This is a genomic window from Marinomonas polaris DSM 16579 (genome assembly GCF_900129155.1).
Taxonomy (GTDB): domain Bacteria; phylum Pseudomonadota; class Gammaproteobacteria; order Pseudomonadales; family Marinomonadaceae; genus Marinomonas; species Marinomonas polaris.
The window spans coordinates 1-57,671 of sequence record NZ_FQVF01000015.1 but is presented as its reverse complement, the minus strand read 5'-3'; the positions used below and the strand labels follow the sequence as shown (position 1 = coordinate 57,671).

Sequence of the window (57,671 nt, the reverse complement as noted above, 5' to 3'; positions counted from 1 at the left end):
ATTTTACCAGCTTGGGCTGAAGGTACAGTGGCTCGTGCTCAATTTTCAACAGATGTTGTAGATCGAGAGCCGATTGATGATATTGGGCCCACTGTAAAAGTAGAATATGGCGAAATACAAAGAGTGTATTTCTTTACTGATTTACGTGATATGTCTGGCAGCCAAGTTATTCATCGTTGGAAACTGGATGGCGAAGATCAAGCTGATATAGGATTTGATATAGGTGGTGACCGTTGGCGAGTATGGTCAAGTAAACGATTAATGCCTGGTTTTGATGGTAAATGGAGTGTTGATGTCGTTCAGGATGGCCAAGTGATTGAAAGTCGTTCATTCGATTATGTAGATGAAGGTTAGTAAATCAGGCATTATTTACTGCTAAATTGTTGATATCGACTAAGGATTAATATGCCTCATTTACGTGTTCGTGGACTAGCTTTTGACGAATTAGAATCTATCGCAGATATCCTGATAGAAAACTTAGCTGAAATTACCGATACGCCTAATTCACATTTTACACTTGAGTATCAAGCAACGACGTATCTTGCGGTCGGCGGTGCTTCTCCTGCTTATCCATTCTTTGATGTTTTGTGGTTTGACAGAGGCGATGAAGTAAAGCGCAAAGTAGCGTTAATCATCGAAGAATTGGTTAGACCATTGGTAGATAGTGGCCAAGACATTACCGTTTTGTTTCATGATCTACAGGGCAAAGATTATTACGAGAATGGCGAGCACTTTTAAGAGATAACCCCCTCCCAATCTCCCCCTTAGCAGGGGGAGGAGCTGAAGCCCCTTATCTTCAAGTGTAGGGTTGGTTAGGGTGGGGTTGTTCGAGACTACCTTTGAAATTCGTAGACACTTCCCAAGTTCATTATCTGAGTTAATTCATCTAATGCGTTGCGGCTTTCGATTAACAGCTGCGGATCGGCAAGGTCTTTTTCATGCAGTTCATCCCGGTAATGCTTATCTACCCAGATATTTAAACGCTCAAACAAGGCGTTATTCATCAGTGTCGATGGATTAATAGCTTGTTGCTCAGCTTGTGTGAGGGCAACGCGAAGTCGAAGGCAAGCTGGGCCGCCGCCGTTGCTCATGCTTTGTTTGAGGTCGAAGACTTTGATCTCATTGATCGGCGATTGACCAACAACTAGGCTATTTAAATACGCCCAAACCGCTGGATTGTTTTCGCATTCACCCGGTACAACTAAAACCATGTCATCATCGTCACGGCTTAATAACTGGCTATTAAACAGGTAAGACTGAATACAGTCTTGTACTGATACGGCATTACTCGGAACTTCAATCAGGTGGAGCTTAGACGCTCTATCTCCCCAAGCTGTTAGTAAGTCTTGCTTCATCTTAGCGGTATCTAAGAAAGCCTCTTGGTGATAAAAGTGCGCGTTACGGTTACCTACGGCAATCACGTCATTGTGGAAAACACCAGCGTCGATGACGTCTGGATTTTGTTGTGCGTAAACTACTTGTTCTGGGGATAATCCATGACGACGCGCCACCGCTTGAGAGGCTTCTAAAGTGTGACGAGCTGGAAATTTAGCCGGATGTGGCGCGCTGTTGTTGAAGGCTTCCATTCCATACACAAAGAACTCGATGCCTTGTTCGCCATAACCATGGCAAAAACGTGTGTGGTTTGCTGCCCCTTCATCGCCAAAGTGATCGACACTAGGCAACGCTGGATGGTGAGCGAAATGTTTTTCGTCTTTAAAGGTCGCTTGTAAAATCGCGCCAGTGGTTTCATGTTCGATGGAGCGATGGAATTTATTTACTAAGTTTGCAGGCGTGAAATGCACTCGCTTGTCACTGGTGTCACCACTTGGCGATACGGTTGCAGCGTTGGCTGTCCACATACAAGACGCAGAACTAACCGCAGCAAGCAGCTTGGGTGCTTGTTTAGCGGCTTGTTCTAATATATTTGTGTCACTACCAGAAAAACCTAAACGGCGTAGCGTTGGGATATGTGGGCGTTCGTGTGGCGCGAGTACACCTTGAACAAATCCCATATCAGCCAAGGCTTTCATTTTTACTAAGCCTTGTTTTGCCGCTGCTTTTGGATTGGATGGACGTGCTGAGTTATTCAATGAAGCGACGTTACCAAAAGATAGGCCGCTGTAGTTGTGGGTTGGGCCCACTAAGCCGTCAAAATTGGCTTCTGTCGCTGTGTTCATAATTGCCTCTTGTTATACCTGAATTTAAGTTGCACCTGAATCTAAGTTGTCTATTCTGCAGTCTGTAAGCACTAAAGCGTTATACCGTGTCCCAGTTTTTCTGGCATGGTTAAACTGTCTGCTTCAATGCTGGCCACTGGGTAAGCGCAATAATCTGCTGCATAGTAAGCGCTGGCTCTATGGTTACCACTGGCGCCTGTGCCACCAAATGGTGCGTTGCTTGATGCACCGGTAGTTTGGCGGTTCCAGTTGATAATGCCAGCACGGCTATACTGTAAGAACCATTCATACTCAGCAGCATCATCGGATAAGAGACCGGCAGACAAACCAAACTTGGTGTTGTTGGCGATGTTCATGGCTTGATCCAAAGAGTCATAACGAATCACAGTCAGCAAAGGGCCGAAATATTCCTGATCTGGAAGCTCGTCTAGCATGTCTGTTGCGTCGATAATACCCGGTGTAACAAAGCCGGTTTGGCTGTCGCCGCGAGTCATTTCTAGGATCGGTGATGCGCCTAATTTGATCAGTTTTTGGTAGGCTTGCAGTAAACCGTCGGCGGCTTGAGCTGATACGACTGGCCCCATGAAAGGTTGTGCTTCGGCATCAAAACGGTCGATTTTTAGTGCTTTGGTTGCCGTTACTAGGGATTGCAAAATTGCATCGCCAAGCTTGCCTTTTGGCAATAATAAACGACGGGCACAAGTACAACGCTGTCCTGCTGATATAAAGGCTGACTGGATGATTTCATGCACGGCAGCACGTTGATCCGCTATTTTTTCAGAAACCAATAATGGGTTGTTGCCGCCCATTTCTAACGCCAAGATTTTACCCGGATGGCCAGCAAAATCGTTGTGTAAAATGTGACCTACTTGTGGACTGCCGGTGAAGAATAATCCGTCGATGCCCTGGTGATTGGCCAAAGCAACGCCAGTGTCGCGCTCGCCTTGAATTAAGTTAAGTACGCCAGCTGGCAGGCCAGCTTTTTCCCATAACTGAATGATCAAATCCGACGTTGCAGGAGCTTGCTCGCTTGGTTTAAAAACTACTGTATTACCTGCAATCAGCGCTGGAACTATGTGGCCATTGGGTAAATGCCCAGGAAAGTTGTAAGGGCCAAATACAGCAACCACACCATGTGGACGATGGCGTAGTCGGGCTGTGGCACCAGGCATAGGCGTGGTCTTTTCACCTGTTCTTTCGTGATACGCCTGTTTGGAAATCGCGACCTTGCCCACCATAGCAGCGGCTTCGGTGCGGGTTTCCCAGATTGGTTTGCCGGTTTCGCGGCTAATGGCGGTAGCGATTTCTTCGCTGTGCTGTTTTACCAATTCTGCGAAGGCTTCAATAATCGTTAAGCGTTCTTCTAAAGGGCGATTAGCCCAAGTAGGAAATGCAGAGCGAGCAGACTTGATGGCTAAATCTACTTGGTCTGAAGTGGCTGTGTTGGCTTGCCATACTAAACTTGCATCTGCTGGGTCGATAGAGCGGAGTAGCTGGCCTTCGCCTGCTAACCATTGACCATTAATATAATGTGCTTGTTTCATGATAGCTCCTGTTAATTCGTGCACTTTTAACTTTAGTACTTTCAATTCTGATAAAGGTTAAGCGCACTTATCTTGAATAGGGTGATAGTTCCACGATTCGAACGGGTTCTTTGTTTATTATGCAGAGGCAGTCTGCTTCCTCTTGAGTCAAAGTCATAGCGCTGCCAGGCGGTATTGATCGTTGAATCAGAATGCAACGAAAGTCTTTTACCTTGGCATTCGAGACAAGATAGTAATTACCTTCGCTCATCCCTTCGCCTTTGCCTTCACGGATGCCTTTAGGTTGACCTATGTTAGCAAGGCAAAGTCGGCTATCTCGGACTGCTCGTATGTCTTGCACACGAGCCTCTAAACTTGGGCCGCCATCAAAAATGTCGACGTAGTTTTCATAACGAAAGCCTTCTTGTTCTAATAAACGACGGGCTGGCACCGTATTTTTGTGAACTTGTCCCAAGACGTCGCGGGCTTCTTGTGGCAGCAAGTTAACGTAGACTGGGTTGTTCGGCATAAGCTCAGCAATAAACTGTTTGTTACCTTGAGAGGTAAGTTCGTCAGCTTCTTTAAAATCAATAGAGAAGAAGTGGCGGCCAAGACTCTCCCATAGAGGAGAAATGCCATTTTCATCACTAACACCACGCATTTCCGCGAATACTTTATCGGTAAAACGTTCAGGAAATTGTGCCATGAACATAAAACGTGCCTTAGAAAGCAGTTGGCCGTTTTTTGAATGACGGTAATCTTCTTCTAAAAACAGTGTGCAGATCTCACTAAATCCGGTGAAGTCATTATTAAGTATCAGAGTAGGAATGGCGTTATGTACACCAAGTTCACGGGATGCGTGAGTAATGGTTCCTAGATGATAGCTGTAGAAGGGTTCATCTAAACCAACCGTAGCTAATATTCCACAGGTACCAACAATGTCACCTGTTGTGGTATCTTCAAGTACCATCAAATAATCTTCATTGTGGGGCTTGGTGACGTTTTCTTTGTTAAAAGAACGCACGGCGCCGTCGATTTTCTTTTGTAGAATGGCTTCATCAGACACCAAGGAGGTAAAACCAATGCCGGTTTTTTCTGCAAGTCGGTAAAGAGACTTTAGGTCATTCTGACAAATGGGGCGTATGACCATCATGATGGTGTTCCTCGTATTTAATTAAGCTGCTTTTGACGGTTATTAAGATCATGCAGATCGTTATTATTGTTTATAGAGCAACCCACTGGATACGCTTTCCAGATGAAATGCCTAGCCTTTCTTGGGTCGATTTTTCTAATGCTAATCCTGCTACTTGCGGCTCAGCAGGTGCGGCAGTCACTCTGAAATTCTCTAAATGGCCTGCAGATATAAGGTGGATAGCGCCTTTTGAGATTTCTGTTAGCGTCAGTGCCTTGTCTGTTTTCTGGTTGGTAATGGTGTGCAGGCTTTCTGTTCTTGCTTCGATACTAGGGCCGGCATCAAATATGTCCACATAGCCACGGAACTCAAAACCTTCATCTAATAAAATGTCTGCACTTTGCCCTGAGTTTTCATGCACTACACCAATTGCTTCTTGTGCGGCTTCTGGCAAGGTTGGAACATAAATCGGGTAGCGAGGCATTAATTCTGCGATAAAATTTTTATTGCTGACACCTGAAAGATAGTCGGCTTTCTTGAAGTCCATGGTAAAAAAGTGTTTTCCCAAGGCGTCCCAAAAAGCAGAGTAGCCGTGTTTGTCACTTTCGCCGCGCAATTCTGCAAATAAACGCTTAGTAAAACGCTCTGGATAACGAGCAATAAAGAGTAGGCGTGCTCTGGATAACAAAGACATAGCAAGGGGGTTCTGGTGCGCCTTGTCGACCACTAAGGCAATAAGTCGGCTGGTTCCGCTATAGTCATGGCATAAGAAGAGTGCAGGAATTCGATTGTGAATTTGCAACTGTGGCGACGCATGAACCACTTCATCAATGCGATAGCTGTAAAACGGTGTATCGACTCCCACCATGGCATCGATGCCACAACAACCAACAATCTGTTCATTGCTGGTATCCACCAACACAAACAAGTAGGATTCGTCGCCTGGCTGTACGACATCAGTTTGAAAAGAACGACGAGAAGACGCGATTTTGTCGTTGAGGCGTTCTCTGTTTGCGGGGAAGTTTGTAATACCAATACCCGCCTGTTGAGCAAGGCGTTCCAGCGCAGGAAGATCGGCAAAATCTACTGGACGTACTAGATACATAGAAAATTCCTGAAAATGGGTTAGGGCGATAATATGTAAGTATTATTGCTGAGTTCTATAGTACGTGTAAGAGAGTAACTTTCGCATTAGCGACAAGTTTTTCTAGATATTGGCTAATTATGGTCGATTTTTAAAAAGTATAGAGGTTTTAAATATGAAAGCGGGCGTTTATCAACATTATAAAGGGGCGCTGTACTGGGTTGAGCGAGTGGCAAAACACAGCGAAACTGAGGAAGAGTTAGTTATTTATCAGGCTTTATATGGAGAATTCGGCTGGTGGGCAAGACCGCTAAGTATGTTTCAAGAGTCTGTTGAAATAAATGGTGAAAGAATCCCGCGCTTTGATTGGGTTAGATCGGAGCGCGACGCGGGATAATTCTATTAGAATGTGGATGCATCAAACTGGTGGATGCATCCAGGGGGATTCACGCATAAAGTAAATGATCTGTTCTCTCAGCCAACGATGAGCAAGGTCATTATTAAAGCGTTCATGCCAAAAAATATGGATAGGGTGTCGACCACTATATTCATCGAGCTCCAATACTTCTTTTGGAATTGGCAATAATTTCACTGGATAAAAATGGGCTTTCTCGCACATTATTTGTAAAAATAAGTCGCCAATTGAGCGAGATGTTACCAGTGCCATGCCTCTTTTCACTGCTTGCATAGCAACCATCAGGCTGTCTGTTTCTAAATCTGGCTGAATACAATGACCTTGCTGCTTTAGCTTTTGTTCAGTTTTAGAAAAGGTGCTATTTCGGTTGTTACGTAAGTGATGTGTCACCACTTTGTGGGATAACAGCTCTGTTACCGTCAATTCTTCTTTGTGATAAAGCGGATGCGCTTCACTTAATATAATACAAGCTTCCATGTAGCCTATTAGCTTGCTGCGAACATTACCGGGCGTATCGTTGATACGCATAATCCCAAGATCTACATTGCCTGAAACTAGCTCATCTAGGTGGGAATCTCCCCATGAGCTGATGGATAGCCTCATACCTGGTGCCTGATATTGTAATGACGCTAGTAATGGCTCAATAAAATTTTCTAAATCTCCTTCATCTACACGTAGCTTGAAACGTCGATCTAGGTTTTTTAAATCTAGTGAGTTCGGGCTCATTAATTCAGAAAGAGAGTTTAAAATTGGCTGAATTAGGTCGTGTAATTCAGAGGCTCGCGCTGTTGGGCTTAAGCCATAGGCTTGGCGAGTGAATAACGAATCCTTAAATAAATCTCTCAAGCGTTGTAAGCTTTTACTAAGTGCAGGCTGTGTCACTCCAAGTCTTTCCGCGGCGCGAGAAACGCTGCCTTCTTCCATGATAGTGACGAAAGCGACGAGTAGCTTAATGTCTAATTTTAAGATGTCGTCTAGATGCATGGTCTTCTCAATACGATAGGTAGTTTAAAAACAGGAGCTTTATCTATTCGATAAAGCTCCATCCTCTAAATACAACGCTTAGTCATTATTCAAAAGTATTATTCAAAGTCTTCGTGATGACGATATTTGACTCGGAATAATATAGTGTAAAACACAGGTACAGCGATCAGTGTCAGTATTGTCGCGAAGCCTAAGCCAAAGGAAATGACCACGGCCATGCCTTCAAAAAACGCATCGTAAAGTAATGGCACCATACCAAGAATGGTTGTGACTGCAGCCATACAAACAGGTCGAACACGGCTCACAGCAGAAATGAAGATAGCTTCGTATTTCTCTGTACCTTGTTCAAGTTCGTAGTTTATTTGGTCTGCTAATACGATACCGTTTTTCACTGTCATGCCTGATAGACTCAAGAATCCAAGCAATGCCATAAAGCCGAATGCAGAGTTCATTACCAGTAGCCCTGTTGAAACACCAATTAATGCTAGCGGTACACAGAACCAAATTGTCAGCGGCACACGAATTGAGTTAAACAGTAATATGGTGATGATAAACATAAATAGGTAGCCCATCGGCAAAGCCTTGAATATGTTAGCCTGAGCATCAGTACTGCTTTCGTATTCACCGCCCCAATCTAGAACATACCCTGGTGGCAAATGAATTGCTTCGATTGCGCTACGAGTACGAGAAAAGATCTCCATTGCTGTTTCATCACCTAAAATTTTAGGATCAGCCATCACCGTAATAGTACGTTTACGATCTCGACGTTCAATGATTGGATCTTCCCAAACGGTTTCAAATCCAGATACCAGTGTCGAAAGGGTTACGTAGGATCCTGTCGCTGGGCTATAGATCTGTAAGTCACGGATTTGGTCTATTGAGACACGCTCATTTTCAGGCGCCGTTCTTACTATAGGGAGCAAGTCAGTGCCTTCACGATACAAACCAATTTGAGATCCAGTAAAGTTGGTTAACAATACATCGTCCAATTCTGTTTTGCTGATACCTAGACGTCGAGCTTGAGCATCATTAAAGATTGGGCGAAGCACCTTAACAGGCTGACGCCAGTTGTCTTTAATATTTTCAAGGCCACCATCAGTGCGGTAAATCTCTTGGATCTGCGCGCTTATTTGACGTAAATGTTTAGGGTCTGGACCACTAATACGAGCTTCAAGCTTAGCGCCACTAGATGGTCCTAACTGTAGGCGTTGCAGTTTTACTTCAAGCTCAGGGTACTCTTCCTGCATTTTGTAATACAAGTCTTTTAGTAAGCTAGGAATTACGTCAGCATTCTTGGTTCGAATAATGAACTGAGCGTAACTTGAGTTAGTTTGTTCTGCTGTGTACGTCAACATGAAACGCAAAGCGCCTTGCCCAGTTGTTGATGTTACGTAGTTAATACGATCGTCTTTCAACAGATCGCTTTCAATTTGTTTTACGGTTTTGTAAGTACTATCAATGTGGGTTCCTTCCGGCATTTGAATGTCCATATAGAACATAGGTGTTGTTGAAGGTGGGAAGAAAGATTGTTTTACAAATTGGAATGCCCAACCGGCAGTAAACAAGCTACCAATTAAAAGAATGACCGTTACCCAGCGGTAGTGCATGGCTTTATCTAGCAACCATTTATAGCCAGTAAAGATAAAACCTTTGTAAGGGTCGGCTAGTTCTTCTGCTGAACCGTCTTCATTGTTGGCTTTTTGGATTGTTTCTTTGAAGAATAAATCACAGAAAAAAGGCGTCAATGTAATGGCTGTGATCCAGCTTAATAGCAGAGAAATCAACAAAACATAGAACAGCGAACCAACGAATTCACCAACAGCATCAGGCGATAAACCAATCGGTGCAAAAGCGGTAACTGCAATGACGGTTGCACCTAAAAGTGGCCATTTAGTCTGTTTCACAACCGCACTGGCGGCTTGTAATTTGGTCATGCCCCTTTGCATGCCTATGAGTACACCTTCGGTTACCACTATGGCATTATCTACCAACATACCGAGGGCGATAATCAGACCACCTAAAGATATTCGCTGTAGATTGATATGGAAGTAATCCATAATAATGAAGGTACCAAGAATGGTAAGCAGCAGAATAATACCAATCAAAATACCAGAACGAATGCCCATGAAGACCAAAAGTACTAGGATAACGATACCTACGGCTTCAACTAGATTAAGCAAGAAGTTTGACACAGAACGATCTACTTCTTTTGATTGGAAATAAATAGGATCCATGCTTAAGCCAATAGGCTGCTGGTATTGAAGCTCTTCAATTCGGTTTTCTAATGCTTCGCCAATTTTCACCACGTTTACGCCAGATGAAAAGGATATGCCGAGTAATAGCGATTTAGCGCCATTGAAATCAACAATGTGAGTCTGTGGTTCAACATATTCACGTTTCACCGTGGCAATGTCTCGTAAACGAATTAAATTGCCATCCGATGGGGTACCGACAATAAGGTTCTCAAGCTCCGATATGTCTTTGAATTCACCAGTCGGGCTAATGCGAATATATTCACTGCCAACTTTTACACGTCCAGCGTTTGATACGCTGTTTTGGTTCGATAATAAGTCTTCTAATTGGCTTGGTGCGATGCCCATATTGGCCAGTTTGGCACGAGAAATTTCAATAGTAACTTGCTCGTCTTGTTCTGCAGCTACGGTAACTTTAGCGACACCATCAACTAGTACTAATTCACGCTTGATGTAATCAACGTAGTTTTTAAGGTCTTTGTATGGGTAGCCCTGACCATTGATCGCCAGCATCACGCCGTATACATCGCCATAATCATCTAAAACAATAGGTGTGGACACGCCGCTTGGGAAATCGCCTTGAATATCGCGAATTTTCTTACGAACTTCATCCCATATTTGCTTGAGCTCTTTAGCACGATATGAGTCTTTGATGGTTAATTGAACCTTTGAATAGCCCGCTTTTGATGTTGATGTAATTTTATCTACGTAAGGCAGGTTCTGTAATTCAGTTTCAATCGGATAGGTGACTTCTTCTTCGACCTGTTCTGGTGAAGCGCCAGGATATTGGGTAATGATCAGAGCATCCTTGATAGTAAATTCAGGATCTTCTAATTGACCAAGGTTAGTAAAAGCGATGGTACCGCCGATCAATAAGATCAGTGTTACCATCCAACTCGTTACTTTGCGTTTAATAAAATAAGCAGCAATATCCATTATAGACCTCGCTCACGTGTCCAAGGGCGAACATGCATGGAGTCTGTGAGACTGTTTACTCCTGCAGCAACCACTTGATCTCCAGCGTTAAGGCCTGAAGTGATTTCAATTTGATTACCTTGTAAGGATCCAAGTGTCACAACACGTGCGCTCACTTTGCCTGTGTCTTTATTGAAGACCCAAACAGTGCTGTTTGATTTACCTGTGTCTGTATCTTCGCGACGTGTAACCGCTTCGACAGGAATAACAACATGCTTTTTCATCCCTAAAAGACGGTTTAAATCTATATCGACGTTCGCTGTCATACCAGGTAATAAAGTGTGTTCTGGTTTACCGTTGCGGATTAGGCGCAGTGAAACATCATAGGCCATGGATGTTTGATCGGGTGTTGTGTTGTGTTCTTTGTATGTGCCTGATAATACTTCGTCTGGTGCTACATCGACTATTACGTTTGGTTGATAGTCTGACTGTGTGGATTTAATGCTGACTACTAGGCTTTCTGGAACTTGAAACTCTACATCCAAATCGTCAATATTTTGTATGTGCATAATAGGTGCTGTAGCACTAATGTATTGAAAGTTTTCCGTCGCTACAGAGGAAATAACTCCTTTAAACGGTGCGTAAACTTTAGTGTATTGAAATTGGTTTTTAGCAGATTGTAGGGCGTTATTAGTTTGATCCAATGTTGCTTTGCTTGAGTCATACTCAGATTTAGTTGTAGCGTTTTGCTTAAATATTGCCTGAATACGCTTAAACTGCGCCTCGGCAAGACTTTGGTTTGCTTCAGCAAGCTCTACTTCAAGTTTGAAATCAGTTGGATCCAGTAAAGCTAGAAGTTCGCCTTTATTGACTCGTTGACCAGCGACAACATTTACTTTCATTAATTGTCCACCAACGCGAAAGGCAATATCTGCTTCTTCACTGGCTTTTAATTCTGCAGGAAAGCGACGAATATTTATTGAATCTGTTGCCTCAATGGTAATTAATTTTACTGGTCGTACAATTTCTTTTTCTACAGCTGATTCATCTTCGTTCGATGAACAGCCAGTTAGCAGCAGGGATGCTGCTAACGTTAAACCAATAATCGTATTAATACGTTTTTGGGAATTCATTGATTACTCCGTAAAAATATAGGAAATACTTAGATGAATGTATTTTATATCTCTGGAGTTAGGATATAAACTTTTAAATATATATGAAAGATATTCCCTATCTTAGATATCTGTCTTATAGGTTATGTTTTATTGGGTTTTTTCTAACTCATCTAAAAATGTTTCCAGAATGAGATTGGCACGAGCACCTTTTCTGGTGATAGCTGAGAATTGTGTTATGTAGTGGCATTCTTCTGGGAGAATAGGGCGCATGCGTCCGTCACGAATCCAGTGGGCAGCCACATGATCTGGTAAAAAACCGATATAACGGCCAGTTAAAATAAGGAAGGCAATTCCTTCTCTGTCTGTGGCTGTGGCACTTGTGGTAAGAGGTTGATGCTGGGCTTTTATTTCGGGTGTTTGGGCATAGGCAGGAAGTACAGCATCAAACTCTTTTAGTTTGGCTTTTGATATTTTATTATCAGCGACACTAAACAATGGATGAGTGTCACTACAATAGAGTTTGGACTCTTCTTCGTAAAGGTGGTGATAATCCAAACCGCTGAGTATTTTTAAATCTGGCACGATACCAACATGTAAACGCCCATCTAGCACGCCTCGCTCTACATCCGTAGGCGGAATCATTCTAATGTTAATGGCAACCTGTGGGCCTTTGTCTTTTAGTCCTGCTAAAGCTCTTGTGATACGAGTATGCGGCAAGGTAACGAGATTATCAGTGATGCCAATATTTAACTCACCTTTTAGATGTTGGTGAAGAGCGTTGATATTGGTTCTGAAATCTTCGATGGAAGACAGTAGCTGTAAGGTAAAGTCATAGACTTGACTGCCTTCGTTTGTCAGCGAAAACCCTGAGCGTCCTCGTTGACATAAACGGAAGCCTAAACGTGTTTCTAAATCAGATATGGCAATACTGATCGCGGCTCGACTGATATTTAACTCAACCTCTGCGGCTGAAAAGCCACCGCATTCCACCACGGTTCGATAAATCCGCAATACGCGTAGATCTGCATCGCTTACCTGACTTTGAAATTGGTTCATTGTTGGCCTATATGTTCGTTAAGTTAGTTAAGTAAATGATTAACTAAGCGTTAATAGATTCGACTTTTTATAATCTATTCCCATAGGCATAGTAGAGTCAATGTTTGTTACTAATGTGACTTTTTTATGTCGTTATGATGCGACTAACCCTTTTAGAATGACTATATGGAGTACTCATGGAAATCATCGGGCATTTGATCGACGGCAAGTATTCAGAGCAAGCCGAACGTACTCAGGATGTGTTTAATCCAGCAACTGGTAAGGTATCAAAAAAAGTCGCTATTGCTTCTCGTGCAACGGTTGAAGAAGCGATTGCCGCTGCTCAAGCTGCTTATCCAGAATGGCGTAATACTCCGCCATTAAAGCGCGCCCGCATTATGTTTAATTACAAAGTCTTATTAGAAAAACACTCGGATAAAATTTGCGAACTGATTGGCGCTGAGCATGGCAAGATTTGCCATGACGCCGCCGGAGAGTTGCAGCGCGGCATTGAAAATGTTGAATACGCCTGTGGTGCGCCAGAGTTATTAAAAGGCGAGTTCAGTAAAAACGTCGGTCCAAATATCGATTCTTGGAGCGAGTTTCAGCCGTTAGGAGTAGTTGCTGGTATTACACCATTTAACTTCCCAGCCATGGTGCCGCTATGGATGTTCCCGATGGCGATTGTGTGCGGCAATACTTTTGTTTTGAAACCATCGGAACGTGATCCGAGCACTGCATTATTTATCGCTGAGTTACTGCATGATGCGGGCTTGCCTGCCGGCGTCTTTAACGTGGTAAATGGTGATAAAGTGGCAGTTGATACCTTGTTGGAAGACAAACGAGTAAAAGCTGTGAGTTTTGTGGGTTCCACACCAATTGCTGAATATATTTATAGCAAAGCCAGTGCAAATGGCAAACGCTGCCAAGCTCTAGGCGGAGCAAAAAATCACGCGATTGTCATGCCAGATGCAGATATGGATAACGTCGTCAGCCAGTTACTTGGTGCGGCCTTCGGTTCGTCTGGGGAGCGTTGCATGGCTTTGTCGGTTGCTGTTGCGGTTGGTAAAGCGGCTGGAGATGCTTTGGTGAGTAAAATGGCCGACGCCATGAAACCGCTTAAGGTGGGGGAATGCTCAGATAAGAGTAATGACTTTGGTCCAGTTATCACCAAAGAGCATAAAGACAAAATCGTCGGTTTTATTGATAGTGCAGAATCGCAAGGCGCTACTGTTGTGGTGGATGGACGTTATCCACAAGTGGCAGGTTATGAAAATGGCTTTTTTGTTGGCGCGACACTCATTGATGGTGTGACCAAAGACATGGATAGCTACCAGCAAGAGATTTTTGGTCCTGTGCTGCAAGTGGTGCGAGTCGATACTATGGAAGAGGCTATGACGCTGATTAACGACCATGAATACGGTAACGGCACCTGTATCTTCACTCGTGATGGCGAAGCGGCGCGTTATTTCTCTGATCATATTGAAGTGGGCATGGTAGGTATTAATGTACCTTTACCTGTGCCTGTGGCGTATCACAGCTTTGGTGGTTGGAAACGTTCTCTGTTTGGTGATTTACACGCTTACGGTCCAGATGCCGTGCGCTTTTACACTAAACGCAAAACCATTACTCAGCGTTGGCCTTCGGCTGGTGTTCGTGAGGGAAAGAGTTTTTCTTTCCCTTCATAAGTTGAATAAGTTAAATCTCAGACGTTTCTTTCGATTCTTTTATGCAATGTGAGAAATGTTTTAATGGTCGCTTACTACTTGGTAGCGGCCATTTTTTTTAGCTTGATAAAGCGAATCATCGACTCGTTTTAAAGCGTCTTCAGCGGTTTCATTTTCTTCTACTTGAATCAGACCAAAGCTACAACTGATAGTCTTATCCCAGTTTTCTAAAAATACATGATTAGGCATCTCTTTACAGATTGTCTCTATACGTTGTTGAATTTTAGCGAGTTCCACATTAGGGAAGATGAACAGAAACTCTTCGCCACCCCAACGGCTTGAAATATCGGTTTCACGCATGGATTTCGACAGATAACTTGAGATCTTGACGAGAATCTCATCACCCTTGCTATGCCCCAGTTGGTCATTTACTCTTTTGAAATGGTCAACGTCAACTAAACTAATACAGAAAGGGGCTTTATCCTCACCCTTTTGATTAGCGTAATAATTTAACGCTTCAAGACCAAAGCGACGGTTAAATAGCTGTGTTAGTTCATCTTTCTCGGCTAACTCAGCCATTAAAAAGTATTGTTTATCATACGCCGAGCGAGAAATAGCTGCAGTGATGATGAAGGGAAGGCTTGCTCCCATTACATTGAATATAAAAAACAGCGGATAGTAAGAGGTTAAGCTATCTGCTTTATCCTGGGAGAATACGTTAAGTAGAGTGAATGCTGTTATATGGATTAAAGCAATCACTGTTGACCAAGCAACACTAAAGCAGGGAATGGCCATCAAGAGTAGAGCCATCGGCCAAAGGTAATACTGAAAGCCTGCCTCAACTCCCAATAAGCTGGTGGCTAAAACAGCATGGCTGAGTACTTCGATGCTCATGATTAAAATAGAAATATCGTGTCGTCCAATACGATTAAACCAAAATGTCAGTAGCCAAGCGGATACACTTAAAATATTGATCCAAGCAAGCAGGGGGTGATCGAGGTAGATAAATAATAAAATGAAAATAAAATGAGCAACACACCCAATAGAGGATGCTGTATTTAAAATTTTAGAGGTTTGCTGGAGGCTATTGAATATGTGGTTTGAAGTGAAAGAATGCTGGTGCTTAAATTTGCTAGTATTTACCACGAGTGCTGCAATCCTTGACTTGTTTAGTTGAGTATACAAAAGTGCTTTTTCATCAATTAATTGCACTTTTATAATTACGAAATAGAATCTACTTTGGTTCATTTCTATTAAATTTTTTCTTTACACTACCGGATGTCATATGAAGAAAAAGCGTAGCGTTGCTTCATTATCAAGATTCTTATGCTTAATCATAGCGTTATTTTTAACCGCTTGTTCAGGAATGGAGGCAAATAAAAAAGCAGATGTCGACGTATCTGACAGTTTAGTAATTGATGTAGAAGGAAATTCGGCTTATTTGTCCGGTGTCTTAGGTAGTGATCTAGTTAAACAGCTCAGCGATATGGTGCGTAAAAATCCGAATGTAACAGACTTAGTCTTAGTTGACGTGCCTGGTTCTGTTGATCAAGAAGCGACAATGGAAGGTGCGCGATTGATTCGTCGCCTTGGCTTGAATACTAGTATCGCTCAGACTGGTTATGTGCTTTCTGGCGGAGTTGATTTATTCTTAGGAGGCGTAACACGAAGTATCGGTGCAGGTGCTGGCGTAGGTGTTCATGCTTGGTCGGATGGTACAAGAATTAAAGCAACAAATTTAAATGTATCTTATCCTGTTCACGCCGCCTATGTTAATTTTTATTTGGAAATGGGTGTGCCAGAACGTTTTTATTGGTTTTCCTTGGATGCCGCTCCAGCGGACCGAGTGTATTTTTTGTCGCCTGAAGAAGTGTACGATTTTCAGCTAGCGACAGAATAAAGCAGACTCACATAAACCTTTAGAGGGAGGCGTTATGGAACAAATAGAACTGTTTGCCATAGAAAGCCCTTGCCGAGGTGTGTGTGAAAACAGTGCCAAAGGATTCTGTAAAGGTTGTTTGCGCAGTAGGGAAGAGCGCTTTCATTGGTTTTCTTTGTCCAATGAAGCGCGACATCATGTATTGGATCTTTGTCAGCAACGTCGTGCGCGTCTGCTAAAAGCTCGCCAAGAAAGATTGGAAGCCGATTCTGCCAAGGCGCTTCCATATGGTATGGAAGATGAACAGATGACAGACCTGTTTGAACTAACAAATGATTACTGACCTATTCGGGTTGTTAATCGGTCAATTAATTCTCAAAAATTGCGTCTAGCGCTTCAGATAAACGTTCAACTCCGATGACTTTCATGCCTTCGATAGGCTTTTTCGGGCAGTTAGCTTTTGGTACCACAGCTCTGGTAAAGCCGTGTTTCGCCGCTTCACTGATACGTTCTTGTCCTGATGGTACAGGACGAATTTCACCCGATAAACCAACTTCCCCAAGCACCACTAAATCATGCGGTAATACTCTATCGCGGAAACTAGAAACGACTGCAGCGATGGCCGCGAGATCTGCGCTGGTTTCCAATACTTTTACACCGCCAACCACGTTCAGATACACATCTTGATCTGATGTTAGTAAGCCGCCGTGCTTATGCAAAACGGCCAAAAGCATGGCTAAACGATTATGGTCAAAGCCCACTGTGACCCGTCTTGGATTACCTAAAGCTGAATCATCGACCAGCGCTTGCAGCTCCACCAAAAGAGGGCGAGTGCCTTCCCAAACGACCATCACAAGACTGCCAGCCGCTGGATGATTGCTACGGTTTAAGAAAATGGAACTTGGGTTCTTGACTTCTTTTAGGCCATTTTCTAGCATGGCGAAAACGCCTAACTCATTCACGGCACCAAAGCGGTTTTTCATGCCGCGAAGGGTGCGAAAGCGTGAGTCTTCTGAGCCTTCGAGCAACACAGAGCAATCCACCATGTGTTCTAGTACTTTTGGTCCAGCCAAAGAGCCGTCTTTAGTCACATGACCAACGAGCAATACCGCAGTTTGTGTTTGCTTGGCAAAACGTGTCAAGACAGCCGCACTTTCTCGAACCTGCGATACGCTGCCTGGAGCGGATTCAACACCATCCAAATGCATCACTTGGATCGAGTCGATAACCATGACTTTCGGTTTAACTTGTTGGGCTATGGTTAAAATCGCTTCCACATTGGTTTCTGACAGCATCTTGAGGTTTTGAGTCGGTAAACCAAGGCGTTGTGCTCGCATGGCAACTTGTTGAAGAGATTCTTCGCCAGTTACATACAACGCGGTTTGTTGTTGCGCAAGCCAGCACATGGTTTGCAGCAATAAGGTACTTTTCCCTGCGCCTGGATGTCCACCAATCAGTACTACACCACCAGGAACCAATCCGCCGCCTAATACTCGGTCGAATTCGTTTGCACCTGAGCTAAAGCGAGGAACATCGCCTAAATCCACATCGGATAAATTCTGTATACCAGTAACAGCGCCAGCGTAACCTTGATAACGTGGATCTTGGCTAGCGGAAACACGAGCAGAAGTTTTGCTAGAAGTAAGGCGTATTTCGGATAGTGAATTCCACGCACTGCAGGCTTGGCACTGTCCTTGCCATTTTGCGTAGTCGGCTCCGCATTCATTGCATACAAAGGCGGTTTTTGCTTTGGCCATGAGAGGTCTCTTTAAGATGTTGCGATAACGTCCATGTTATCACAGGAAAAAGCTGTATCGCTTATTTCGATTTTTTCCAATTGACTGAGTAAAGATCGGTACGACGGTCTTTTAGGTTGTTCACTGAGCCTTCGCTGCGAGTCAATTTTAGCTTATCTAAATCTAGATCCGAGAACATGATCATTTCTGTGTTTGGTGTAGTTTCCGCCATAACCGCATCGTGCGGATAAGAGAAATCAGATGGTGAAAACACGGAACTCTGTGCATATTGAATGTCAAGGTTTTCCACTTGTGGAAGGTTGCCACAGCTACCACAAATAACCACGTAACATTCGTTTTCAATGGCACGTGCTTGGGCACAGCGACGTACACGCAAGTAGCCATTTTTCGTATCTGTCCAGAATGGTACAAACAAAATGTCCATGTCTTGCTCGGCCAGTAATCGACCTAGCTCAGGGAATTCCACATCGTAACAAATCAAGATGCCTACTCGGCCCGCATCAGTATTGAAGACGCGTAAATCATTGCCACCTTCAATAACCCAGTCACGGCGTTCATGGGGAGTGATGTGTATTTTCTTTTGCTCTTCCACGGTACCGTCACGACGACATAGGTAACTGACGTTATAAACAGTCTCGTCTTCAATTACTGGCATGGAGCCGGTAATGACGTTGATGTTATAGCTGACCGCGAACTGGGACATTTCATTGATAAAGCGTTCAGTGAAGCTTGCTAAAAAGCGAATGGCTTCAGTCTGGTTACTTTGATCTGGGCTTAGTCCAATCAATGGTGCATTGAAAAATTCAGGGAATAATACAAAGTCACTTTTATAATCAGATACTGCATCGATAAAGTATTCGACTTGCTTCAACAGCTCGTCAACGCTTTCTACTTCACGCATTTGCCACTGAATCGCACCGATACGAACTTGGGTTTTACGTGAACGAATCACGTTGGTATCAGGTTCGAAGAAAATGTTTTTCCATTCCAACAAGGTTGCGTAGCCTTGAGATTTTTCATCTTCAGGCATGTAGCGTTTTAGCAAACGAGTCACTTGGAAATCGTTAGACAATTGGAAAGTCAGAATCGGGTCGTAAATTTTACGCTCGCGAACCGATTCTAAGTATTCTGCAGCGCTCATTTCATGGGCATGTTCGTGGTAACTAGGAATTCGGCCACCAGCCAAAATAGCGCGCAAGTTATGTTGACGGCAAAGGTCTTTTCTTGCTTCGTATAAACGACGACCAAGACGGTAGCCACGATATTCTGGGGCGATTAAAACATCTAGACCATACATGGCGTCGCCACGCTCATCGTTCAGAATGTTTTCTTTTTGATCGATAAGATCATCATAAGTATGCGGGTTACTAAAACGCTGATAGCTAACTTGAACAGACAAGGCTAAACCGACAATTTTGCCGTGATCTTCTAAACAGATTTGTCCTTCAGGAAAATCCTTGATCAGCTTATGAATAGTATGTTCAGGCCATGAGCCACCAATGTCGTGATAGACCTTATCCATCAGTACTTTTATTTCGTCGTAGTCGTCGTTGGTAAGGTTACGAATGGTTAAATGTAAATCGTCGTGCATGTTGGCCTCTATAAATCGGTCTTATGTATTGCTCATGATAACGCGTATCGGTGTGAGTAAGTAAGAGATCAGTATGTCATAAGGGTGTATAACGCTAACTCAATAAGGGAGATAAAAAGAAAACCCCCGCCGAGGCGAGGGTTTTGATATTAAGAACACTATCTTTTTAGGAAGGGCGATTATTTTTTGCTGAACTCTGGGTACGCTTCCATACCACATTCAGAAAGGTCAACACCTTCGTATTCCTCTTCTTCAGTAACTCGTACACCCATGATGGCTTTGATGATTAACCAAACCACTAGGCTAGAAACGAATACCCAAACGAAGATAGTAAGAGCGCCTGCGATTTGTCCGCCGAACGTCGTGCCATCATTAGTTAGTGGTACAGCTAGCAAGCCCCAAAGACCAACAACACCGTGAACAGAGATCGCGCCCACTGGATCATCAATTTTAAGCTTGTCTAGAGTTAGGATAGACACAACAACAATCAAACCACCAACAAGACCGATAAGCGTCGCACCTAGAGCAGATGGTGTATCAGGACCCGCTGTGATTGCTACCAAACCAGCAAGTACGCCGTTTAGAAGCATTGTTAGATCGGCTTTGCCGAATAAAATTCGAGCAAGGATAAGTGCACCGATTGCGCCACCAGCTGCAGCTGCATTTGTGTTTAAGAACACCATGGCAACAGAGTTAGCACTAGCGATATCACCAAGTTTTAGTACAGAGCCGCCGTTGAATCCAAACCAGCCCAACCATAGGATCAAAGTACCTAGTGTTGCTAGTGGTAGGTTAGCACCAGGAATAGCGCGAACTTCACCGTTAGGACCGTACTTGCCTTTACGAGCGCCGAGTACCAATACACCAGCTAGAGCAGCCGAAGCACCTGCCATGTGAACGATACCGGAACCTGCAAAGTCAGTGAAACCTAGGTCGCCAAGGCTAAACATACCGAATACAGAACCGCCACCCCAAGTCCAGTTACCTTCCATTGGGTAAATGAAACCTGTCATTACGACTGCAAACACTAAGAAAGCCCAAAGCTTCATACGTTCAGCAACTGCGCCAGATACGATAGACATAGCTGTTGCAACGAACACAACTTGGAAGAAGAAATCAGAAGCACCAGAGTAGATTGCGCCGCCTTCAAACCCACCTTCACGACCAGCAAAGTCCGTTAAAGTAGAAGCAACATCTACGTCTTGAATACCAGTAAGGAACCACTCGCCACCGTACATGATGGCGTAACCGCAAACTAGATACATGATGCAAGAAATGGCAAACAAAGCCACGTTCTTGGTAAGAATTTCAGTGGTGTTTTTAGCACGTACTAGACCTGCTTCCAACATGGCAAATCCAGCTGCCATCCACATGACCAGCGCGCCACACACCAAGAAATAAAAGGTGTCCATCGCATATTGTAAGTGAAAAATTTGATCTTGCATGTTTCGCCCCCCTAAAGGCTTGTATAAATCGAGCAGTTATTAAACTGCTTCTACACCAGTCTCGCCGGTACGAATACGAACCGCTTGTTCAAGGTTAACGATAAAGATCTTACCGTCGCCGATTTTGCCAGTGTTTGCTGCGCCAGTGATGGCTTCAACCACTTGGTCGGTCATTTCATCTGCAATGGCAAGTTCGATTTTTACCTTAGGTAAAAAATCCACTACATATTCAGCGCCGCGGTATAGTTCTGTGTGGCCTTTTTGACGTCCGAAACCTTTCACTTCTGTTACGGTGATACCTTGAACGCCGATTTCAGAAAGTGCTTCTCGAACATCATCGAGTTTAAATGGCTTGATGATGGCAGTTATAAGCTTCATACCCACTGTCTCCTTTAAAAGTCAGTTTTATTGTCGTATCGCAGGTAATTAACCTTATTCAATATGCGTGCCATATATGGACACGCCCTTATAACAATGGCTTTGTAAGGATTTTGTCGACTTTTCGGAATTAAAAAGAGCATCAGATGGCTTTATTTAGTGCGGCATATTGGGGTGTCTGCATTGGTTATTGCGTTAACTTGGTGCGAGTGGGTAATTAATGCGAGTGATGTTGTTGGGCGAGATCCCTATCTTATTGCTTCTGATCAGAAAACAGACATTTGGCTAAAAGTGTAATGCGTGCCTTATTTAGAGGATTTGTTTTGATTAAAGCCCGCGATATTTTATTTAGCGCACAAAAAAGAGGCAATTTAATGGTGTTGTGTGTTTATAACGGAGCATTGATATAAAGATGTGCAGCCGAGAGCTTGTTTGCACCTTACTTAGGCTTCTATACTATTAAGTATTGTAAATGCAGAAAATGAGAATGACATGATTGATCAATTTATAAAGCAACTTGGAACTGGACTAGGCCAAGCCGCAGAAACATTGGGTAAGTTGCCAAAAGAAGAAATTCAGGCGCAATTGCATGAGGTGGCTCGTAATACGTTAAGTAAAATGGATTTAGTCACCCGTGAAGAGTTTGAAGTGCAAGCGGCGATGCTAGCCAAGTACCGTGAAAAGCTCGCTGCATTGGAAGTACGTTTGAACGAGTTAGAGAAAAACGACTAACTCGCTTTCTTACAGTGGTTTGATATGGACAGTAGTCTGAAATAAGTAATCGCTTGATATGGAAATGGTTTAGATTGGCTATTTCCAACCTTGAAGCCAATTATCTGGTGATGCCAGTGTTTGCCAAGGCAAGCAATACTGATTTTTGTTGATAACAGCCTCAAGAACACATTCCACAACCGTGTTTTCTTCATCTCGAATCAGTTTTGTGACGATGAAGTGCTTCTCTTTTTGTTGTGGCGATGTGGATGTCCATTTTGACAGCAGAAGTTTGTTGGGATTTATTTGGTTGAAAGCCATTTTTTAACCTTAATTAATAGGTATTACCTATACGAAACAAGTGAAAAGCTGGATTACTTTTTATCCAATAAAGCATCATAAAGAAATAATTTGATCAAGGAGTGATCATGAGTTTAGCCACTATTTATAGTCGTGCCCGTGTGGGTGTGTCTTCCCCTTTAGTTACCGTCGAAACCCATATTTCAAATGGATTGCCTTCCCTAAATATAGTGGGCTTGCCTGAAGCCGCTGTTCGAGAAGCGAAAGATCGAGTACGTAGTGCAATTATCAACAGCCATTTTGAATTTCCTACCCGACGTGTCACCATCAACTTAGCTCCAGCGGATTTACCCAAAGAGGGTGGCCGATACGATTTGGCGATTGCTATCAGTGTGTTAGTCGCGTCCGGGCAACTCGGAGAGTTGAATCTTCGTGACACTGAGTTTATAGGGGAGTTGGCTTTGTCGGGTGATATTCGTGGTGTGCCAGGGTTACTGCCATCTGCTATTGCTTGTCACCATGCTAATCGCCAACTGATTCTTCCCGAAGACAATCAGCAAGAAGCTGCTTTAGTGGAAGGTGACACGGTGTTTGCCAAACATCTTACCCAAGTTACAGCTCATCTACTAAAATTAAGTAAGTTACCTGCTTGTGTCTCTAAACCCACTGAGCCCTTGCCTTTGGATCATAAAGACATGCGTGATGTAAAAGGTCAATATCAGGCTCGTAGAGCGTTAGAAGTTGCCGCAGCGGGTGGACATAATCTATTGTTTATTGGCCCAGCAGGAACAGGTAAAACCATGTTGGCGTCACGTTTACCAAGCATTATGCCCGCTATGACAGAAGCCGAAGCGCTGGCTGTAGCGTCTGTTCAATCGGTGGCTGGGCGAAAAATGGGACTAGACTGGTATTGGTCCGAACGTCCCTTTCGATCTCCGCACCACTCTTGTTCAGCTGCTGCATTGGTTGGAGGCGGTTCAATACCTAAGCCAGGTGAGGCATCTTTGGCGCATTGCGGAGTGCTCTTTCTTGATGAATTGCCAGAATTCGACCGTAAAGTGTTAGAAGTATTGCGCGAGCCCTTAGAAAGTGGTGAGGTGCATATTTCACGAGCACGTGGACAAGTTACCTTTCCTGCTCGCTTCCAATTGGTTGCAGCAATGAACGCTAGTAATGAAGCCTACAATGGTGGACAAGATTATTATCAATCCAGCGCCAGCCAAAAATACCTCAAAAAACTCTCCGCACCCTTTTTAGATCGCATTGATTTACATGTAGAAGTGCCGCCTTTGCCTTCTGATGTTTTAGTGAACGCACAAGAAGAAGGAGAGTGCAGTGCTTATGTTCGTGAGCGTGTGGAACTCGCGGTCGCAAGGCAGAGAGCTCGACAAGGAGTACAAAATGCATTGCTAAGCGGTCGACAGTTGGAGGCTATTTGTGCGTTAAGTGATGACGACAAACAGTTCATGCAACAGGCGCTGGAGAAACTAAAGCTCTCGGCTCGTGCTTACCACCGAGTCTTAAAGGTTGCGCTCACCTTGGCAGATTTAAACGATTCTCCAGTCACCAGAGCGCATTTAATGGAATCATTAAGTTATCGAAAAATGGAAAAAACCTTATCGATGGCGGTGTCTTCTTAAACATATTATTTAAAATAGACATTTAAGAAATGCTGCTTAAAAACGTCATGTGAAGGTTTGTAAAAGTAAATTTTTTCTGCCGTATTGAAGGCTTAATCATGTCTTTAATACGGTGTAGTTCAAGCTTTTCTGCTCTTCTAAATGCAAGATAAAAGCTGTTTTAACTTTTTTCATTTCGTTACAATTCTCCTCCCGTTTTCGGGACTAATAATAATTAAATAGTCGTTGCGTGCTCAAGTTTGTCGATTTATTGGCGGCGAAGGTAAGTGGCCTATGTGGAGTGTTGTCTTATGGTTATCCAGCTGTTCCCTTTTTGGGCATTGTTGTTGTCAGCAATTGCCTTTTTTCAACCGGATTTATTCGTCGGTTTGAAAACCCAAATCGTTCCGTTATTGACCATCATTATGTTAGCGATGGGATTGACCTTAAGCCCAGCAGACTTCAAACAAGTTTTGAAGAATGGTAAAGCAGTTGGCGTGGGTGTGTTATTGCAATTTTTAGTCATGCCGATTGCCGCATTCTGTGTTGCCTTTGCATTTGGTTTTGATACTGAGCTAACCGTTGGCATGTTGTTAGTAGGCAGTGTAGCTGGTGGTACGTCATCAAATGTTATGTGTTATTTAGCAAAAGGCGATACGGCGCTGTCAATTTCTATGACGGCTATTTCGACCTTGCTTGGCGTGATACTGACACCATTTTTAGTGTCTCTAATGATTGGTCAAAGTGTTGATGTGCCAGTGGCTGGTATGTTGCTTAGCTTACTTAAAATTGTATTATTACCCGTTGCTGCGGGTGTATTGATTAATACTTTTTTCTCGAAGTTTGTTCGCAAGGCTGAACCGATTTTTCCTTATATTTCGATGTTTGCCATTGTACTGATTATTGCTATTGTTGTGGCCTTGAGTGCATCTAAGATCGTTCAGGTTGGGCTTGTCGTTGCAGCAGCCGTAATTATCCATAATGCGATTGGTTTGACCTTGGGTTACTGGGTGACTTACTTGCTTGGTTTTGATGCGCGTGTTTGCCGTACTATTGCCTTCGAAGTCGGTCTGCAGAACTCTGGTCTAGCCGCAGCGCTAGCGGTGAAATTCTTCACGCCAATGGCGGCTTTACCTGGAACTATTTTCAGTGTTTGGCACAATATTTCAGGTTCCTTGTTGGCGAGCTATTGGAGCCGTCGACCTGTTGCTGAAAATAACAGCGAAGAAACGTCTAAATAAGACATTTCGTTAGCGTTAAAAAAGGGATGCCATTTGTGCATCCCTTTTTTGTGCCTGTTGATTTTTGCTCTTATGATTTTTCTCTCAGTGCGAGAAGCTTCATTGTCGGTTACACTTACGGCTGATTTTTAATAGCCATACGAGCCAGAGTTTTTCCATGAGTCAGTCCATGCCATCCATATCCCATCGTCTTCGTAATCTGAATGAGCGTCAGCTAGATGCCGTCAAACAGATCGATGGACCTTTGCTAGTATTGGCGGGTGCTGGATCGGGAAAAACCAGCGTAATTACCACAAAAATTGCCTATCTGATTCAAACATGTGGCTTCAAAGCTAACAGCATTATCGCGGTAACCTTTACCAATAAAGCCGCGCGAGAAATGAAAGAACGTGTTGTCGGTATGTTGTCTAAACAAGAAAGTCGAGGCTTAAGCATTTCGACTTTCCACAATTTAGGTCTACGGATTCTTCGTAAAGAGTATCGTCGCGCGGGTTTAAAAGAAGGCTTCACCTTATTTGATTCTCAAGATTCCCTTAGCTTGATCAAAGAGATTCTCGACAAAGAGTTTAACGGTCAAACTGACTCTGCTGCGTATTGTCAAAACACAGTATCTAATTGGAAAAACGATCTAACTACGCCACAAGAAGCCATGACCAATGCGGACACCGAAGAGTTTCTGCTAGCGGCTCAAGTATATGTGCAATATCAGCGTTATTTGCGTGCTTACAACGCCGTGGATTTCGATGATTTAATTTTATTGCCTGTTAGTTTATTAATGGCCGATGCAGAGCTGCGCGATCGTTGGCAGAACAAAGTCCGTTACTTGCTGGTGGATGAGTGTCAAGACACCAATGCCAGCCAGTATGAATTGATTCGTTTGTTAGCTGGATTTCGTCGTTGTTTCACTCTAGTAGGCGATGATGACCAATCTATTTATGCGTGGCGTGGCGCACGTCCTGAAAACCTTGAGCGTTTATCTGTCGATTACCCGAGCTTAAAATTGGTTAAGTTGGAGCAAAACTACCGTTCGACTAAAACCATCCTGAAAGCGGCCAATACGCTGATAGCGAACAATCCGCATATTTACGATAAAGCCTTGTGGAGTGATCACGAAGAGGGTGACCCGATTCGTGTCATGGTGACCCGTAATGAAGACGCTGAATCTGAACGTGTGGCGGCGGAAATTCAATCACGCCATTTACGTCATGAAATTCCCTATCGAGATTTTGCCATCTTGTATCGTGGTAACCACCAAGCACGCTTGTTAGAAATCAAGCTGCAAGCTTACCGTATTCCTTACAAGATGAACGGTGGCACTTCGTTTTTCTCACGGGCCGAAATCAAAGATCTAATGAGCTATCTGCGTCTTTTGGTAAACCCTTCCGACGACAACGCTTTCCTACGCATCGTTAACTTGCCGCGTCGAGAGATTGGACCAGCCACGCTTGAAAAAGTGGGGAATCTTGCCACTGAGCGCGGCGTGAGTTTGTTTGAAGCATCAGGTTATAAAGAGCTGGAAGACACCGTTACTGGCCGCTCATTAAAAAGTTTGCAGGACTTTGAGCGCTGGATGTCCAACTTGCGACAGCGTTTAGAAGGCGCATCGCCAGTGCCCGTGATCGAGCAAATGATTCATGACATGGATTATTACGGCTGGATTCAAGAGCAAACATCTTCCAATAAAGCAGGCGATCGACGCATCGAAAACGTGCGTTTCTTACTCGATTCTATTCAGCGCATGATGGAATCTGCTTGGGAAGAAGACGAAACTGCAGGCTTGGATCAAGCGATTAGCAAGTTGCTATTAATCGATATGCTGGAACGCCAAGAAGAAGAGGAAGATGAAGACAAGGTGCAGTTACTGACGCTTCATGCCTCCAAAGGTTTGGAATATCCGCATGTGTTTTTGATCGGTTGTGAAGAAGAATTATTACCCCACAGAAACAGCATAGAAAACGATGACATCGAAGAAGAGCGTCGTCTGGCTTACGTTGGCATCACTCGGGCGAAAAAAACCTTATGCATTACCTTAGCTGCAAAGCGTCGCCAATACGGTGAAGAAATTGACTGTATGCCGAGTCGATTCTTGGATGAACTACCGGAAGAAGATCTTGTATGGGAAGGCCGCAGCGACGAAGGGGAAAGCACTAAAAAAGAACGCGGCCAAGCTTCATTATCTGCCTTAAAAGCCATGTTAAATGGCTAAGTAGTTAAACAGCTAGTTGCTTGAGCTATTGTCGATCATGTATTGAATCGCACCACGTAGCTCATTTTCACTGCAATCGAAGCATAAACCTTTTGGTGGCATGGCTTTAAAACCATTTGTCGCATCTTTTAATAAAGTGTCTATGCCTTTTTCAACGCGTGGTTGCCAATCCGCTTTATTACCAAACTTCGGAGCGCCAGCAACGCCATTCATGTGACAAGCAATGCAATAGCTGTTGTAAAGAGTTTCGCCAGAACGAGCGGCATGTGCAACAGAAGAAAGCGCAAGAGCAAGGCTGGCGAAACCAAGAATAACGATGCGTTGTGTAAAAATCGCGATAGAAAAAGTCACAATGAATCCTTAGCGATGAAGAGTCAAAAACGATACAGTGATTAAAACACAAAGACGTGTTTTCCATCGCGTAATTTTTTATTCCGCTTTGTATTTTACTTCTACTTTATTTTTGTAACATATTAATAAGACAAGGAAAAAACATGACCACCGAACTCGTTCTCGTCGCCAATATTAAAGCCCATCCTGGCAAAAGTGCAGAGTTAAAAACTGCTCTAGAAGCTTTACTTGTACCAACTCGTGTTGAAGCAGGTTGTTTGCAATACGATCTGCATCAAGACAACAATAACGCCGAGGCGTTTGTCTACTTTGAACGTTGGAGCGGTTACGATACTTGGCAAGATCACATGAAAACAACCCATATCAATACCTTTTTGGAATCGACTAAAGACATTATTGCTGATTTTAGTGTGACTGAGCTGCATAAAATAGGCTAAACTTTTTTCTTATGAGTTAGCAGTTGGTAGTTTAAGCTGCTAACGAGAAATCTGATTGATAGCCAAGCAATAAAAAATAGCTTATATCTGTTCTTTATTGCTTTAAGCACTGGAATCCTGAGGGATTTCCTTTAGAATACGCACTCCAATTTGTTCTGGTTTACTTTGCATCTTGCAAAAGTATTAATGCCACGCAACAAGTCATGCGCCCGTAGCTCAGCTGGATAGAGCGTCGCCCTCCGGAGGCGAAGGTCGGAGGTTCAAATCCTCTCGGGCGTACCATTTTAATAATGGTCACTAACTCTGTAACCCACGTATTTGCTGGGTTTTAGAGAGTTTCTACTTCGAATTTCTTTTGGGCGATGCAACTCATTTTTTCTTATGGGACAAAATTGGGACACCTCCTAAAAAACTGTTTATGAGGGTTCTTTCGAGCGTCTAAATTTCATCTTTCAAAAAAATGAACTGTTTTGTCTAAAAACGGTTCATCGATTCGGTTTCCTAATTTCTTCGTGCTTACCTCAAGACAAGATATGTCTAAGAGGGGTTGTGCATTTAGAGCTTCTTCTCTTAGCTATGAAAGAGGAATTTTAGTTATGGCAACATTGGGTTTAGACAGCAGCGGACTTTGAAATTTGTAGTTCGTTACTGATAGAAAACTTGAGAGGTCAGCGTTTTAGTGACAAGTTTATTTTTTGATATACATTCCTAGCTTCTTTACATATGACTTATTGTCTCAAATTCATTGTGAGAACTTGTGTGTAACTTTGATTTTAACCACCTACGTACAAAGAGGAGGTCTTTCTCGATTAAGCTATCGCTACATTTATATAACTCAGTCAGCTCTTTAGTAGACAAGCCTACTAACTGCTTTAGTTTGAAGATTTCAACCTGCCTTGAATAGTTTGACTCTAATTTCAAGAGTAACTTTTCAATAGAAAGGCTTACTTCCATAAAAGATAATTCATCGTTAGTAGCACTATTAAATACACCAACTGTACTATCTCTTTTTTTTGCTGTTTTCTTCCTCGATATATCCGATAAAACTTGATTGATCAAGGTGGCAATAGCTAGGTAAAAATCTCGTTTACTATTTAATTCTTCACGAGGAAAATGAGTCATCTTAAGATATGCTTCGTGAACTAAAGCCGTAGTTTTTTCCTGATCTTCTATGATTTCTTTCGATGAATTAGGATGGCGTTGCTTTTGAACACGAGCAATGTCTTTTAATCTTTGGTAAACAAAAGTATATAAAACCTTTTCGGCATTTTTGTTTTTTTCACCAAATAAAATATATAGATTAGTATTATATTCCAATGCTTATTTGACTCTCTCGAATGTGGTTATAGAAAATATTTCTTTTTTCTTGTTTTTTATTTCATTTGGATTGTATGAGTATTTATAAAGAGGAGCACTCTCTAAATCATCAGAAATGGGGAAGTACTCCCATTCAGTATATTGTACTATATTGTTTTGATCTTTATATTTTACTGCGGCATTAACTTGAGCAATTGTTGCTGTTGCCCCTTTATTTTTAAGCCACCACATATCAATATATTTCGATGAAACATCTATTTTATAGCTTTCAACTGACTTTATGCAGTTAGATTTTGTTTTATTAGACTCAAAAATTTGATCACCTTTTATTAAGATGCAACCAGTTTTAATTTCTTCTTGTCCTATCTCTCTATAGCGCCATAATCCGTTAAATTTTAAGCTATCTATATCTTCTTTTAAAGGCGTTAACCAGAGGTATTCAGCTAAATTCAAATGAGATATTCCATCTTGCTTTCCTATGCCCTTACTCTTTTCGACCAAGATTTTACTATCTTGATCATAATGCATTGCGACACTTCGATATTTTTCATTACCTTTATTCTCTACGGCATAAGCAGTCAAAGAGTATCCATTAAGGTCTTTAATAGAGCAGCCATTTAATGCACAGCCGAGAATTCCGCCTTCAAAACGAGAAAAATCGTCGATTGGCTCAAAGCTTACATTTTTTTTGGTACTAGGTTTGCGCTCACAGTTCGTAAAATCATCGCCTATACTAGGGTACTCATAAATCCCTTTAGCAGTTACTTTGTAATACGTTTCACCAATTGGCCCTGTGTAATTTTCAGTAGAATATTTAGATACATCATAAAAACATAAATCACCATTTTTATCTGCTTTCTGTACAACGTAATTTGTTAGCGTTTTATCTAATGGTTGAAAAGCCACTTCTTTAAAATTTGTGTTTTTTGAATTTGTTAGTTTTTTATTTAGCTTTAATATCTCTATTTTTTTGTTTTCAGTTAAGTAGAAAGTAACATCGTCACCTGTATTGAAATTATAATATCCATTGTCTGTTAATCCGAATAAACCACTTGACGTTTCATAATATATTTCCATATCCATTTTTTCGGAGAGTTGAGCTTTTTTCGTGTCTGCAATTGTTTTAAATGACATCATAGTTATTGTTACGAGGAAAATTGATTTAATTAAATCGATCTTTAATGTTTTGTTTTTCAGCATTTTATATATTTCATTTTATTTGTGATTGTAAGTTTTAGACGGGCTTATTAGTTCTTTAAGTAATTTCCCTTTCATTTCATCAGATATGTCTTGATTTGATAGAATTTTTCTTCTAGTTAGATCTAACATGGTATCCAAAGTTGCTTGTCTGTATTTTTCATCATCGCTGTAGTGTAATAAATTTGCTATTTCGAATAATAAACTTTCAGCTGCTTTTTTCTCAAGTTCAATTTGTTTGTTTTTTAAAAAGATAGACATCCAGAAGGTAATTAAAGTTATAAATACGATTGAAATTAATAGAGATATAAACCGCCTTCTTTTAATGAACTTTTTTAAAATATAAATATAGTTTCCCTTCATCACTGATATGGGTTTTATTTCTAATATATTTTTAACATCATTCTTTAGCTCTGTAATGTTAGAGTATCGGTTGGATGATTCATGCTGAGTGGATTTATTGATTATTTTTTCTAGCTCTTGGGAATTATAGTCTCTAGTTAATTCTTTTAATAATTTTCCTGATGAATAGATATCTATACTTTGTGTTAGTTCTTTTGACTCTAATTGTTCTGGACTTGAATATTCAGAAGTGAATGCGGATATACCTTCTATGTCTGCCCCTGTTTTTGTTTTTATAAATAAATTGAAATCTATGAGTTTAGCTCTTCCTATCTCATCAATAATAATGTTTGAGGGTTTGATATCTCCATGTATTATATTTCTTGAATGTGCATGTTCTAATGCACTGCAAATATCAATGAATATACTAAGTTTTTCATTTTGACTTATATTCTTGTTTTTTAAATGGTCTCCTAGCGTTGAGCCATCAATCCATTCCATAGAAATATAAATATGTCCTTCGTGCTCTCCTCCGTCAAATACTTTAGCAATATTAGGGTGATTGAGACTTGCAAGAAGTTGTGCTTCACGAAATAAAGCCCATCGACCAATAACTTTAACCAAAGCAGGTTGTATAAATTTTACCGCTACAGATTGTTCAAAGGTTTGATCATTTCTTTCGGCTTTATAAACGACGCCAATCCCACCAGAGCCTAGCTTATTCTGTAGTTTATATTTCCCTACAATAGAGCTTTCTAAATAGATGTCAGAAGAGACTGCGTATGAAGCTGATACAGAGAGAATTTTTGTAAGGTCAAAGTCTGCATTGAAAGAAAGTTGATCATCAATATCTTTAAGTAGCTCTGGATGTTTTCGTTTCAAGTCTTCAATGAATTCACAGCGTTCTTCCTCATCCATGTAAGATGTTTTGTGAATTAATTCAGTAAGAAGTGGCATTAATTTAACCTTACACAAGATTAGGCTGTCAGTGTCGCGTGAGTATAACTGATTAATTTAGATGAAAAAATAAAAAATAATTTACGGGTTTCCTTTCAAAATACGTATCTTTGCCTTAGGAAAAGACGTTTCTAAAATCCTCCACGATGAAATTTTAAAGCCGTAGTGTTTTTTGTTCAAAAAACATCCAGTTAAGTCGTGGGAGAGCGTGTTGAAGTCAAGTTACACAGGGATTATGCGAGTTATTAAAGCTGCTGGATATTCATATCAAGGCTTTAAAGCTGCTTTTAAATATGAAGCAGCAGTCCGTCAAGAAACAGCTCTAATTTTAATAATGGGGCCAATCGCCTTACTTTCAGATAGCACGGGTGTAGAAAAAGCAATGTTGATCTCAACTTTGTTACTTGTGCTTATTGTTGAGTTACTTAACTCAGGAATCGAAGCTGTCGTAGACCGTGTAGGTGATGAATATCATGAACTTAGTGGTCGAGCAAAAGACATTGGTAGTGCTGCTGTTTTTGTTTCGTTAGTGGTCTTAATCGCTAGTTGGAGCTTAATTTTAGGTGATGAGGTGCTGTCTTATGCCTTTAATTAGAGCTTTTTTAGCCAAAGGAAATATGCTTGGGAAATTTGGAGTTATACGTTTTTTTAGACGCCCTATTTCATATAGTTTTCTTAGTACATTGGTCGGGATATATTTCGGAACAATTTTAAATGCACCTATTATTAATGAATTTATAAAAGTAACGAAAGGTACGGATTCATTCAGCTACGCTCTCATTGTTTCAATTCCAATTTTATTATCATCAGTTTTTGTTATTGTATTTCAGTTATTTGCTTTTCCACTAATAAATAAGTTGATATTCATTCCGCTTATTATTACTTCAGCATCCTGTGTATATGCCACCTTACATTATGGCGTTATTTGGGATATCGGAATGATTGAAAATACAATCGAGACAGATCCATCCGAAGCATTAGGTTTTCTTTCTTTTGGATCTATATCGTTTGTGATTATGCTTGGTATTTTTCCATCTATTTTTATTGCGTTGAAAAAGACAGGATTTAGAGCGACTCTATTAAAAGAAATCTCAGAACGAATTATTACTATTTTAATTGCTGTTTTTGTTGGTTTTCTAGTTGTTAAAATTAATTACAAAGAAATAGCAGCTGTAGGGCGCAACCATTCCTACATGGATAAAATGGTTACTCCTACTCATGTGTATGGAACTTATAAATATTTAAAAAAGTATGTATTTTCTGATCCTATTGAATATAGAGAGCTTGGGGATGATGCGAAAATAATACCGAATCATTCGAATAAACCGAATCTAATTTTTGTGGTTCTTGGTGAAACCGCTCGCTCACAGAATATTCAATACAATGGCTATTCTCGCAATACAAATCCTTATACAGAAAAATACGACTTAGTTTCATTTTCTTCAGTTGAATCCTGTGGAACAGCTACAGCGCACTCTGTGCCATGTATGTTCTCGAATTTATCTCGTCAGTCTTATAAAAAAGAAGTCGCAAATAGTCAAAGTAATGTTCTAGATATTATTCAAAAAAGTGGCTATCAGCTTTTATGGAAGGAAAATGATGGCGGTGATAAGGGAGTCGCCAAACGTATTCCATTTGTCGAATTAGCTCGAAATCGATCTGAATTTTGTGATGGCAGCTATTGTTACGATGAGGCACTAATCACGGATGTAGATAAAAACATCCAAGATATGGAGGCCCCAAACAAACTGCTTGCTTTTCACATTATTGGCTCTCATGGGACGACATACTATAAAAGATACCCTAAATCTATGTCTGTATTTGAGCCAGCCTGTGAAAGGCAGGACATTGAGCAATGTACTGACCAAGAAATCGTTAATGTTTATGACAATACGATTGTTTATACCGATTTTATTCTTTCTCAACTGATTGAAAAGCTAAAAAAATATCAAGAGAAATATAATGTCGGTCTTATATATGTTTCAGACCATGGAGAATCTTTAGGTGAAAACGGGCTGTATTTGCATGGTGCGCCATATGCATTTGCTCCCGAATACCAGACTCAAGTGCCTTGGTTTGTATGGTTGCCAGAAGAAACGGCTACCGCTTTCAATATAGATATGGATTGTCTAAAAGCATCAAAAGATACAGACATTTCTCATGATTACTTTTTCCATTCATTACTTAGTCTTGCTCGTGTCTCTACACAAGAGCTGAACCCAAAGCTGAATATATTTAACGCATGCTTGGGGGCTCAAAAATGAGATTACGACAAGCTTTTGTTAAATTAGTTAGGGCGATAGTTGTCTGTTTATTTGTGTCTTGCTTTAGTGCGGTTCATGCTGATGATGGTATCGTGCGTGCTGGAGATAATCTTCAGATAGGTATTCCACTGATGGCTGGTATGGTTTCATTAATGAAAGGTGACTCTGAGGGTACTAAGCAATGGGCTGAGGGGGCTTTGTGGACTTCAGTTGCAACACATACTCTAAAATTTGCAGTAGATGAAGAGCGTCCAAACGGAAATGACAATAATTCATTTCCTTCAGGGCATACTTCAGCCGCTTTTCAAGGTGCGGCTTTCTTGCAGATGCGTTACGGATGGGAATACGGTGTGCCAGCTTATGCTGCTGCTTCTTTTGTTGGTTATTCTAGGGTGCATGGTGAATATCATTACTGGCGTGATGTCGCAGCAGGAGCTGCGCTAGCCGTGGGTGTTCAATATGTCATAACTGGTATGGGAAAGAGTGTTAGAAACCTCGTAGTTGCTCCAATTATTGACAGAAATGCGTATGGACTTTATGCATTCATGAGTTACTAGTTAGTGTAAATAAACAAAGCCAGTATGGGTGTCCATACTGGCTAAATAAAAGGGATGGTGTTCGATTTATTGTCTTACGGCTGTTTACCAGCTGTGGTTTAAAGTAAGGGTTATATCTCGGCCTGGGTTATAGAAATCCGCTGAACCAGACCCCGCAACGTATTCTTTATCAAGTAAGTTACTGATATTCATAGAAAGTTGAGTGTCTTTTGTAATGTCATAGCCAAATGAAGCATCTACTATTACTGCGGATTCACTTTTCGAATCGTTGGTATTAGTGAAGTAGTAGGAACCGATGTAACGCGCCCCTAGACCGACAGACATATCTTGGCGTGGAAGTGTGTAATGTCCCCATACAGAAGCGGAATGCTTGGGGGTGTATGAGATCGTTTTGCCTTCGTAGGTATCATCTTTGGTAATCTTTGGCTCCATGTATGAGTAACCACCGGAGATGCTTAAATTATCGGTTAATTCCGCGCGAGCTTCTAGATCCACACCTTTCACTTGGTTTTTACCAATGGTTTCACGAACGATGCCGCTACTTTGGAAAGAAGAGGTTTCTACATTGCTTTTTTCAAGATCGTAAACAGCAATAGAGAACAGGGCGTTCATATTACTTGGCGAGTATTTAACGCCGACCTCAGTCTGTTCGCCGCGGACGATTTTTGTACTCGTCGCAGATGGCGGAGCTACGGACTCTACTTGGCTTATGTAGGCAGACACTTCATCGTTAAATTTATATGTAAATGCCGAGCGGAAAGTGTCTTCTGAAAAGTCATTTGAAGATTTTGTCTCGGTCAAATAGTTCATTTGACTAACATCAATGTCGTCGTGTCTAGCGCCAATAGTAAGAATGTATTTATCATCTAACGCGAAGTTCTGCTGAATTAACACGGCTTTTGTTTGGTAATCAGTTTTTGTGTTTCCGTAAACTGGCGTGTTTGTAGGGGCACCAGAATAAATAGGATTATTAATATCAATACTTGAAGCGCTTCCATAGTAAGTAGTGGAATCTGTCGTCGAATCTTGATACTCGATACCAAATACAGTACTGCTATCTAGGCGGTCAAAACTAATGTCATATTGCCCTAACAAGTTGCCATTGAACTGCTCTAATTTAGAGTCTTGGGCGTAGTAGTCGCGTCCCATAGTGGTTCCAGACGTGTCAGCAGAGTATTTGCTTAGGTACAAATAACCAAAGCTGTCTTCAGCATCACTGTAGCGTAAGTTTGAAATGACTTTAAAGCCATTATCAAGCTTGTGGGTAATATTGGCGCTGATGTTGGTTCGCTCTACATCGTGGGAATTATAATCAGGTTCACCATAAAATAGGCTGCTGTCATAGTTTTTGCCAGCAGGATAGCCGCCGCTGTTTGGTGATGAATCGGTTTTTAGGTAGTCAACAATTAGGTTGGCTCTGGTGTTGTCATTAGGCTCCCAAGCAAGGCCGCCCATGATGAATTGTGAATCATCTTTTGAGTAATCGTATTCTCGGTCACTGTCTTTTACCTTGCCTGTTAGTCGGTAGGCTAGGGTTTTGTCTTCATCAAGTGTGTCGCCAACATCGATACCCATTTCTTTATGGTCGTTAGAGCCATATGTAACGAAGGCATTATTAAAGCGATAGAATTTTGGTTGTTTACTGACGAAGTTTATGGATCCGCCAGGGTCTGCAGGACCAAATAGAGTCGAATTCGCGCCGCGGATTACCTCAACGCGCTCGAAAGCATAAGCGTCTTCTCTAATGCCTCTCATAGAGCCAAGCGTTAGTCCATCACGATAGGTTGTGGCGCTAAAGCCGCGAATTTGGAAATAGTCATTTCGGTCATCTGTACTGTAATAACCTGTCACTGTGCCTGGTGTATATTCAAGCACTTCTTCTGTGGTGCTGGCGCCACGTTGCTTGATTTCTTTTTCAGTGATGACAGAGACAGACGCTGGCGTGTCTTGAATGCTGGTAGCGACTTTGCCGCCGACCCATAGTTCTTTGGCCACAACTGATTCTGAGTCATCATCGGCTATAGCTTGATCATTCACCATGATAGGGGAAAGTCGAAAGGTGCCTGCCTCATTTTCTGTTTCTGCATACCCAGCAATTGGTGTGAGTGCGGAGCAGCAGAAAAGTGTCGCGACAGCGCAGTGGCTTTGCTTTAACTTTAAGGGAAGAGTGCTTTTCTTGTTCATCTTTGGTTCCTCTATAATTTCATAATATGAAAATAGTGTTGCTAATGATTATTGATATGTATTTGTTATGGATAAGGGTTTCAGTCTGCTTTATTTAAGTGTGTTTTATTCTATTGTGACGCCCAATGGGTAAAACCATTGGGCTACCGGAAATTGGGTCTGTGATGACTTGGCTCTGCAGATCAAAAACAGCGTGAATCATATCTTCTGTTACCACCTCGTTTGGCGTTCCATTGGCAAAGACTTGACCTTGTCTTATGGCGATGAGCTGGTCTGAATAACGTGCCGCCAGATTAAGATCATGCAATACCAATACGATGGTGGTGCCACGGGTTTGGTTTAGGTCGACAAGTAGGTCCAATACTTCAATTTGGTGAGCGACATCCAAGAAGGTGGTCGGCTCGTCTAACAGCAATATGTCGGTTTCTTGCGCTAATGCCATGGCGATCCAGACGCGTTGGCGTTGACCACCTGATAACTCGTCTATTTCTCGGTCCAAAAGCTCGGTGGTTTTGGTAGTTTCTAGTGCCTTGGTAATGGCTTCATCGTCTTCTTTGCGCCATCTTGACAGGAATCCATGATGGGGATGTCTGCCTCGGCTGACTAGATCGCTGACCGTGATGCCTTCCGGTGCAATCGGTGACTGAGGGAGTAAGCCGAGTGTTTGCGCTAATTGTCGCGTTGGCATGCTGTGTATCGATTTGCCATCAAGCAAGACTTGGCCATTAGACGGCGATAACAAGCGTGACATAGTGCGCAATAAGGTGGATTTTCCACAGGCATTGGCGCCAATAATAGACGTAATTTGACTGGGTTTAATGTCAATGTTGATATCGTTCAGGATGGTTTTTTCACCGTAACCAGCAGCAAGATGATCGGCAACGAGTTGGTGTTTTAGTGTCATAGTGAGCCACCTTTACGATTGACACGAATAATAAGATAAATAAGGTAGGGCGCGCCTAGAGCGCCAGTAATCACACCGACAGGGTAGCGACTAGGCAGCAAGAATTGTCCGATGTAATCACCGCCCATGACTAAGCAAGCGCCCACTAAACCGGAAGGAATCAGCAAAGAACCATTGTTCTTCACAAGGCGAACCGCAATGGGGCCTGATAAGAAAGCCACAAACGCAATAGGCCCTGTGATTGCGACTCCCACAGCAATCAGCCCAACAGCCGACACAATGACGGTAATGCGTGTCATGCCGACTCGAACACCCAATGCGTGGGCGGTATCGTCACCCATTCGTAATGCTTCTAAATCTCTGCTTCGGCTTAGTAAAAATCCACCGAACACCAATAAAGAGAGAATGAGTGGCAATGCTTGATGAATTTGTGCGGAGTTCACACTTCCACTGAGCCAGCGCATGGCTTCTTGGCGATCCCATGCTTGGGCTTGGGATAACAAATACACAATAAAGCTTTCAATCATCGCAGAGACGCCAATGCCAACCAGAATAAGTCGAGCGCCTGACGCTCCATTTCGATAGGACAATCCATAGACTGCTAAAGCGACCAATAAGCCTACTGCGATTGAGAAGAAGGCCACGCTAGTGCCATCCATGTGCAGCACAATAATGGCAAACACCGCGGCGGCGGTCGCACCTGAACTCACTCCGATAATATCGGGGCTGGCCAATGGATTTCTCAGCATGACTTGGAATGCCACACCAGCCATACCAAAACTCATACCGACGAGAAGGGACATAATCGCTCGTGGTAGGCGCAACTGACCCACCACAAAAGACGCGCTTGGGACATGTTCACCCAATAAAACGTTTATAACGTCTTGTGGTGGTGTAAAGGATTGTCCCAAGGTTAAGGTGATTGAAAACGCAGCCACAGCCAATAAGCAAAGTAAGCTAGCCACGCATTTCCAGCGCTTAGATCGTTTTTTACGTCCATTGGTAACGCGTGCGAGCGTCGAGTTTGTGTTAATCATAACTCTTTCACCCGTTGTCGACGGACAATCCAGATGAAGAAAGGTGCGCCAACAAAGGCGGTCACGACGCCGACAGAGAGTTCGCTTGGTCTTGATATAATGCGTCCTAACACATCCGCACTTAATAATAAGCAAGCACCGACAAGCGCTGAAAAAATGAGCAGCCAGCGATTATCCACTCCGACAAGCAGTCGACATAAATGGGGAACTACGAGACCGACGAAGCCGATAGGACCGCAAATGGCGGTTGTTGCTCCGCACAGTAGCACAGCAGACAGCCAAGCGATGGCACGAATCCAGGCGACATTTTCTCCCAGACCCGCAGCGATATCGTCCCCAAGCGCCAGTGTATTGAGCTTTCTAGCCACAAATACACTGAGTAAAAAGCCAGCGATTAAGAAGGGCAGAACGAGCTGTATGCTGTCAAAGGTAGCACCACCGACGCCACCTATTTGCCAAGAGTTAGCGCTGCCAGCAATGTCATTTCTTGGCAATACGACAGCTACAATAAAAGAAGACAGCGCTGCAGATGTGGCGGCACCTGCCAAAGCGAATTTGAGTGGGGTGGATTTGCCGTATCCTAATGAACTAATGAAATAGACAAAGATGGCCGTTATGCCTGCCCCCAATATGGCGAGCCAAACATAGGTCTGCAGTTGGTTGATACCAAACCACGCTAGCCCAACTACAACAAAAAAAGCGGCACCAACATTAACACCAAGAATCCCAGGGTCGGCTAATGGATTTCGGGTCACACTTTGCATAATGGCACCCGATAACCCCAAGGCGCAGCCTGCAAAAATGGCGAGCACTGTGCGTGGTAGGCGCATGGTGACAGACGCTTCTCCCATGGTATTCATCTGGCCTTGTAGCGCTCCTATTATCTCTTTCCAAGAGACATCTCTTGTCCCAATGGCAATAGAGGAAAAGCTCAACAGCAGCAAAGCTGCGATGACGACGAATAATGCAATGGGCTTCTGCTGTAAAAGGCCTTTATGTTTGGAATTGTTCTGGCTCATTTGGCATTACGAGCCGCTTCTGCGAGTGCTTGAAGGTAATCATCTAACACCCAAGTAATAGACAATGGTGTCGGATTAGCCGCGGTCGCCATTTTGCTATTACCCAGCATGACGATAGAGCCATTTTTCACCGCTCGCATTTTTGACATAAGTGGGTTCGATTCTAAAGGCGCCAGCAATTCTTTATTTCCATAGGTAACGAAAATGTCTACGTCGTTAAACATGTCTATTTGCTCAATGCTGCTTTCGCCAGAGAAGAGCCCATCTTTACTGATGTCTTTGATGCTTTGCGGAGAGTGCATGCCGAGATCATCAAAAAATTTCACACGGGTATCATTGGCGCTGTAAAAACGAATGACGCTTAAATCGGTTGGATCCAGATGCGTGATAAACATGGCGGATTTGCCTTTTAATTCTGGGTATTGATCAACACGCTCGGCGATGTCTTTTTCAATGCTGGCAATGAGCTCTTCGCCTTCTTCTGCCATTCCCAGCCCAGCACTATTGAGGCGAATCATGCTGCGCCAGTTGGTAGACCAAGGCTTGTCAGGGAAAGCGACGACCGGCGCGATCATGCTTAGCGTGTCGTAATCGGATTGGCTTAAGCCGGAGTAAGCCGCCAGAATAACGTCGGGTTGTGTGGCGGCAACCGCTTCGAAATCTATGCCATCTCCTTCATCAAATAATACGGGTGTCTTGGCGTTTAGTTCTTTAAGTCGCGCAGCAACCCAAGGTAACAAACCATCGCCATTGTCGTCTCCAAATGTGGCGGCAGCAAAACCAACAGGAACGATGCCTAACGCAAGGGGAACTTCATGGTTTGCCCATGCCACAGTCGCAACGCGTTTGGGTTTATGAGTAATAGTCGTCGTGCCGAAAGCGTGTTGAATCGTAATAGGGAAGCGTGAGTTATCTGCAGCCCATGTATTGCTTAAAAAGATAGAAATAATGGTGATAACGATAATCAAATTCATATTATGTTTGTGCCATGCCAATCAAATAGAGTGCGAAATAAAGGAGCGAGGTCGTTAGGGATTACAATGTAATGAATGAGTTTTTATGGAAATGAATCTCATCATCAATTGCAAAACGAGTCGGATAATAGAGCTAATCTTGTGAATATAATTGTACAAATCGGTCGTTTTCATTCTGAGCCAACTGCTTAGGCGTAAGACTGGAGTACTTTTTAATCAATTTGATATAGTGAGATTGGTCGTTGAAGCCTTCTTTAGGGAAAAGCTCTCCTGCTTTTAAAGAGTCGAAACTGTGGCGAAAACGCACAATATCGCAGTAGCTTTTTAGTGGTAGACCAAGCCATTTATTAAAATAGCGATTGATCTGACGGCTACTCCAGTTTGCTTCCTCTGCTATCTCAGTTACCGTGATGGCACCATGAGATTGGTAGATTAGCTCGGACATCCTCTTTTTTCTGGAGTCGATGGGGCCGGTTAGCTGAGCAGAGAAGTACTGGCTTAGCTTTTCGCAAAAAGCGTTGAAGTTTTCTAGGTCGCTTAGTTGTATGCCTGCAAAGCCATTTTCTAATGTGATGCGATCATTAAGAATGTCTGCGACAGAGGTACTTAATAAATACTCTGCGGCTAATATCTTTAAACGAACGCCGAGCAATATTGAGTGCTTGGGCATGGATCCGAGTTTCGAGTCTGTTTCCAATCCAACCAGAGAAATGTGAAGCGGGTATTGGGTGTTGTGGAAAAAGTACAAATCAATTCCACCATCAGGGAAGGTGGAAAGCTCTTCATCTTCATCGCTTGGATTTTCGATCATCCAAAAGCTTTCAACAAATGGGGCTAAGTCGTCGCTTGGTTCTAATGACGTTAGTTGAATGGTCTCTTTCATTACCTAATCGCAAAAGTTGGAGGTGAGTGTGGCGCGTTCGTTCCTTCGATGGCTACTTTAAATCTAAGTAGATAGTATAACGATTAAAAAGCGATCTTCTAGCTTCAATTGAGATAGATTCGTATTTAGATTTGGATGTTATAAATAAGCGTAGGATAGGAGAGAGCGAAGAATGCTCAAGCAACTAGGCAAGATAAACGGTTATTACATTGCGATCCTGCTGGCGATTGTTTTCTCTTGGTGGGGCTTGCTAGACACCAAAGCGTCTGAATATGTTTCCTCTTCCTTAGTTCAGGCGTTAAGCGCATTTGGCTTGGCTAAATTGTTTAACGCGACTGTTTCTGTATTGCAAAGTATCCAAATCAGTGTGTTTGTCAGCTCCGTTACTATTGGCGAATTATTAGATCCCTTTAACGACATGGTGGAAGACTTCTCAGGTGTAATGAAGGTGGCTGTGTCGTCGCTTATTTTCCAAAGTATTCTGCTAAAAATCATTGCTACAGTGTATTTCAAAGCCTTTGTGACCTTGTCGGGTTTACTGTTTGGTTACTTGTATTGGGTGAAAAGTCGTTTTATCGAAGTGGCTTATAAAGTGTTTGTCACAGCTGTGGGCGCGAAGTTCTTATTGGTGCTGGTGGTTTTGTTATCTGCGTTGGTCGATGCCTCATTTTTGAATGAAGAAAAGACGCAAACCATGGATAAAATACAAGTGCATTCAGACGAAATGAATGAAGTGACAACTGGCTTAGGTGTCGCTGCGGATCTCAAACAATCCCTTGATAAAGACAAGCAGACGATACAAATTAAACTGGACGAGCAACAGAACGTGCTGTCTAACCATGGTGCACGTTTGGTGGAATTAACCGCTCAGAATGAATCTCTAAATCGACAAATATCGGCACGTAAAGATACGTTATCAGCCTTAGATATTCTGTTTAATAACGATGAAATACTAGCGGATCTGCGAACACAGCAAAGCGCCCTGAGCGATGATCGCCAGCGTACAGAACAAAACATCAAGACCTCAAAAAATAAGATAAATGCCTTGCAGCAATCCATTGATGATCTAGGTAATCTTACCTTAGAAGACCAAGGTTTTTTCGCGTCCATCAAACAAAGCACTTTTGGGCTGAGTCATTTTAAAGACAAGATCAGCGAGTATGTGGGAACCCTCAATGGCTTGGTAAATGACTTCCTCACACTACTGGCGTTATTTGCCTTCAATACCGTGTTGATCCCAGTGTTGTTTCTCTATCTGGGTGCAAAAGGCTTCAAGTTAGTTTGGCAAATGAAACCGTCTGATCTGATAGAACGGGCCAAACAAGGCGTAAAAGAGAGCCTATAAAGCGCTGTTACTTATGTTTTAGCCAGCCTTTCGCCGCGTCAGTAATGGCAACAAGAGCGGGGTTGGAAAGGCGTTGTTCGGTGGCAATAGCGAAGAACTGCTCGCGTATTTCTTCCGTGCTACCTATGACTTCGACTTGAAACTGCTGCGCTACTTCATTAGCAATGGCTGATGGCACGATAAAGACGCCAGCACCTCCTTGACCGAAGGTTTTCATTAATGCTCTGTCGTCAAACTCTCCCATGATTTTTGGATGAATATGATGTTTTTCTAGCCATTGTAAGAGCTGGATTTGTATCAAAGATTGATCACTAGGAATTAGAAACGGCGTGCCTATAAGGTTCTTAGGAAAGTCTATATGACCTTTTTTAATTAGGTTTGGCGCTGCCATAAAAGATGTGCCACATTCACCTAAGAAGTGATTAAAACCACGCACACCCAAGTGTTGTGGAATTGGGCCATCGGCGATAATAAGATCCAATTTATGCAACGCCAATTCGCCCAATAAATCTTCTAAGCTGTTTTCTTTGCAGACAAGTCGTATCGGATCTTCTAACTCCATAGCTGGAGCCAATAGCCGATAAGCAATAGATTTTGGTATCGAATCCGCTATGCCGACGCGCAGTAATTGTGTTCTATCAGTCGACGCGATACGCACAGATTGTTCCAGCTCACTGCCCAAAGTAAAAATCTCATCCGCGTAACTCAGTACCATGCGGCCAGTATCGGTCAGTTCTAGGTTACGTCCAACCTTGTTAAAAAGATCTTTGCCCAATTGTTCTTCCAGTAAGCTGATCTGTCCACTGATAGTCTGAGGCGTAATATGCAAGTGTTCACTGGCTTTTGTAATGCTGCCTTGCTTAGCCGCCATCCAAAAATAATGCAAATGTTTGAAATTGATCATAATTCACCGACACTTCGAAAAAAGCTGACTATTTACATAAATAATTCGATTATATCTTATGGGTTTTTGTGAGTAAGTTGAAGTTTCCAACATAACTTACTCATTCATGAGTAAAGGAGAACAAGATGAGAATCAAGGTACAAGCACGTCGTCTAGCTCTTACTAAAAGTTTAAAAGCCTATGTGAAGCGCCGTCTTAATTTTGCATTGAATTCCCGTTATGACAATATTCAACGAGTGACCGTGACGCTTACCGACGTGAACGGTCCTAAGGGTGGTGAAGATAAACACTGCCAAGTATTGGTCAAAATTAATGGCCAAAAAGAAGTAGTAATTAGTGAGCAGCAAGCCGATATGTATTCCGCTATAGACAGTGCGGCTAGCCGCACGAGTCGAACCGTGACACGACGTATTGAGCGACTACAACACAAAGCCACGCGATTAAAAGCTGCTTTCCATAAAATGAGACCGCAGAAGAAAATGCCTCGCGACATCTATGAAGAATACGAAAACGAATATGGCTACTATCAGCATGCCTGAGTGACAGCTAGAAAGCTTTAGACTAGATAATCGAAACTCCCACTTTAGGCGAACCAATTTATAAGGTTCGCCTTTTTTGTTTTTTTTAGTTAGTGACATTGATGTCTTTGGGGGCGCTGATGACCTAATCTAAGAGCTTAAATAGGGCGGCGAGTTATAATATAAAGTTAATCAAATACAGGGTTGAATAGCTTGGTTCCGGAAGTTGTATTAGTCTTGCGAAGATACTGCGTATTTAATTTGTTCAAAGTCAAATCCACGGTATTGAAGGTAGCGTGATTGTTTGGCTTTCTCTTTGAAGTCGGTACTGATTTCCTCTCCGAATCTTCTTTCCTTGAGTTGCTTTGCTAACTCAAACCAATCTGCATTTGCTTCTGATAGAGCTGTTTTTGCTAACTCGCTATTGATGCCTTTTTGTATTAGTTCTTGCTGAATCCGGCTTGCTCCAAGTGGTTTGCTTAGTCGGCTCCTTACAAATATTTCAGCAAAGCGCTCGTCGTTGAGATAGTTCATTTCTTCAAGGCGTTCAATTGTTGCACTGATCTCTTCTTCCTCGTGCCCTCTCGTTTTTAATTTGGTGGCTAGCTCTTTTTTGCTGTGCTCTCTGTGACTCAGCAGTGACAAGGCTTGGTCGAATATTGATGTCTGATGCTCTTTCATGTCTGTATCTCTGCTTATCTTGGCTGAGAGGTTATTTTATCAGCTGAATGGGGTTTTTACATTTCGTTTTTAATTAACTGTATTTTTTATATTTTTTGGTTTTTTATTCTTTATTAATTGTTTAAATAAGATGATAAAACTGCAAATCTTATGTGATTATGGGTGATGTGACTTTTATATTTATTTGAGGTTTTTCTATGCGTGTTTGCGTGTTGGGTGCGGGTGTTGTTGGTTTGACTTCAGCCTATTATTTGGCGAAAAAAGGCTTTGAGGTGACAGTGATTGATCGTCAAGAAGGTGTGGCTCTTGAGACTAGTTTTGCTAACGCAGGGCAAATTTCACCTGGCTATTCTGCACCTTGGGCAGCGCCAGGCATTCCACTTAAGGCTATTAAATGGCTAATGCAAAAACACGCGCCATTAAAAGTTAGTGCTGATCCTGAGCTTAAAAAATTAGCTTGGATGGGCAAAATGTTGGCGAACTGTAATGAAAAAGCCTACGACGTGAATAAGTCTCGTATGGTGGCATTGGCGGAATACAGCCGTGACCAGTTCATTGCGATGCGTAAAGATATTGGTATTAAGTACGATGATGGGCAAGGTGGTTTGACTCAGTTATTTCGTAAGGATGAGCAAGTTGAAGCGTCTGAAAAAGATATCAAGGTGCTAAAAGCCTTAAATGTCCCGCATCAAGTGTTAACGCCAGCGCAAATATTAGAAGTTGAGCCTGGACTTGCTCCGGTAATTGATAAGTTTAAAGGTGGACTTCGTCTGGTCGGAGATGAAACAGGAGATTGTTTTGTTTTTTGCCAAGAGTTGAAGAAACACTGTGATGAATTAGGCGTTAAATTTAAATTTGGCGTAGCGATTGATCGCTTGGTCGTAGAAGGTGGTAAAATACGCGCCGTTAAAACCGATCAGGGTGACTTCGAGTTTGATAATGTCTTGGTGTCCATGGGGAGTTATTCAAAAGAGTTACTAAAAGCGATCGATATTTCTATTCCTGTTTACCCTGTGAAAGGTTATTCCTTAACTGTGCCAATTACGGATGCGCAATTTGCTCCTATTTCTACGGTGATGGATGAAACCTACAAAGTTGCAGTGACTCGACTAGGTGGTCGTATTCGTGCCGCAGGCACTGCAGAGTTGAATGGCTATAATCTTGATTTGCCAAAAGTGCGCACAGAAACTATTACGCATGTTGTTCATGACTTGTTTAATCAGGGTTGTGAGTTGTCCCAAGCGGACTACTGGACAGGACTTCGTCCAATGACACCAGATGGCACGCCTGTTGTTGGGCGTACAGGTATTGATGGTTTGTATTTGAATACCGGTCATGGAACATTAGGTTGGACGATGAGTTGTGGCTCTGCGGCAGTGATCGCTGACATTATGTCTGGCGATAAAACGGATATCGATTCGCAGGACCTTTCCGTACAACGTTATAAGTAATACAACGCTTTAAAAGTTTAAGGGGCGAAAATGGCAAGGCCACTCACGGCAACGGTAGATTTGGAAGCGATCCTACAAAACTACCGTTATGCAAAAAAGTTACAGCCAACTTGTAAGGCGTTTGCTGTTGTTAAAAGCAATGCGTACGGACATGGTGCGGTTGAAGTATCGCGTTATTTAGATAAAGAAGTAGATGCTTTTGCAGTGGCAGCGATTGAAGAAGCAATTGCTTTACGAGAAGCAGGCATTGTTTCTCCTATCTTGTTGTTGGAAGGTGTATTTGAAGGTGAGGAGTGGGCGCTATGCGAGAAGCATGGTTTTTGGTCTGCTCTAGAAAATGCTCAGCAACTGGATGAACTACAAGCTAGCCATGCCAAAATTGAAAAGGTTTTCCTGAAGCTAGATTCAGGCATGCATCGTCTTGGGGTTGATAAAGAAACCGCGCCAGTGTTTGTTTCGGCGTTAAAAGACAGTGGCCAAGTGGGTGAGGTCGTTTTAATGACGCATTTTTCTTGTGCGGATGATTTGTCAGATTTAACGACTATGCAGCAGTTGGCTTATTTTGAACAAGCGCGTCAGTCGATTGGTGACATTGAAGCCAGCGTGGCGAACTCTGCGGCAATTATGAAGTGGAGTGTGCCTGAAGGTGGTTGGATTCGTCCGGGTATCATGTTGTATGGGATTTCTCCTTTTGCTGAAGTGAGCGGTCGAGCAGTGGGCTTGCGCCCAGCGATGACCTTGTCGTCCAAGGTGATTTCAACACGCAAACTTAAGCAAGGTGACAAAGTCGGTTATGGTCTTGGGTATGTCGCTGTAGAAGATCACGTATTGGCGACGGTTGCTGTGGGCTATGGCGATGGCTATCCTCGTCACGCAGTAAATGGTACCCCGTTGCAAATCGATGGAAAGCCCGCTTGCCTAGCAGGTCGTGTGTCCATGGATATGATTACGGTGCGTATGCAAGACTTTGCCGCTGAGCCTGCAATGGGTCAAGAGGTAGTGCTTTGGGGTGGCGATGTGCCCGTCGAAGAAGTCGCTGATTACGCTGGTACTATTGGTTATGAGCTAGTGACCAGAATGACCGCGCGACCTCATTATCGTTATATTCGCGGTGAAGGTTCTCAGTAATGCCTTTCTAGAAATATCAAGCAAAAGTAGGTTTACATCCGTAAATTCTACTTTTGCTTAAGTTATGCACAAAATAAGCTTTAAATTACTGCGGTTTCTTTTGAAAACACCTATCCTTTGCGTGTACTATTTTGTGCTTTTCGTTGCATCGAGTCGGCACGTACTAATCTGCCATTCACGCAATCCAATTCGTCCAGAAAAATAGAGATAGAGACTCATCCCATTATGAAGAGTTCTGAGTTACGCCAGTCATTTTTATCGTACTTTGAAAGTAAGCAGCATCAGATCGTGGAATCCAGTTCATTGGTTCCTGGAAATGATCCTACATTGCTGTTCACCAACGCTGGTATGGTCCAGTTTAAAGATGTGTTTTTGGGAGAGGATCTTCGCCCATACTCACGAGCAACGACGTCTCAGCGTTGTGTTCGAGCGGGTGGTAAACACAATGACTTAGAAAACGTCGGTTATACCGCGCGTCACCATACGTTCTTTGAAATGTTGGGTAACTTCAGCTTTGGTGATTACTTCAAAAAAGACGCGATTCATTATGCGTGGGAATTTCTAACGGTTGTATTGAAATTACCAACAGAAAAGCTGTTGGTAACAGTTTACGCAGACGATGATGAAGCGTTTGATATTTGGAACAAAGATATCGGTCTTCCTGCAGAAAAAATCATCCGTATTGGTGATAACAAAGGCGGTCGTTACCAGTCTGATAATTTCTGGGCGATGGGTGATACAGGTCCTTGTGGTCCTTGTTCTGAAGTGTTTTATGATCATGGTGAGCATATTTGGGGTGGGCCTCCAGGTTCACCTGAAGAAGACGGCGACCGTTTCATTGAAATCTGGAACGTTGTTTTTATGCAATTTAATCGTTCTGCTGATGGCACTATGGCGCCATTGCCTAAGCCTTCTGTTGATACTGGAATGGGCTTGGAGCGTATCGCGGCGATTTTGCAGGGCGTTCATAGTAATTACGAAATCGATTTGTTCCAAAATCTGATTAAAGCAGCGGCACAAGTGGTTGGTACTCAAGATCTGAGTGCGCAGTCTCTTCGAGTTATTGCTGACCACATCCGTTCTTGTTCCTTCATGATTGTTGATGGCGTGATTCCATCAAATGAAGGTCGTGGTTATGTCTTGCGTCGTATTATTCGTCGAGCGATTCGTCACGGCAATAAGCTAGGTCAAAAAGGTGTGTTCTTCCATAAATTGGTGGAAGCTCTTGATGCCGAAATGGGGGAAGCTTACCCAGAGTTAACAAAATTAAAAGAGCGAGTTGCTTCTATTCTATTGAAAGAAGAAGAGCAGTTTGCCAAAACCCTTGATCAAGGGATGAAGATTCTTGAAGAAGCGATCTCTGAACTAGGTGACCAAAAGGTTATTCCTGGTGAGACTGTTTTCAAACTTTACGACACTTATGGTTTTCCTGCGGACTTAACCAACGATGTTGCGCGTGAAAATGATCTAGAAATAGATGAGGCTGGATTTGAAGTGGCGATGGACGCACAGCGTGCTCGCGCTCGCTCAGCCAGTAACTTTTCTATGGATATGTCGAGCGGCGTTAAATTGGACTCTGTTACAGAATTTACTGGTTACGAGAATCTAAACGCTACGTGTGAAGTTGAAATGATCCTCGTTGATGGTACTTCAGTTAAAGCTATCGAAGCAGGTCAAGTTGCGGCAGTGATTTTGAAATCTACTCCTTTTTATGCGGAATCTGGTGGTCAGGTTGGCGATCAAGGTTGGTTACGTGGTGCCGGTGCTTTCAAAGTATCTAGCACAACTAAACAAGCTAAAGCACATCTGCATTACGGTGAGCTAAAAGAAGGTCGTTTGGCGGTTGGTGATCAGGTGACTGGCGAAGTGGATCGCACTTTGCGCATGGCGACTACATTGAACCACTCTGCTACTCACTTAATGCACGAAGCACTACGTCGTATTTTGGGTGATCATGTTTCGCAAAAAGGCTCTTTGGTAAATTCTGAGCGTTTACGCTTTGACTTCTCGCATTTTGAAGGCGTTACGGCGATAGAAATCGAGCAAATTGAAGACATGGTTAACGAACAGATTCGCTTAAACCGTCCGGTAGAAACAGATATCATGGATGTTGAATCTGCTAAAGCGAAAGGCGCTATGGCGCTGTTTGGCGAGAAATACGACAGCGAAGTGCGTGTATTGACGATGGGTGCCGATTACTCGATTGAGTTGTGTGGTGGTACTCATGTTAGTCGTACCGGCGATATTGGTTTCTTTAAAATCATTACTGAAAGCGGTATTGCTGCTGGCGTTCGTCGTATTGAAGCGGTTACAGGCAAAGTTGCAATAGATACGACTCGCCAGACTGAGTCGGTTCTTGATGGGATTGCTAGCCTTGTCAAAGGTAATAAAGACAGCGTGTTAGACAAGGTTGTTGCCTTGAATGATCAAGCGCGCAGTTTGCAAAAAGAATTGGATGTATTGAAAGGTAAAATGGCAGCTTTAGCTGGCGCTGATTTGGCTTCTCAGGCGGTAGATATCAATGGCGGTAAGTTGTTGGTTGCTCAGGTTGAAGTAGAAGATCCAAAAGCGTTACGTGATTTACTAGATGAGCTGAAAAGCAAGCTAGAATCAGCAGTCATTTTATTGGCTGCGGTTAATGATGGCAAAGTAAGTTTGATTGCTGGCGTAACCAAAGAATTGACTAAAAACGTGAAGGCTGGGGATCTGATTAAAATGATTGCGCCTTATGTTGATGGTAAAGGTGGTGGTCGTCCAGATATGGCTCAAGCTGGTGGTAACAATCCAGATGGCTTATCTGCAGCTCTTGAGTCAGTGCCTGGTTGGGTAGCTGAAAGAGTTTAAATTGAATCATTCCTTAAGAGCTTTGATTTCGGCTTTTTTGATTTAAATAGTGGAAAAATTATGGCGTTGTTAGTTCAAAAATACGGCGGCACCTCGGTAGGCACAATAGAGCGTATCGAGGCAGTTGCAGATCGAGTGTTAAAGCATAAGCAACAAGGCGATGACATAGTGGTTGTGGTTTCAGCCATGAGTGGTGAAACCAATAGGCTGATTGCTCTTGCTAAAAGCATCAATGCTTCACCAAGTGCGCGTGAAATGGATGTGCTTTTGTCGACCGGAGAGCAAGTTACTATTGCTCTTTTGTCTATGGCGTTGATGAAGCGTGGTCTTGATGCTCGTTCTTATACTGGCTCTCAGATTCGTATTACTACTGACAGCGCTCATGGTAAAGCTCGAATTCAAAAAATTGATACCGAAGCAATGCGCGCAGATTTAGACGCTGGACGAGTGATTGTGGCTGCTGGTTTCCAGGGAGCGGATGAGTTAGGCAACATTACGACATTAGGTCGAGGTGGCTCTGATACCACTGGTGTTGCGCTTGCTGCCGCTTTGAAGGCAGATGAGTGTCAAATCTATACCGATGTGGATGGTGTTTATACGACGGATCCTCGTGTTGTAGATAGTGCTCGACGTTTGGATAAAATTACTTTCGAGGAAATGCTAGAAATGGCTAGCCTTGGCTCGAAGGTGTTACAAATCCGTTCCGTAGAGTTTGCTGGTAAATATCAAGTGCCACTTAGGGTGCTGTCCAGTTTTGTTGAAGGTGAAGGTACGTTGATTACAACTGAGGGGAGTAAGGGTATGGAGCAGCCAGCGGTTTCTGGAATTGCGTTCAATAGAGATGAAGCAAAATTAACATTGAAAGGAGTTCCTGATATTCCAGGTATTGCTTCTCGTATTCTTGGTCCTATTAGTGATGCCAATATTGAAGTAGACATGATTGTTCAAAACGTATCAGTGGATGGTACAACAGACTTTACCTTTACCGTGCATCGCAATGAATATGATCAAGCTTTGTCTACCTTGAATGTCATCGCGAAAGAGCTTGGAGCGAGTGCTGTGCTTTCTGATGCCAAGATTGCTAAGGTGTCTATTGTCGGTGTGGGTATGCGCTCTCATGCGGGTGTAGCCAGTACCATGTTTAAAGCTTTGGCAGCAGAGTCTATTAATATTCAGTTGATTTCTACTTCTGAAATAAAAGTGTCTGTCATTATTGACGAGAAATACATGGAGCTGGCAGTTCGTGCACTGCATTCCGCTTTTAAATTGAATGAAACGGCATCAGGTGTTCGAGAAGCTTAACAATTGGATACATAAAACCCTGTAGTTATGGATGGTTTAATTTTTATTGAGAGGCTACAATTAGCTTTGTAGGAATTGCCCTACAAGATTTGTCGGGCAATTCATCTTAATAAATAGTTAAAAGCAATTACAGGGAGATATTCTTATGCTTATTCTTACTCGTCGTGTTGGTGAAACTTTAATGGTTGGTGATGAAGTTTCTGTCACTGTATTAGGTGTAAAAGGAAATCAGGTACGCATTGGTATAAATGCACCTAAAGATGTGTCTGTTCACCGTGAAGAGATTTATCTTCGTATTCAGAAAGAACAAGACGAACAAATTTCTGAAGATTAATTTCTAAAAAAGCCTTTACAAGACAAATGTGTCGTATATAATGCGCCCCACTTGTTACGGAGAGTTGGCCGAGTGGCCGAAGGCGCGCCCCTGCTAAGGGTGTATGGGTTAACACTCATCGAGGGTTCGAATCCCTCACTCTCCGCCATTTCAAGTTTGTCTTTTGAGAGTTTACTCTCTGAGCAAAAAGGCAGGAATTTTGTTTTGCACCAGTAGCTCAGCTGGATAGAGTACTCGGCTACGAACCGAGCGGTCAGAGGTTCGAATCCTCTCTGGTGCACCATTCCTAAAAAAAGTATTTTAGAAGCTATTCTCTAAATATTGTTAGTAGAGATTTGTTTTGCACCAGTAGCTCAGCTGGATAGAGTACTCGGCTACGAACCGAGCGGTCAGAGGTTCGAATCCTCTCTGGTGCACCACTTCTAGTTATCCTCTAAGATTTTTTATACTCCTTAAGTTAATTTATAAACTCCTTATTTTTAATCTCTTATTGTATTTTTGTTATTATGCTTTCGAATGTTTGTGTTAGCTCATTCACGCTTTTGCAGCGTCGTAATGTCTGAAGGTTTTCTTTAACTTCCGCAAAACCAAACCGTAAGTGTCCACACCATTGTTTCAATCTGCCAAGTGTAGCGACTTCGTCATAATATTCTTGTAGTTCGGTGCTATAGCCTGCAAAGAGTTTGTTTAGAGTCGTCAAGTCTATTGTATTATTTTGTCCGTTTAGCTCAGCTCTTATTTGTTGAAATACAAATGGGTTGTTAAGTGAGCCACGTCCAATCATGAAGTGCTTGCATCCTGTAATGGATTGGCAGCGTAAGAGTGATTCTGTATCTGTAATGTCTCCATTGGCGACGACAATCATGCTTGTCTTATCTTTAATTTCGCCTATTTTTTCCCATCTTGCTGGTGGTTTATAACCATCTTTTTTAGTGCGCCCATGTATCGTGAGAGTGTCAACACCAGCGGCCTCAATGGCGGCTACGTTATCAAATAGTAATGCTTCATCTTCGAAACCTAAGCGAATTTTCGCTGATACAGGAATTTCGTTCGGCAGTATGTTTCGGATTGCGCTCATGATGTCATAAAGTGCATCAGGGGTTTGTAATAAAACAGAGCCGCCACCGTGACCATTTACGCGTTTTGCTGGGCAGCCAAAATTTACATCGATGTGAGTGGCTCCGGCTTTAGTTGCATTCAAGGCGCTTTCCGCCATAAGTTCTGCGTTACTACCTAGTAGTTGAGTGTGAACTGGATGGTTATGTATTGTTCTTGCTTTGTTAGTGTTTTCTGGAGCAAGGCGTTTGAATGTTGTTGCGGGAATGGGGTACTGAGTGACTCGGATGAATTCCGTAACTAAGTAGTCCATGCCGCCAATTTGCGACAGTAATGCTCTCATTGTGTGATCCATGACACCTTCCATCGGTGCGACGGCCAGTACAATGCTATTGTTATTCGTTGAAGTTTTTAGGGTGGTGGCTGTTTTTAGGGAATTGTTCACGAAATAAGTCTAACTGTTATGCAATAAAAATATGAAACTGTTCTGGTTTGTGGTAAAAAACTAACTATCAAAAATAAACAGCGCTCTTGGGTGTGCATCTGATCACATTAGATCTGTACAAACAAGACGAGAAAAAAGGTAACGATACTATGAATGGGTTGCTAGAAGATGGTGTGGGGTTGATGGTGTTAGGGATGGGCTTTGTATTCCTGTTTCTAGTGGTGTTAATTTTTGCGACAGGTTACATGTCGCGGCTACTAAATTATTTGTTTCCTGAAGTACCTGTTGCCGTAGCGTCAAAGCCTGCTTCTAAAAATCTTCCTTCTTCTGGTGTGGATGCGCAAATGACAGCGGTTATTACTGCTGCTGTTCATCAACACAGAAACAGTAAAAAATCTTAATTTTCTAATACTAACTCTTCTAATTTCTTTGAGGCTGAAACATGACAACAACAAAGCAACCTCTTGGCATTACTGATGTCGTTTTACGTGATGCTCATCAATCCTTGTTTGCAACGCGTATGCGCATTGACGATATGCTTCCAATCGCAGAAAAACTTGATCAAGTCGGCTTTTGGTCGCTTGAATCTTGGGGCGGTGCGACATTTGATTCTTGTATTCGCTTTATTGGAGAGGATCCTTGGGAGCGTATTCGTGAATTAAAAAAAGCTATGCCAAAAACGCCTCAGCAGATGTTGTTGCGTGGGCAGAATTTGCTTGGCTACCGTCATTATGCTGACGATGTTGTGAATAAGTTTGTTGAACGTGCTGCCTTTAATGGTGTAGATGTTTTTCGAATCTTTGATGCGATGAATGATCCGCGCAATTTGGAGACGGCGATTAAAGCAGTTAAGCAGCAAGGTAAGCATGCTCAAGGGACGATTTCTTATACTAAGAGCCGAGTTCATACCACTAAGAACTGGGTGGATTATGCAAAAACGCTTGAAGATATGGGGGCGGACTCCATCGCTATTAAGGATATGTCTGGCATTTTGACTCCATATGATGCCTTTGAATTAGTTAGTTTGTTGAAAGCTCAGACTCAGCTGGAGGTGCAATTGCATGCGCACGCTACGTCTGGTTTGTCGGATATGACGATTTTGAAAGCTGTTGAGGCTGGAATAGATCGAGTTGATACAGCTATTTCTTCTATGTCGATGACTTATGGTCATAGTGCGACAGAATCTGTGGTTGCTGCGCTGCAGGGTACAGATAGAGATACAGGTTTAGATTTAGAATTATTAGAAGAGATTGCGGCTTATTTTCGTGAAGTTAGAAAGAAATATGCGAAATTCGAGGGCTCCCTTCGAGGTACAGACTCCCGCATATTGATTGCTCAAGTGCCTGGCGGCATGTTGACTAATATGGAAAGTCAGCTTAAAGAGCAAGGTGCAGCAGATAAGTTTGACGAAGTGTTAAAAGAGATTCCAAAAGTTCGTGAAGACTTGGGGTTGATTCCACTTGTCACGCCTACTTCTCAGATTGTTGGTACTCAGGCGGTTTTGAACGTCCTTACTGGTGAGCGATATAAGTCTATTTCAAAAGAAACAGCAGGTATTTTGAAGGGTGAGTATGGTGCGGCTCCTGCTGAATTTAATAAAGAGTTGCAAGCGCGAGTTCTAGATGGGGCGGAGGCGATCACTTGTCGACCAGCTGACTTATTGTCACCTGAAATGAATAAACTGACTGAAGAGTTGCTTGGTCTTTCAAAAGAAAAAAATATTCAGTTGTCTGATGATCAGATTGATGACGTTTTAACTTATGCCTTGTTCCCTCAGATTGGTCTTAAGTTCTTGCAAAATCGTGGTGATGCAAGTGCTTTTGAACCAACGCCGACGCTTGATGATATTGTTGATAGTAAGCCTGCTGCAAGTGCATCTTCTAATGAAGCGAGTGTCTATACCGTTTTAGTTTCTGGACAGAGTTTTGTTGTTCAGGTATCTGAAGGTGGCGATGTTAGTAATATTCAGCCAGTAGCTAATGTTCCAAGTGCTCCAGCTCAGGCAGCTTCAGTTCCTGCTGCGTCATCTGGTGAAGATGTTCCTTCTCCGTTAGCGGGTAATATCTTCAAAGTGCTTGTGTCTCCAGGTCAGCAAGTTGAAGAAGGTGATACTGTGATGATTCTTGAGGCAATGAAGATGGAGACAGAAATATCTGCGCCTAGACCCGGTGTCGTTGGTTCCATTAATGTAAAAGAAGGTGACTCCGTGCAAGTTGGTCAGTCACTTCTTACTTTGTAGTTGAAGGAATCAATCGAAAATGGAAAACAAATTATTAAATCTTTATCACGACACAGGGATTTACCAGCTGGAGCTTGGTCAGTTTGTGATGATCTGTGTTGGTTTGCTGTTGGTTTATCTGGCAATCAAAAAAGGTTTTGAACCACTTCTGCTTTTACCTATTGGTATTGGTGCGGTTCTAGTCAATATTCCTGGTGCCGGTTTTATGGCTGCACCGGTTTATGATGCAGCTGGTCACATGGTTTCTCCGGGTGGTCTTCAATACTATATTTATCATGGTGGTATTGAGACGGGGTTGTTTCCATTGATTATCTTTATGGGTGTTGGGGCTATGACGGACTTTGGTCCTATGCTTGCTAACCCAAAAACATTACTGCTTGGGGCTGCTGCTCAGTTTGGTATCTTTGCCACGGTTATTGGGGCTGTTTTATTAAGTGCGTCCGGCATTATGGATTTCTCATTAGCGGATGCTGCAGCAATTGGTATCATTGGTGGCGCAGACGGCCCGACGGCTATCTTCGTTGCTAGTAGATTAGCGCCTGATTTGCTTGGTGCGATTGCTGTGGCGGCTTATTCCTATATGGCGTTAGTGCCACTTATTCAGCCGCCAATCATGCGAGCGCTAACAACTAAAGAAGAGCGTTCGATTAAGATGGAGCAGCTTAGGCCTGTTACTAAGAAAGAGAAAATTGTCTTTCCAATTGTAGTGACTATTTTGGTTGCGATGTTTTTGCCATCTGCAGCGCCCCTGCTTGGAATGTTCTGCTTTGGGAACTTGATGCGTGAATGTGGTGTTGTAGACCGTTTAAGTGATACGTCTCAAAATGCTTTGATTAACATCGTAACTATCTTCTTGGGTTTAGGTGTCGGTTCAAAGTTAAGTTCAGAGGCTTTCTTGAATTTAGAAACGCTAGGGATTTTGAGCTTAGGCTTGATTGCATTTTCTATCGGTACGGCTGCTGGTGTATTGATGGCGAAGTTGATGAATAGATTCTCTAAAGATGCCATTAACCCATTGATTGGTGCTGCTGGTGTGTCGGCCGTTCCTATGGCTGCGCGCGTGGCGAATAAGGTTGGTCTTGAAGCGAACAAGCAAAACTTCTTATTAATGCATGCGATGGGTCCTAATGTTGCGGGTGTTATAGGTTCTGCTGTGGCGGCTGGTGTAATGCTGAGTTACGTCGGTGGTTAGTGTTTAATTGCCAGTTTTCAAAAAGACACTTCGGTGTCTTTTTGTTTATCTCTGGCTTGTTGAGTTTAATTTAAATTAATTAAAAGAAATTTTAAAAAGAGCTTGCGCTAAAACTTCTAGGCTGTATTATACGCCTCCACTGACACGGACAACGACGCAAACAAGAGTTTGCTACTTACTTAGGTAAGGGAGTTGAACGCAGAATCAGACGCTCTTTAAAATAGATAATCAGATAATTTGTGTGGGCGCTCGCTGGAGGCTTCAGAAGATCATCGCAGACCGGTTTTACCGAGATGTAGTTGATCAAAAAAATTGAAGTCTTGCGAAACGTCTAACACGTCAATTCGCTTTATGTTGGCTTGTTGTTCTTCGGGATGATG

General features: G+C 42.6%; 52 protein-coding genes and 4 tRNA genes (1 of these 56 running past the window's edge). 29 read left to right on the top strand and 27 right to left on the bottom strand.

Features of this window, described 5'->3' with window-relative positions; genetic code table 11:
* Both BUA59_RS15820 and BUA59_RS15815 read left to right on the top strand, forming a co-directional pair.
* A protein-coding gene (locus tag BUA59_RS15820) for a DUF2914 domain-containing protein (RefSeq protein WP_072840651.1) crosses the window boundary here: on the top strand, window positions 1-354 show its 3' portion. It extends 54 nt beyond the left edge of the window; only the last 354 of its 408 coding nucleotides appear in the window; the start codon falls outside the window, past its left edge; the stop codon is at window positions 352-354.
* Between the two features lie 51 nt (window positions 355-405).
* Window positions 406-738 carry a DUF1904 family protein gene (locus BUA59_RS15815; RefSeq protein WP_012071338.1) on the top strand — a complete coding sequence of 111 codons (333 nt, stop codon included), beginning with the start codon at window positions 406-408 and terminating at the stop codon, window positions 736-738.
* 95 nt (window positions 739-833) lie between these two features.
* Here the strand turns inward: BUA59_RS15815 and astB are convergent, their stop codons facing one another.
* The 4 genes from astB to BUA59_RS15795 all read right to left on the bottom strand — a co-directional run bounded on the left by astB (window position 834) and on the right by BUA59_RS15795 (window position 5,940).
* Window positions 834-2,180, bottom strand: a complete 1,347-nt coding sequence (astB, locus tag BUA59_RS15810; protein WP_072840650.1) for an N-succinylarginine dihydrolase — start codon at window positions 2,178-2,180, stop codon at window positions 834-836.
* Window positions 2,181-2,251: 71 nt separating this feature from the next.
* On the bottom strand, window positions 2,252-3,724 hold the full coding sequence (gene astD / locus BUA59_RS15805) for a succinylglutamate-semialdehyde dehydrogenase (RefSeq protein WP_072840649.1): 1,473 nt from the start codon (window positions 3,722-3,724) through the stop codon (window positions 2,252-2,254).
* Window positions 3,725-3,791: 67 nt separating this feature from the next.
* Window positions 3,792-4,856, bottom strand: coding sequence for an arginine N-succinyltransferase (astA, locus tag BUA59_RS15800; RefSeq protein WP_072840648.1), 1,065 nt, complete (start codon window positions 4,854-4,856; stop codon window positions 3,792-3,794).
* A gap of 70 nt (window positions 4,857-4,926) precedes the next feature.
* Window positions 4,927-5,940, bottom strand: a complete 1,014-nt coding sequence (locus tag BUA59_RS15795; RefSeq protein WP_072840647.1) for an arginine N-succinyltransferase — start codon at window positions 5,938-5,940, stop codon at window positions 4,927-4,929.
* A gap of 154 nt (window positions 5,941-6,094) precedes the next feature.
* Here BUA59_RS15795 and BUA59_RS15790 point away from each other — a divergent pair, with 154 nt between their 5' ends.
* Complete coding sequence (locus BUA59_RS15790; protein ID WP_072840646.1) at window positions 6,095-6,316, top strand: DUF1653 domain-containing protein; 222 nt, start codon at window positions 6,095-6,097, stop codon at window positions 6,314-6,316.
* Window positions 6,317-6,337: 21 nt separating this feature from the next.
* On the opposite strand, the gene BUA59_RS15785 is transcribed toward BUA59_RS15790, so the two are convergent.
* From BUA59_RS15785 to BUA59_RS15770, 4 genes are all read right to left on the bottom strand, one after another.
* On the bottom strand, window positions 6,338-7,318 hold the full coding sequence (locus BUA59_RS15785; RefSeq protein WP_072840645.1) for a LysR family transcriptional regulator: 981 nt from the start codon (window positions 7,316-7,318) through the stop codon (window positions 6,338-6,340).
* Window positions 7,319-7,416: 98 nt separating this feature from the next.
* Complete coding sequence (locus BUA59_RS15780; RefSeq protein WP_072840644.1) at window positions 7,417-10,506, bottom strand: efflux RND transporter permease subunit; 3,090 nt, start codon at window positions 10,504-10,506, stop codon at window positions 7,417-7,419.
* A complete protein-coding gene (locus tag BUA59_RS15775) occupies window positions 10,506-11,618 on the bottom strand; it encodes an efflux RND transporter periplasmic adaptor subunit (protein WP_072840643.1) in 1,113 nt (370 codons plus the stop codon). The genes BUA59_RS15780 and BUA59_RS15775 overlap by 1 nt, the downstream gene beginning before the upstream one ends.
* Before the next feature lie 129 nt (window positions 11,619-11,747).
* Complete coding sequence (locus BUA59_RS15770) at window positions 11,748-12,656, bottom strand: LysR family transcriptional regulator (RefSeq protein WP_072840642.1); 909 nt, start codon at window positions 12,654-12,656, stop codon at window positions 11,748-11,750.
* A 176-nt stretch (window positions 12,657-12,832) separates the two neighbouring features.
* On the opposite strand from BUA59_RS15770, the gene BUA59_RS15765 reads away from it, so the two are divergent.
* Window positions 12,833-14,323 (top strand): CoA-acylating methylmalonate-semialdehyde dehydrogenase, encoded by a 1,491-nt coding sequence (locus tag BUA59_RS15765; RefSeq protein ID WP_072840641.1) that lies wholly within the window; start codon window positions 12,833-12,835, stop codon window positions 14,321-14,323.
* A gap of 60 nt (window positions 14,324-14,383) precedes the next feature.
* Here the strand turns inward: BUA59_RS15765 and BUA59_RS15760 are convergent, their stop codons facing one another.
* Window positions 14,384-15,514 carry a GGDEF domain-containing protein gene (locus BUA59_RS15760; protein WP_175550786.1) on the bottom strand — a complete coding sequence of 377 codons (1,131 nt, stop codon included), beginning with the start codon at window positions 15,512-15,514 and terminating at the stop codon, window positions 14,384-14,386.
* 73 nt (window positions 15,515-15,587) lie between these two features.
* Here BUA59_RS15760 and BUA59_RS15755 point away from each other — a divergent pair, with 73 nt between their 5' ends.
* The gene (locus tag BUA59_RS15755) at window positions 15,588-16,202 is read left to right on the top strand and encodes a COG3904 family protein (RefSeq protein ID WP_072840639.1); all 615 of its coding nucleotides are present in this window, start codon (window positions 15,588-15,590) and stop codon (window positions 16,200-16,202) included.
* Between the two features lie 34 nt (window positions 16,203-16,236).
* Window positions 16,237-16,524, top strand: a complete 288-nt coding sequence (locus BUA59_RS15750) for a DUF1289 domain-containing protein (RefSeq protein WP_072840638.1) — start codon at window positions 16,237-16,239, stop codon at window positions 16,522-16,524.
* A 25-nt stretch (window positions 16,525-16,549) separates the two neighbouring features.
* Here BUA59_RS15750 and radA read toward each other — a convergent pair whose 3' ends face one another.
* The 4 genes from radA to glnK all read right to left on the bottom strand — a co-directional run bounded on the left by radA (window position 16,550) and on the right by glnK (window position 21,352).
* The gene (gene radA, locus BUA59_RS15745) at window positions 16,550-17,938 is read right to left on the bottom strand and encodes a DNA repair protein RadA (protein WP_012071325.1); all 1,389 of its coding nucleotides are present in this window, start codon (window positions 17,936-17,938) and stop codon (window positions 16,550-16,552) included.
* A 61-nt stretch (window positions 17,939-17,999) separates the two neighbouring features.
* On the bottom strand, window positions 18,000-19,529 hold the full coding sequence (locus tag BUA59_RS15740; RefSeq protein ID WP_072840637.1) for a bifunctional GNAT family N-acetyltransferase/carbon-nitrogen hydrolase family protein: 1,530 nt from the start codon (window positions 19,527-19,529) through the stop codon (window positions 18,000-18,002).
* Window positions 19,530-19,708: 179 nt separating this feature from the next.
* Complete coding sequence (locus tag BUA59_RS15735; RefSeq protein WP_072840636.1) at window positions 19,709-20,974, bottom strand: ammonium transporter; 1,266 nt, start codon at window positions 20,972-20,974, stop codon at window positions 19,709-19,711.
* A 39-nt stretch (window positions 20,975-21,013) separates the two neighbouring features.
* On the bottom strand, window positions 21,014-21,352 hold the full coding sequence (gene glnK / locus BUA59_RS15730) for a P-II family nitrogen regulator (protein WP_012071322.1): 339 nt from the start codon (window positions 21,350-21,352) through the stop codon (window positions 21,014-21,016).
* Between the two features lie 159 nt (window positions 21,353-21,511).
* Here glnK and BUA59_RS23880 point away from each other — a divergent pair, with 159 nt between their 5' ends.
* Window positions 21,512-21,649 (top strand): hypothetical protein, encoded by a 138-nt coding sequence (locus BUA59_RS23880; protein WP_175550785.1) that lies wholly within the window; start codon window positions 21,512-21,514, stop codon window positions 21,647-21,649.
* 195 nt (window positions 21,650-21,844) lie between these two features.
* Entirely contained in the window at window positions 21,845-22,084 is a 240-nt protein-coding gene (locus tag BUA59_RS15725; RefSeq protein WP_072840635.1) for an accessory factor UbiK family protein, read from the top strand.
* A 78-nt stretch (window positions 22,085-22,162) separates the two neighbouring features.
* Here the strand turns inward: BUA59_RS15725 and BUA59_RS15720 are convergent, their stop codons facing one another.
* On the bottom strand, window positions 22,163-22,384 hold the full coding sequence (locus tag BUA59_RS15720; protein WP_072840634.1) for a TIGR02450 family Trp-rich protein: 222 nt from the start codon (window positions 22,382-22,384) through the stop codon (window positions 22,163-22,165).
* Window positions 22,385-22,491: 107 nt separating this feature from the next.
* Here BUA59_RS15720 and BUA59_RS15715 point away from each other — a divergent pair, with 107 nt between their 5' ends.
* From BUA59_RS15715 to rep, 3 genes are all read left to right on the top strand, one after another.
* Entirely contained in the window at window positions 22,492-24,003 is a 1,512-nt protein-coding gene (locus BUA59_RS15715; protein WP_072840633.1) for a YifB family Mg chelatase-like AAA ATPase, read from the top strand.
* Window positions 24,004-24,293: 290 nt separating this feature from the next.
* A complete protein-coding gene (locus tag BUA59_RS15710) occupies window positions 24,294-25,223 on the top strand; it encodes a bile acid:sodium symporter family protein (RefSeq protein ID WP_072840632.1) in 930 nt (309 codons plus the stop codon).
* A 157-nt stretch (window positions 25,224-25,380) separates the two neighbouring features.
* Window positions 25,381-27,429 (top strand): DNA helicase Rep, encoded by a 2,049-nt coding sequence (gene rep / locus BUA59_RS15705; protein WP_072840631.1) that lies wholly within the window; start codon window positions 25,381-25,383, stop codon window positions 27,427-27,429.
* A gap of 12 nt (window positions 27,430-27,441) precedes the next feature.
* On the opposite strand, the gene BUA59_RS15700 is transcribed toward rep, so the two are convergent.
* A complete protein-coding gene (locus BUA59_RS15700) occupies window positions 27,442-27,780 on the bottom strand; it encodes a c-type cytochrome (protein WP_072840630.1) in 339 nt (112 codons plus the stop codon).
* Window positions 27,781-27,923: 143 nt separating this feature from the next.
* Here BUA59_RS15700 and BUA59_RS15695 point away from each other — a divergent pair, with 143 nt between their 5' ends.
* Entirely contained in the window at window positions 27,924-28,217 is a 294-nt protein-coding gene (locus BUA59_RS15695) for a putative quinol monooxygenase (RefSeq protein ID WP_072840629.1), read from the top strand.
* A 205-nt stretch (window positions 28,218-28,422) separates the two neighbouring features.
* Window positions 28,423-28,499, top strand: a tRNA-Arg gene (locus BUA59_RS15690).
* A 435-nt stretch (window positions 28,500-28,934) separates the two neighbouring features.
* Here BUA59_RS15690 and BUA59_RS15685 read toward each other — a convergent pair.
* Genes BUA59_RS15685 through BUA59_RS15675 form a run of 3 tightly spaced genes read right to left on the bottom strand, consistent with a single transcriptional unit; the run spans window position 28,935 to window position 32,030 of the window.
* Window positions 28,935-29,534, bottom strand: a complete 600-nt coding sequence (locus BUA59_RS15685) for an ECF-type sigma factor (RefSeq protein ID WP_072840628.1) — start codon at window positions 29,532-29,534, stop codon at window positions 28,935-28,937.
* 3 nt (window positions 29,535-29,537) lie between these two features.
* Complete coding sequence (locus tag BUA59_RS15680; protein WP_072840627.1) at window positions 29,538-30,734, bottom strand: hypothetical protein; 1,197 nt, start codon at window positions 30,732-30,734, stop codon at window positions 29,538-29,540.
* Window positions 30,735-30,749: 15 nt separating this feature from the next.
* Complete coding sequence (locus BUA59_RS15675) at window positions 30,750-32,030, bottom strand: serine/threonine protein kinase (RefSeq protein ID WP_072840626.1); 1,281 nt, start codon at window positions 32,028-32,030, stop codon at window positions 30,750-30,752.
* 208 nt (window positions 32,031-32,238) lie between these two features.
* Here BUA59_RS15675 and BUA59_RS15670 point away from each other — a divergent pair, with 208 nt between their 5' ends.
* The 3 genes from BUA59_RS15670 to BUA59_RS15660 are packed head-to-tail and all read left to right on the top strand — an operon-like array spanning window position 32,239 to window position 34,851.
* Window positions 32,239-32,625 carry a diacylglycerol kinase gene (locus BUA59_RS15670; protein WP_425435123.1) on the top strand — a complete coding sequence of 129 codons (387 nt, stop codon included), beginning with the start codon at window positions 32,239-32,241 and terminating at the stop codon, window positions 32,623-32,625.
* Window positions 32,612-34,294 carry a phosphoethanolamine transferase gene (locus BUA59_RS15665; protein ID WP_084122479.1) on the top strand — a complete coding sequence of 561 codons (1,683 nt, stop codon included), beginning with the start codon at window positions 32,612-32,614 and terminating at the stop codon, window positions 34,292-34,294. The genes BUA59_RS15670 and BUA59_RS15665 overlap by 14 nt, the downstream gene beginning before the upstream one ends.
* Window positions 34,291-34,851 (top strand): phosphatase PAP2 family protein, encoded by a 561-nt coding sequence (locus tag BUA59_RS15660; protein ID WP_072840624.1) that lies wholly within the window; start codon window positions 34,291-34,293, stop codon window positions 34,849-34,851. Before BUA59_RS15665 ends, BUA59_RS15660 begins: the two co-directional genes overlap by 4 nt.
* 84 nt (window positions 34,852-34,935) lie before the next feature.
* Here BUA59_RS15660 and BUA59_RS15655 read toward each other — a convergent pair whose 3' ends face one another.
* The 6 genes from BUA59_RS15655 to BUA59_RS15630 all read right to left on the bottom strand — a co-directional run bounded on the left by BUA59_RS15655 (window position 34,936) and on the right by BUA59_RS15630 (window position 41,852).
* Window positions 34,936-37,035 carry a TonB-dependent siderophore receptor gene (locus BUA59_RS15655; RefSeq protein ID WP_072840623.1) on the bottom strand — a complete coding sequence of 700 codons (2,100 nt, stop codon included), beginning with the start codon at window positions 37,033-37,035 and terminating at the stop codon, window positions 34,936-34,938.
* Window positions 37,036-37,129: 94 nt separating this feature from the next.
* Window positions 37,130-37,939 carry an ABC transporter ATP-binding protein gene (locus BUA59_RS15650; RefSeq protein ID WP_072840622.1) on the bottom strand — a complete coding sequence of 270 codons (810 nt, stop codon included), beginning with the start codon at window positions 37,937-37,939 and terminating at the stop codon, window positions 37,130-37,132.
* Window positions 37,936-38,976 (bottom strand): FecCD family ABC transporter permease, encoded by a 1,041-nt coding sequence (locus BUA59_RS15645; RefSeq protein ID WP_072840621.1) that lies wholly within the window; start codon window positions 38,974-38,976, stop codon window positions 37,936-37,938. Before BUA59_RS15645 ends, BUA59_RS15650 begins: the two co-directional genes overlap by 4 nt.
* A complete protein-coding gene (locus BUA59_RS15640; RefSeq protein WP_072840620.1) occupies window positions 38,973-39,995 on the bottom strand; it encodes a FecCD family ABC transporter permease in 1,023 nt (340 codons plus the stop codon). The genes BUA59_RS15645 and BUA59_RS15640 overlap by 4 nt, the downstream gene beginning before the upstream one ends.
* Window positions 39,992-40,969: an iron-siderophore ABC transporter substrate-binding protein gene (locus BUA59_RS15635; RefSeq protein ID WP_072840619.1), complete on the bottom strand. Its 978-nt coding sequence runs from the start codon at window positions 40,967-40,969 to the stop codon at window positions 39,992-39,994. Before BUA59_RS15635 ends, BUA59_RS15640 begins: the two co-directional genes overlap by 4 nt.
* Before the next feature lie 133 nt (window positions 40,970-41,102).
* Window positions 41,103-41,852 carry a DUF6597 domain-containing transcriptional factor gene (locus BUA59_RS15630; RefSeq protein ID WP_072840618.1) on the bottom strand — a complete coding sequence of 250 codons (750 nt, stop codon included), beginning with the start codon at window positions 41,850-41,852 and terminating at the stop codon, window positions 41,103-41,105.
* 172 nt (window positions 41,853-42,024) lie between these two features.
* Here BUA59_RS15630 and BUA59_RS15625 point away from each other — a divergent pair, with 172 nt between their 5' ends.
* A complete protein-coding gene (locus BUA59_RS15625; RefSeq protein WP_072840617.1) occupies window positions 42,025-43,197 on the top strand; it encodes a coiled-coil domain-containing protein in 1,173 nt (390 codons plus the stop codon).
* Between the two features lie 7 nt (window positions 43,198-43,204).
* Here the strand turns inward: BUA59_RS15625 and nhaR are convergent, their stop codons facing one another.
* Window positions 43,205-44,101 (bottom strand): transcriptional activator NhaR, encoded by an 897-nt coding sequence (gene nhaR / locus BUA59_RS15620; protein ID WP_072840616.1) that lies wholly within the window; start codon window positions 44,099-44,101, stop codon window positions 43,205-43,207.
* 125 nt (window positions 44,102-44,226) lie between these two features.
* On the opposite strand from nhaR, the gene BUA59_RS15615 reads away from it, so the two are divergent.
* A complete protein-coding gene (locus BUA59_RS15615) occupies window positions 44,227-44,640 on the top strand; it encodes an HPF/RaiA family ribosome-associated protein (RefSeq protein ID WP_072840615.1) in 414 nt (137 codons plus the stop codon).
* A 210-nt stretch (window positions 44,641-44,850) separates the two neighbouring features.
* Here BUA59_RS15615 and BUA59_RS15610 read toward each other — a convergent pair whose 3' ends face one another.
* Window positions 44,851-45,300, bottom strand: coding sequence for a regulatory protein RecX (locus BUA59_RS15610; protein ID WP_072840614.1), 450 nt, complete (start codon window positions 45,298-45,300; stop codon window positions 44,851-44,853).
* Between the two features lie 197 nt (window positions 45,301-45,497).
* Here BUA59_RS15610 and BUA59_RS15605 point away from each other — a divergent pair, with 197 nt between their 5' ends.
* The 8 genes from BUA59_RS15605 (at window position 45,498) to BUA59_RS15570 (ending at window position 52,778) form a co-directional block, all read left to right on the top strand.
* The gene (locus tag BUA59_RS15605; RefSeq protein ID WP_072840613.1) at window positions 45,498-46,751 is read left to right on the top strand and encodes a D-amino acid dehydrogenase; all 1,254 of its coding nucleotides are present in this window, start codon (window positions 45,498-45,500) and stop codon (window positions 46,749-46,751) included.
* A gap of 30 nt (window positions 46,752-46,781) precedes the next feature.
* Window positions 46,782-47,879: an alanine racemase gene (gene alr / locus BUA59_RS15600; protein WP_072840612.1), complete on the top strand. Its 1,098-nt coding sequence runs from the start codon at window positions 46,782-46,784 to the stop codon at window positions 47,877-47,879.
* A 225-nt stretch (window positions 47,880-48,104) separates the two neighbouring features.
* Window positions 48,105-50,723, top strand: a complete 2,619-nt coding sequence (alaS, locus tag BUA59_RS15595) for an alanine--tRNA ligase (RefSeq protein ID WP_072840611.1) — start codon at window positions 48,105-48,107, stop codon at window positions 50,721-50,723.
* 60 nt (window positions 50,724-50,783) lie between these two features.
* Window positions 50,784-52,025, top strand: a complete 1,242-nt coding sequence (locus tag BUA59_RS15590; protein ID WP_072840610.1) for an aspartate kinase — start codon at window positions 50,784-50,786, stop codon at window positions 52,023-52,025.
* 145 nt (window positions 52,026-52,170) lie between these two features.
* Window positions 52,171-52,359 carry a carbon storage regulator CsrA gene (gene csrA, locus BUA59_RS15585; protein WP_072840609.1) on the top strand — a complete coding sequence of 63 codons (189 nt, stop codon included), beginning with the start codon at window positions 52,171-52,173 and terminating at the stop codon, window positions 52,357-52,359.
* A gap of 58 nt (window positions 52,360-52,417) precedes the next feature.
* Window positions 52,418-52,507 (top strand) — tRNA-Ser (locus BUA59_RS15580).
* Between the two features lie 58 nt (window positions 52,508-52,565).
* A tRNA-Arg gene (locus BUA59_RS15575) sits at window positions 52,566-52,642 on the top strand.
* Between the two features lie 59 nt (window positions 52,643-52,701).
* Window positions 52,702-52,778, top strand: a tRNA-Arg gene (locus tag BUA59_RS15570).
* A 68-nt stretch (window positions 52,779-52,846) separates the two neighbouring features.
* On the opposite strand, the gene BUA59_RS15565 is transcribed toward BUA59_RS15570, so the two are convergent.
* Window positions 52,847-53,860: a tRNA dihydrouridine synthase gene (locus BUA59_RS15565; protein ID WP_084122477.1), complete on the bottom strand. Its 1,014-nt coding sequence runs from the start codon at window positions 53,858-53,860 to the stop codon at window positions 52,847-52,849.
* A 149-nt stretch (window positions 53,861-54,009) separates the two neighbouring features.
* Between BUA59_RS15565 and BUA59_RS15560 the strand changes: the two genes are divergently transcribed.
* The 3 genes from BUA59_RS15560 to BUA59_RS15550 are packed head-to-tail and all read left to right on the top strand — an operon-like array spanning window position 54,010 to window position 57,291.
* Window positions 54,010-54,261, top strand: a complete 252-nt coding sequence (locus BUA59_RS15560) for an OadG family protein (RefSeq protein WP_072840608.1) — start codon at window positions 54,010-54,012, stop codon at window positions 54,259-54,261.
* Between the two features lie 41 nt (window positions 54,262-54,302).
* The gene (gene oadA, locus BUA59_RS15555; RefSeq protein WP_072840607.1) at window positions 54,303-56,099 is read left to right on the top strand and encodes a sodium-extruding oxaloacetate decarboxylase subunit alpha; all 1,797 of its coding nucleotides are present in this window, start codon (window positions 54,303-54,305) and stop codon (window positions 56,097-56,099) included.
* 19 nt (window positions 56,100-56,118) lie between these two features.
* Window positions 56,119-57,291: a sodium ion-translocating decarboxylase subunit beta gene (locus BUA59_RS15550; RefSeq protein ID WP_072840606.1), complete on the top strand. Its 1,173-nt coding sequence runs from the start codon at window positions 56,119-56,121 to the stop codon at window positions 57,289-57,291.
* The last annotated feature ends 380 nt before the right edge of the window (window positions 57,292-57,671 follow it).

Excerpts from the sequence above, each read along its gene's own strand:
- BUA59_RS15735 (WP_072840636.1), bottom strand. The coding sequence starts at position 20,974 with ATGCAAGATCAAATTTTTCACTTACAATATGCGATGGACACCTTTTAT.
- alaS (WP_072840611.1), top strand. The coding sequence starts at position 48,105 with ATGAAGAGTTCTGAGTTACGCCAGTCATTTTTATCGTACTTTGAAAGT.
- rep (WP_072840631.1), top strand. The coding sequence starts at position 25,381 with ATGAGTCAGTCCATGCCATCCATATCCCATCGTCTTCGTAATCTGAAT.
- BUA59_RS15710 (WP_072840632.1), top strand. The coding sequence starts at position 24,294 with ATGGTTATCCAGCTGTTCCCTTTTTGGGCATTGTTGTTGTCAGCAATT.
- BUA59_RS15635 (WP_072840619.1), bottom strand. The coding sequence starts at position 40,969 with ATGAATTTGATTATCGTTATCACCATTATTTCTATCTTTTTAAGCAAT.
- BUA59_RS15720 (WP_072840634.1), bottom strand. The coding sequence starts at position 22,384 with ATGGCTTTCAACCAAATAAATCCCAACAAACTTCTGCTGTCAAAATGG.
- BUA59_RS15725 (WP_072840635.1), top strand. The coding sequence starts at position 21,845 with ATGATTGATCAATTTATAAAGCAACTTGGAACTGGACTAGGCCAAGCC.
- BUA59_RS15780 (WP_072840644.1), bottom strand. The coding sequence starts at position 10,506 with ATGGATATTGCTGCTTATTTTATTAAACGCAAAGTAACGAGTTGGATG.
- alr (WP_072840612.1), top strand. The coding sequence starts at position 46,782 with ATGGCAAGGCCACTCACGGCAACGGTAGATTTGGAAGCGATCCTACAA.
- BUA59_RS15785 (WP_072840645.1), bottom strand. The coding sequence starts at position 7,318 with ATGCATCTAGACGACATCTTAAAATTAGACATTAAGCTACTCGTCGCT.
- BUA59_RS15790 (WP_072840646.1), top strand. The coding sequence starts at position 6,095 with ATGAAAGCGGGCGTTTATCAACATTATAAAGGGGCGCTGTACTGGGTT.
- BUA59_RS15740 (WP_072840637.1), bottom strand. The coding sequence starts at position 19,529 with ATGCACGACGATTTACATTTAACCATTCGTAACCTTACCAACGACGAC.
- BUA59_RS15715 (WP_072840633.1), top strand. The coding sequence starts at position 22,492 with ATGAGTTTAGCCACTATTTATAGTCGTGCCCGTGTGGGTGTGTCTTCC.
- BUA59_RS15645 (WP_072840621.1), bottom strand. The coding sequence starts at position 38,976 with ATGATTAACACAAACTCGACGCTCGCACGCGTTACCAATGGACGTAAA.
- astD (WP_072840649.1), bottom strand. The coding sequence starts at position 3,724 with ATGAAACAAGCACATTATATTAATGGTCAATGGTTAGCAGGCGAAGGC.
- BUA59_RS15755 (WP_072840639.1), top strand. The coding sequence starts at position 15,588 with ATGAAGAAAAAGCGTAGCGTTGCTTCATTATCAAGATTCTTATGCTTA.
- BUA59_RS15770 (WP_072840642.1), bottom strand. The coding sequence starts at position 12,656 with ATGAACCAATTTCAAAGTCAGGTAAGCGATGCAGATCTACGCGTATTG.
- BUA59_RS15815 (WP_012071338.1), top strand. The coding sequence starts at position 406 with ATGCCTCATTTACGTGTTCGTGGACTAGCTTTTGACGAATTAGAATCT.
- astA (WP_072840648.1), bottom strand. The coding sequence starts at position 4,856 with ATGATGGTCATACGCCCCATTTGTCAGAATGACCTAAAGTCTCTTTAC.
- BUA59_RS15655 (WP_072840623.1), bottom strand. The coding sequence starts at position 37,035 with ATGAACAAGAAAAGCACTCTTCCCTTAAAGTTAAAGCAAAGCCACTGC.
- BUA59_RS15605 (WP_072840613.1), top strand. The coding sequence starts at position 45,498 with ATGCGTGTTTGCGTGTTGGGTGCGGGTGTTGTTGGTTTGACTTCAGCC.
- nhaR (WP_072840616.1), bottom strand. The coding sequence starts at position 44,101 with ATGATCAATTTCAAACATTTGCATTATTTTTGGATGGCGGCTAAGCAA.
- BUA59_RS15765 (WP_072840641.1), top strand. The coding sequence starts at position 12,833 with ATGGAAATCATCGGGCATTTGATCGACGGCAAGTATTCAGAGCAAGCC.
- BUA59_RS15665 (WP_084122479.1), top strand. The coding sequence starts at position 32,612 with ATGCCTTTAATTAGAGCTTTTTTAGCCAAAGGAAATATGCTTGGGAAA.
- astB (WP_072840650.1), bottom strand. The coding sequence starts at position 2,180 with ATGAACACAGCGACAGAAGCCAATTTTGACGGCTTAGTGGGCCCAACC.
- BUA59_RS15680 (WP_072840627.1), bottom strand. The coding sequence starts at position 30,734 with ATGCTGAAAAACAAAACATTAAAGATCGATTTAATTAAATCAATTTTC.
- BUA59_RS15750 (WP_072840638.1), top strand. The coding sequence starts at position 16,237 with ATGGAACAAATAGAACTGTTTGCCATAGAAAGCCCTTGCCGAGGTGTG.
- BUA59_RS15560 (WP_072840608.1), top strand. The coding sequence starts at position 54,010 with ATGAATGGGTTGCTAGAAGATGGTGTGGGGTTGATGGTGTTAGGGATG.
- BUA59_RS15615 (WP_072840615.1), top strand. The coding sequence starts at position 44,227 with ATGAGAATCAAGGTACAAGCACGTCGTCTAGCTCTTACTAAAAGTTTA.
- BUA59_RS15795 (WP_072840647.1), bottom strand. The coding sequence starts at position 5,940 with ATGTATCTAGTACGTCCAGTAGATTTTGCCGATCTTCCTGCGCTGGAA.
- glnK (WP_012071322.1), bottom strand. The coding sequence starts at position 21,352 with ATGAAGCTTATAACTGCCATCATCAAGCCATTTAAACTCGATGATGTT.
- BUA59_RS15660 (WP_072840624.1), top strand. The coding sequence starts at position 34,291 with ATGAGATTACGACAAGCTTTTGTTAAATTAGTTAGGGCGATAGTTGTC.
- BUA59_RS15675 (WP_072840626.1), bottom strand. The coding sequence starts at position 32,030 with ATGCCACTTCTTACTGAATTAATTCACAAAACATCTTACATGGATGAG.
- BUA59_RS15695 (WP_072840629.1), top strand. The coding sequence starts at position 27,924 with ATGACCACCGAACTCGTTCTCGTCGCCAATATTAAAGCCCATCCTGGC.
- BUA59_RS15630 (WP_072840618.1), bottom strand. The coding sequence starts at position 41,852 with ATGAAAGAGACCATTCAACTAACGTCATTAGAACCAAGCGACGACTTA.
- BUA59_RS15640 (WP_072840620.1), bottom strand. The coding sequence starts at position 39,995 with ATGAGCCAGAACAATTCCAAACATAAAGGCCTTTTACAGCAGAAGCCC.
- oadA (WP_072840607.1), top strand. The coding sequence starts at position 54,303 with ATGACAACAACAAAGCAACCTCTTGGCATTACTGATGTCGTTTTACGT.
- csrA (WP_072840609.1), top strand. The coding sequence starts at position 52,171 with ATGCTTATTCTTACTCGTCGTGTTGGTGAAACTTTAATGGTTGGTGAT.
- BUA59_RS15590 (WP_072840610.1), top strand. The coding sequence starts at position 50,784 with ATGGCGTTGTTAGTTCAAAAATACGGCGGCACCTCGGTAGGCACAATA.
- BUA59_RS15550 (WP_072840606.1), top strand. The coding sequence starts at position 56,119 with ATGGAAAACAAATTATTAAATCTTTATCACGACACAGGGATTTACCAG.
- BUA59_RS15775 (WP_072840643.1), bottom strand. The coding sequence starts at position 11,618 with ATGAATTCCCAAAAACGTATTAATACGATTATTGGTTTAACGTTAGCA.
- radA (WP_012071325.1), bottom strand. The coding sequence starts at position 17,938 with ATGGCCAAAGCAAAAACCGCCTTTGTATGCAATGAATGCGGAGCCGAC.
- BUA59_RS15650 (WP_072840622.1), bottom strand. The coding sequence starts at position 37,939 with ATGACACTAAAACACCAACTCGTTGCCGATCATCTTGCTGCTGGTTAC.
- BUA59_RS15625 (WP_072840617.1), top strand. The coding sequence starts at position 42,025 with ATGCTCAAGCAACTAGGCAAGATAAACGGTTATTACATTGCGATCCTG.
- BUA59_RS15610 (WP_072840614.1), bottom strand. The coding sequence starts at position 45,300 with ATGAAAGAGCATCAGACATCAATATTCGACCAAGCCTTGTCACTGCTG.